General features: G+C 34.1%; 39 protein-coding genes and 2 pseudogenes (1 of these 41 only partly in view). 15 read left to right on the top strand and 26 right to left on the bottom strand.

Annotation, left to right across the window (positions count from 1 at the left end):
* Positions 1-47: 47 nt before the first annotated feature.
* The 5 genes and pseudogenes from BR77_RS18455 to BR77_RS16925 form a co-directional block, all read right to left on the bottom strand.
* Complete coding sequence (locus BR77_RS18455) at positions 48-341, bottom strand: hypothetical protein (protein ID WP_185751419.1); 294 nt, start codon at positions 339-341, stop codon at positions 48-50.
* A gap of 115 nt (positions 342-456) precedes the next feature.
* Positions 457-1,038, bottom strand: a complete 582-nt coding sequence (locus BR77_RS18450) for a heavy-metal-associated domain-containing protein (protein ID WP_051926794.1) — start codon at positions 1,036-1,038, stop codon at positions 457-459.
* 89 nt (positions 1,039-1,127) lie between these two features.
* Entirely contained in the window at positions 1,128-1,487 is a 360-nt protein-coding gene (locus BR77_RS16935; protein ID WP_051926792.1) for a CopY/TcrY family copper transport repressor, read from the bottom strand.
* A 66-nt stretch (positions 1,488-1,553) separates the two neighbouring features.
* Positions 1,554-2,749: pseudogene (locus tag BR77_RS18445) on the bottom strand (hypothetical protein).
* Complete coding sequence (locus BR77_RS16925; protein WP_016356527.1) at positions 2,742-3,392, bottom strand: TIGR01906 family membrane protein; 651 nt, start codon at positions 3,390-3,392, stop codon at positions 2,742-2,744. Before BR77_RS16925 ends, BR77_RS18445 begins: the two are co-directional and overlap by 8 nt.
* A gap of 304 nt (positions 3,393-3,696) precedes the next feature.
* On the opposite strand from BR77_RS16925, the pseudogene lgt reads away from it, so the two are divergent.
* From lgt to BR77_RS16900, 6 genes and pseudogenes are all read left to right on the top strand, one after another.
* Positions 3,697-4,424, top strand: a pseudogene (gene lgt / locus BR77_RS16920) (prolipoprotein diacylglyceryl transferase).
* A gap of 87 nt (positions 4,425-4,511) precedes the next feature.
* Positions 4,512-4,718 carry a DUF2933 domain-containing protein gene (locus tag BR77_RS16915; protein ID WP_015076894.1) on the top strand — a complete coding sequence of 69 codons (207 nt, stop codon included), beginning with the start codon at positions 4,512-4,514 and terminating at the stop codon, positions 4,716-4,718.
* A 21-nt stretch (positions 4,719-4,739) separates the two neighbouring features.
* Entirely contained in the window at positions 4,740-4,913 is a 174-nt protein-coding gene (locus BR77_RS18840; protein WP_015076895.1) for a DUF2933 domain-containing protein, read from the top strand.
* Between the two features lie 20 nt (positions 4,914-4,933).
* Positions 4,934-6,127 (top strand): murein hydrolase activator EnvC family protein, encoded by a 1,194-nt coding sequence (locus BR77_RS16910; protein ID WP_051926787.1) that lies wholly within the window; start codon positions 4,934-4,936, stop codon positions 6,125-6,127.
* Positions 6,128-6,260: 133 nt separating this feature from the next.
* Complete coding sequence (locus BR77_RS16905; RefSeq protein WP_035063719.1) at positions 6,261-8,294, top strand: heavy metal translocating P-type ATPase; 2,034 nt, start codon at positions 6,261-6,263, stop codon at positions 8,292-8,294.
* Between the two features lie 52 nt (positions 8,295-8,346).
* A complete protein-coding gene (locus tag BR77_RS16900; protein WP_015076901.1) occupies positions 8,347-8,580 on the top strand; it encodes an AbrB/MazE/SpoVT family DNA-binding domain-containing protein in 234 nt (77 codons plus the stop codon).
* Positions 8,581-8,894: 314 nt separating this feature from the next.
* On the opposite strand, the gene BR77_RS16895 is transcribed toward BR77_RS16900, so the two are convergent.
* Positions 8,895-9,479 carry a recombinase family protein gene (locus tag BR77_RS16895; protein WP_010051903.1) on the bottom strand — a complete coding sequence of 195 codons (585 nt, stop codon included), beginning with the start codon at positions 9,477-9,479 and terminating at the stop codon, positions 8,895-8,897.
* A gap of 184 nt (positions 9,480-9,663) precedes the next feature.
* Between BR77_RS16895 and BR77_RS18435 the strand changes: the two genes are divergently transcribed.
* Positions 9,664-12,618: a Tn3 family transposase gene (locus tag BR77_RS18435; protein ID WP_257613350.1), complete on the top strand. Its 2,955-nt coding sequence runs from the start codon at positions 9,664-9,666 to the stop codon at positions 12,616-12,618.
* Positions 12,619-12,625: 7 nt separating this feature from the next.
* Here BR77_RS18435 and BR77_RS16885 read toward each other — a convergent pair whose 3' ends face one another.
* A complete protein-coding gene (locus BR77_RS16885) occupies positions 12,626-15,541 on the bottom strand; it encodes a Tn3 family transposase (protein WP_035065844.1) in 2,916 nt (971 codons plus the stop codon).
* 3 nt (positions 15,542-15,544) lie between these two features.
* Positions 15,545-16,099 carry a recombinase family protein gene (locus tag BR77_RS16880; RefSeq protein WP_015076934.1) on the bottom strand — a complete coding sequence of 185 codons (555 nt, stop codon included), beginning with the start codon at positions 16,097-16,099 and terminating at the stop codon, positions 15,545-15,547.
* Positions 16,100-16,378: 279 nt separating this feature from the next.
* On the opposite strand from BR77_RS16880, the gene cadC reads away from it, so the two are divergent.
* Entirely contained in the window at positions 16,379-16,738 is a 360-nt protein-coding gene (gene cadC, locus BR77_RS16875) for a Cd(II)-sensing metalloregulatory transcriptional repressor CadC (protein WP_015076935.1), read from the top strand.
* On the top strand, positions 16,738-18,873 hold the full coding sequence (locus tag BR77_RS16870) for a heavy metal translocating P-type ATPase (protein WP_015076936.1): 2,136 nt from the start codon (positions 16,738-16,740) through the stop codon (positions 18,871-18,873). Before cadC ends, BR77_RS16870 begins: the two co-directional genes overlap by 1 nt.
* Before the next feature lie 371 nt (positions 18,874-19,244).
* Here the strand turns inward: BR77_RS16870 and iolA are convergent, their stop codons facing one another.
* Positions 19,245-20,708, bottom strand: coding sequence for a methylmalonate-semialdehyde dehydrogenase (iolA, locus tag BR77_RS16865; RefSeq protein WP_010050756.1), 1,464 nt, complete (start codon positions 20,706-20,708; stop codon positions 19,245-19,247).
* A gap of 330 nt (positions 20,709-21,038) precedes the next feature.
* On the opposite strand from iolA, the gene BR77_RS16860 reads away from it, so the two are divergent.
* Both BR77_RS16860 and BR77_RS16855 read left to right on the top strand, forming a co-directional pair.
* Positions 21,039-21,797 carry a DeoR/GlpR family DNA-binding transcription regulator gene (locus BR77_RS16860; protein ID WP_010050754.1) on the top strand — a complete coding sequence of 253 codons (759 nt, stop codon included), beginning with the start codon at positions 21,039-21,041 and terminating at the stop codon, positions 21,795-21,797.
* Between the two features lie 14 nt (positions 21,798-21,811).
* Positions 21,812-22,201, top strand: coding sequence for a tautomerase family protein (locus BR77_RS16855; protein ID WP_015076938.1), 390 nt, complete (start codon positions 21,812-21,814; stop codon positions 22,199-22,201).
* Positions 22,202-22,278: 77 nt separating this feature from the next.
* On the opposite strand, the gene BR77_RS16850 is transcribed toward BR77_RS16855, so the two are convergent.
* The 4 genes from BR77_RS16850 to BR77_RS16835 form a co-directional block, all read right to left on the bottom strand.
* Positions 22,279-23,304, bottom strand: a complete 1,026-nt coding sequence (locus BR77_RS16850) for an ABC transporter permease (RefSeq protein ID WP_010050751.1) — start codon at positions 23,302-23,304, stop codon at positions 22,279-22,281.
* 30 nt (positions 23,305-23,334) lie between these two features.
* Positions 23,335-24,852, bottom strand: a complete 1,518-nt coding sequence (locus tag BR77_RS16845; protein ID WP_010050749.1) for a sugar ABC transporter ATP-binding protein — start codon at positions 24,850-24,852, stop codon at positions 23,335-23,337.
* Positions 24,853-24,940: 88 nt separating this feature from the next.
* Entirely contained in the window at positions 24,941-25,888 is a 948-nt protein-coding gene (locus tag BR77_RS16840; RefSeq protein ID WP_015076939.1) for a substrate-binding domain-containing protein, read from the bottom strand.
* Positions 25,889-26,323: 435 nt separating this feature from the next.
* Positions 26,324-27,253: a phosphate/phosphite/phosphonate ABC transporter substrate-binding protein gene (locus BR77_RS16835; RefSeq protein WP_010050745.1), complete on the bottom strand. Its 930-nt coding sequence runs from the start codon at positions 27,251-27,253 to the stop codon at positions 26,324-26,326.
* A 465-nt stretch (positions 27,254-27,718) separates the two neighbouring features.
* Here BR77_RS16835 and BR77_RS16830 point away from each other — a divergent pair, with 465 nt between their 5' ends.
* The 3 genes from BR77_RS16830 to BR77_RS16820 all read left to right on the top strand — a co-directional run bounded on the left by BR77_RS16830 (position 27,719) and on the right by BR77_RS16820 (position 30,232).
* Complete coding sequence (locus BR77_RS16830) at positions 27,719-28,966, top strand: ammonium transporter (RefSeq protein ID WP_015076941.1); 1,248 nt, start codon at positions 27,719-27,721, stop codon at positions 28,964-28,966.
* Between the two features lie 27 nt (positions 28,967-28,993).
* Positions 28,994-29,335 carry a P-II family nitrogen regulator gene (locus BR77_RS16825; protein ID WP_010050739.1) on the top strand — a complete coding sequence of 114 codons (342 nt, stop codon included), beginning with the start codon at positions 28,994-28,996 and terminating at the stop codon, positions 29,333-29,335.
* 162 nt (positions 29,336-29,497) lie between these two features.
* Positions 29,498-30,232 carry an SDR family NAD(P)-dependent oxidoreductase gene (locus BR77_RS16820; RefSeq protein WP_015076942.1) on the top strand — a complete coding sequence of 245 codons (735 nt, stop codon included), beginning with the start codon at positions 29,498-29,500 and terminating at the stop codon, positions 30,230-30,232.
* Between the two features lie 89 nt (positions 30,233-30,321).
* Here BR77_RS16820 and BR77_RS16815 read toward each other — a convergent pair whose 3' ends face one another.
* The 13 genes from BR77_RS16815 to opp3b form a co-directional block, all read right to left on the bottom strand.
* A complete protein-coding gene (locus tag BR77_RS16815) occupies positions 30,322-31,809 on the bottom strand; it encodes a response regulator transcription factor (RefSeq protein ID WP_015076943.1) in 1,488 nt (495 codons plus the stop codon).
* Entirely contained in the window at positions 31,810-33,525 is a 1,716-nt protein-coding gene (locus tag BR77_RS16810; RefSeq protein ID WP_035065840.1) for a sensor histidine kinase, read from the bottom strand.
* A gap of 60 nt (positions 33,526-33,585) precedes the next feature.
* On the bottom strand, positions 33,586-34,203 hold the full coding sequence (locus BR77_RS16805; RefSeq protein WP_010050735.1) for a YesL family protein: 618 nt from the start codon (positions 34,201-34,203) through the stop codon (positions 33,586-33,588).
* A 115-nt stretch (positions 34,204-34,318) separates the two neighbouring features.
* Positions 34,319-35,791 carry an ABC transporter substrate-binding protein gene (locus BR77_RS16800; RefSeq protein ID WP_015076946.1) on the bottom strand — a complete coding sequence of 491 codons (1,473 nt, stop codon included), beginning with the start codon at positions 35,789-35,791 and terminating at the stop codon, positions 34,319-34,321.
* A 23-nt stretch (positions 35,792-35,814) separates the two neighbouring features.
* A complete protein-coding gene (locus BR77_RS16795) occupies positions 35,815-36,732 on the bottom strand; it encodes a carbohydrate ABC transporter permease (RefSeq protein ID WP_010050732.1) in 918 nt (305 codons plus the stop codon).
* A gap of 18 nt (positions 36,733-36,750) precedes the next feature.
* Positions 36,751-37,656, bottom strand: a complete 906-nt coding sequence (locus BR77_RS16790) for an ABC transporter permease (protein ID WP_050815396.1) — start codon at positions 37,654-37,656, stop codon at positions 36,751-36,753.
* 243 nt (positions 37,657-37,899) lie between these two features.
* Positions 37,900-39,297 carry a sensor histidine kinase gene (locus tag BR77_RS16785; RefSeq protein ID WP_035065837.1) on the bottom strand — a complete coding sequence of 466 codons (1,398 nt, stop codon included), beginning with the start codon at positions 39,295-39,297 and terminating at the stop codon, positions 37,900-37,902.
* Positions 39,294-39,977 carry a response regulator transcription factor gene (locus BR77_RS16780; protein WP_015076948.1) on the bottom strand — a complete coding sequence of 228 codons (684 nt, stop codon included), beginning with the start codon at positions 39,975-39,977 and terminating at the stop codon, positions 39,294-39,296. The genes BR77_RS16785 and BR77_RS16780 overlap by 4 nt, the downstream gene beginning before the upstream one ends.
* A gap of 175 nt (positions 39,978-40,152) precedes the next feature.
* On the bottom strand, positions 40,153-40,335 hold the full coding sequence (locus BR77_RS16775; RefSeq protein WP_010050725.1) for a hypothetical protein: 183 nt from the start codon (positions 40,333-40,335) through the stop codon (positions 40,153-40,155).
* 176 nt (positions 40,336-40,511) lie between these two features.
* Entirely contained in the window at positions 40,512-41,453 is a 942-nt protein-coding gene (locus BR77_RS16770) for an ABC transporter ATP-binding protein (protein WP_010050724.1), read from the bottom strand.
* On the bottom strand, positions 41,443-42,552 hold the full coding sequence (locus BR77_RS16765) for an ABC transporter ATP-binding protein (RefSeq protein WP_010050723.1): 1,110 nt from the start codon (positions 42,550-42,552) through the stop codon (positions 41,443-41,445). Before BR77_RS16765 ends, BR77_RS16770 begins: the two co-directional genes overlap by 11 nt.
* Before the next feature lie 14 nt (positions 42,553-42,566).
* Positions 42,567-43,607, bottom strand: a complete 1,041-nt coding sequence (gene opp3C / locus BR77_RS16760) for an oligopeptide ABC transporter permease (RefSeq protein ID WP_010050721.1) — start codon at positions 43,605-43,607, stop codon at positions 42,567-42,569.
* Positions 43,607-44,548, bottom strand: coding sequence for an oligopeptide ABC transporter permease (opp3b, locus tag BR77_RS16755; protein WP_010050719.1), 942 nt, complete (start codon positions 44,546-44,548; stop codon positions 43,607-43,609). Before opp3b ends, opp3C begins: the two co-directional genes overlap by 1 nt.
* Positions 44,549-44,815: 267 nt before the next feature.
* Here opp3b and BR77_RS16750 point away from each other — a divergent pair, with 267 nt between their 5' ends.
* Positions 44,816-45,039, top strand: the 5' portion of a protein-coding gene (locus BR77_RS16750; protein ID WP_010050717.1) for a DUF3899 domain-containing protein. Its footprint extends 130 nt past the window's final position; 224 of the gene's 354 nt are visible here — the first part of the coding sequence; the start codon lies at positions 44,816-44,818; its stop codon lies beyond the right edge, outside the window.

The following is a 45,039-nucleotide window of genomic DNA, read 5'->3' as shown; positions in this document are numbered from 1 at the left end:
CTCTATCACAACACCATCAACGGCATTTTATCCCACTGGTTTTACAATTAATATGTCACCAAAACTTCTACTTCTTCGATAGGAATAATTTTTTCAATTCCATTTTTTATAATTAAGGCTGTTTTTGGGGCTAATCCCATAAGCTTTTTAATTGCTTCAGATGTTTTTCCTTTAGAAAGTAATTCTAAATATTTTCCAAGTGTTATTAGTGTTAAAATCACTGCTGCAGCCTCAAAATAAAGTTCATTTGTATAACTATAATCTCCTTTAGCAATCATAATAGTTGCAAATATACCGTATAAGAATGCAGCACTAGTCCCTAACGCAATTAGTGAATCCATATTCGGGTGAAGCCGAACTAAAGGTTTTAAAGCCAATTCGGTAATAACTATTACCAAGTACTATCACAGGAATAGTGAATATCAACTGAGTCATAGCAAAAATTTGCGGGTTTTTTCATAGGATCGAGAATTTCCGGTAAGGGAAATCCAAACATATGGCCACAGCCAAATAAAGAACAGGTAAAGTGAAAATTGCTGACCATACAAATTTTTTCCAAACTAATTTGATTTCTTTTTCTTTCATTTCACTTGTATCGTTAACTTTTTCTTCACTATTTATTTTTTTTGCACTGTAACCTGCATTTTTTACAGTTGCTATAATTATTTCATTTGATAACAAACTAGAATTATAGTCAACACTCATTTTTTCTGTTGCTAAATTTACAGAAACAGATACAATTCCATCTAATTTGTTTATATATTTTTCGATTGTTTGTGCGCATGAAGCACAAGTCATTCCCGTTATAGAATAAGAAGCCTTTATTTTTGATGTGGAGATTGTATAGCCTGCATTATCTACAGATTTTTTAATATCAGTAAAAGATACTTGGTTTTCATCAAATGAGATAGTTAACTTTTCTGTAGTCAAATTTACACTAGAAAACTCCACACCTTTTAATTTTTTTGTAGCTTTTTCAATTGTTTGTGCACACGAGGCACATGTCATTCCTTCAATTAAAAATACCTCTTTTTTCACAACATTCACCTCTATTTCTAATGATTTCTACATTCGCATTCTTCAGGAACACATTCACATGCTATCTTTGATTGGATTTTTTTTTCCAATTATTTTTTAATCAAAACAATATCATCACTGCTCAATTCGTATTCTGTAATAGCATTAGCAAGTGCTGTTCCAATTGATTTGTTGCATATAGTAGATAACAGTTTATTAACCTGAAATTTAATACATTCTTCTTCACTAATCGTTGCAGCATAAATAAATCTTTTTCCATCAGTTTTAGTTGATAAAATTCCTTTACGAACTAATCTGCCAATTAATGTTTTTGTCGTGGCTGGTTTCCAATTCATTTTATTGGTTAGAATCAAACTAACTTGTTTACTAGAGACCGTTCTTAAACTCCAGACAACGCGCATTACTTCCCATTCTGCTACAGTAATTTGAAGATCACAGTGATTTTCCATCCCTACCTCCCCTTTCATCTACAAGTGTAAACGAATTTACACTTGTAGTGTACACTTGTGCACTTTTCATGTCAAGTATCTATTTTTATATTGTTGAGATATCTTGATTCCTAAATTCATAAATGAACCTGTACTCTGCATATCTTTAATTATTTGAGCACTTAAAGTGGTTTCTGGATAATAAAATCGTTCTTGCATTTTCTTGAGGGTCCGTATATAGGTATTCGGTAACTTCAATTTTAGAACCATTTGTTCCATTTCCTGTAAAATAGAGACCCCTTTATAAAAATAGGTGGATTTTGAAAAAGGATCTTCAAGCGCAGTTACTTCATTCATTCCATGTCCTTCTAATATTTCAGCTTGACTGGCTGTCTCTTTTTTGTGAACTAAATATATTAAAAATAAATAAAGGAACTCCATATCATCTAAGTCAATTCCACAGGAACTGTATGGGTTGATGTCAATCATACGAATTTCAATATATTCAATTCCATCTTCTCTTAAGCTAGCCAACGTTTTTCCATTTTTCAAACGAATTGGTGAATAAAATTCTCTCTCATCATAAAGGTACTTTTTTTCAATAAACTCTTCCAATGTGGTTACGTAGCTATCTAATGAGTCAAAAGATACCTTTTGACTCGTTAGATTTCTATAACCGTAACTACTATTTCTTATACTCCTAACAGGAGTATAAGAAGGAAATATTTTTTTTTCGCCCACAGGTGAAGCACCAAACAAATAAGTAATTAACCATTTATCTTGTAGAAAATTTTTAGCTAACTTTAAATAGAACATGTTTTTAAATTCTTTAAATGAACACTTTTCTTGTCTTTCATCATATAAAATACGCAATAAACTATCATCAAAACAAAATTATAATGAATACCACATATTAACTGTTTTGACTTCCCATATTTTTTTGCTAAATATTCTCTGTAAAGGATTTTATCTGAATCACTATAGGTAGCAATAGGAACCATCACCTCTTCTTTGTTTAAGGTAGGCATACTAAATGGCCATAAATATTCGTCTTCTGGCAAATTTTGATGAATATAACGTGTCATTTCAAGCATTAAGGCATATGTTTTTTTTAAGCTATTTTGTACAGGTATTACTAATTCAAGTTGCGCTTCACTAAAGTCTTTTTCTATTCCTTTTATATTCAATTTAGAGGGGTGCAATGAAAGTGAAAGTTCCCCATCTTTTTTTACTCTTAATGTTTCTCTTTCAATTCCGAATGTCCCTTCAGTGAACTTAGACATTAATAACGGGCTGATTTTTTTCATAATTTCTCCTTAAATTCTTTTTTAATAACAAATAAGTTAGAATAAGTTGCACTTCGAATAAAATAAACACGAAAATAAAGCAGGCAAGAAAAAATGATTGTGGCAGTACATTTATAATAGGATCAATTGACGGATTAAAAATCCACGCTTCATTATTAAAAAAAACTTCGTGAAAAAGTATGAATATCCTATCAAAATTTACTAATAATAAAATTAAAACGATTAATGGACCATACATTGTGTAGCTCATCAATTTAATCAATGCTGAAAGTTCGTTTTTCTTTTTTAAATACCGAATCAAAAAAAAACCAAAAATCAGTGAAAAAGCAAGGATACTATAATTAAGCATAAATAATTTTTTAACTTCACTAAAATGAAATAATCCTTGCGCTGAACTTTCAAAATTAGGCATATTTAATCTTTGTATCCAAGGATTATTTAAATAGTTAAGTAATATAGTATAATTTTTCATGATTACTTCCCTAGATAATTCACTAGTAGACAAATCTGTTAAACTCCATTTGAAAAGTGGTGTAAAATTTATCGCTACTGCAATTGAAAAACTTAAATTACCCAATAATATAACAAGCAAAGCCAAATATGTCCTTAATTTTTTCATAGTATCATCCTCTCTTATTAAAACTTATTTTACTAGTATCTTATGGAGATTCTATGAATTTGTTTTTTTTTTTGAATCTACACACAAAATCCATATTTCTTTGATAAATTATTTAAAAGAAGCACTTTCATATTTTCACTACACTGTAAAAGAGAAAAATAGTTTTTATCTGTTAAATTATTTTTAGTTTTTACAAAACTCGGAAGTGTGTCAATTTAATTTTAAGGAGGCTAATTAAGTGGAACCACTTAATCGTATTTTTATTTCCATAGGACCAATTACAATTTATTGGTATGCAATTTTCATGATTTCTGGGGCTTTTTTAGGATATTTACTAGTTGCAAAACAAGCTGAAAAAGAAGACATTAACGATGATACTATTCTTGATTTATTGCTGATTGCTTTTCCAATAGCTATCCTGAGTGCTCGAACCTATTATGTTCTATTTGAATGGTCAGATTATTCAACTAATTTTTGGGATGTTTTCAAAATCTGGGAAGGTGGCTTAGCAATTCATGGAGGGTTAATTGGCGCTATAATAACAGGGTACTTTTTTTCAAAAAAAGAAATATTCCTTTTTTTAAACTTGCAGATTTAGTAGCACCTGGAATACTAGTCGGTCAAATAGTTGGCCGTTGGGGAAATTTTATGAATCAAGAAGCTTTTGGTGGTATCGTACCAAGAACATTTTTGGAAAGTTTAAATCTTCCTAATTTCATAATCAATCAAATGTACATTGACGGTGCATATCATCATCCCACATTTTTATATGAATCGCTTTGGAATAGTTTGATCTTAATAATTTTGTTGCTTGTTAGAAATAAAAAACATTTCCAAGGTCAACTCTTTTTCATGTATCTAATGGGCTATTCTATTGGCAGATTTTTTATCGAAGGATTACGTATAGATAGCTTAATGCTTACTTCAACTATTCGAATGGCTCAATTCATTTCTGTGATCTTAATCATTTTATCTACCGTAGCAATGATTGGACTTGCAAGAAAAGAAAAAAAAAGCACCTTATTGGAGTAGGGAAATTTACTATTTAAACAGAATATAAAAACAGATAAAGCAATTAAATGGCTTTATTGAAATACAAACTTTTAAGGAGGAATTTATATGAATTTAATTGTCTCTATTTTACCGTTTTTACTACTATTAATTTGTCCAATTATGATGTTTTTTATGCATGGGAAACATGGTCACAGTTCATCCCATGACCACTCTAATCATAACGGGATTTCAAAATCTGATTTTGAAGCATTAAAAGAGCAAAATGAAAAAATGAATTCTGAGTTAACTTTATTAAAACAAAAAATTAAATGAAATTAAGAACGGAGGATTTTTATGCAATGGCTTTTACTGTTAGTGTGTCCAATTATGATGATTTTTATGATGTCTGGAATGACACATGGAGGAAAAAATAAAGATAATGTTTCTAAAGATGAATTTGATCAGCTTAAACAGCATAATGAAAAATTAAGCGAAGAATTACAAAAAATTAAATCTAAATTAAATTAATTGTTTCTAGGAGGTTCATTTTGAAAAAAATTTTAAAAACTATTATCATTGGTTCTGTTTCTTTATCCTCTTTATTTTACAGTCAAGTTTCATTTGCAGTAAATTATGAGGAAGAAATTAGCAAAAGCACAACAGAAATTAATTCTATAAAAAATGAAATTGAAAATGAGAAAGTTGCCTTGGGGCAATTACTTACTGAAATCGAAAAAAAAGAAGACAAAAGTAACCAACTATTAGAGGAAATAAAACTTATTCAAATTGAAATGAATACTTTAAAAATAAGCAACGATGAGTTACAAGATAAAATTACTCAAAGAACTGAAAAATTAAATTCCCAACTCCAAACGATTCAAATTGAAGGTAATGCTTCGACTTATACAAATTTCATTTTGAATTCAGAATCATTTACTGACTTTATTGGACGAATAGAAGTATCTTCAAAACTAATTTCTGCGAATAAAGAAATTGTACTGCAACAAAAAAAAGATAAAGAAAAATCGAATTACAAGAAAATAAACAAGCGCGAATCAAAAAAATCAAAAAAATTAATTTCTGAATTGCAAGAAGTACAAGTTAAATTAGAAAATCAAAAAAATTTAAAAGAAGCTAAGATAGTCACTTTAGCACAACAACAAGCTACCGCAGAAGATGAAAAAATTATTCTTATTTCTAATCAGGAAAATGAAAAAATTCAACTAGAAGCTAACACTAATAAACCTGTAATAGCTAAGACTAGTGTTGATTTGACGAATATGGCTTCTGCTAGTGAGACTCCGGAACCTCCAGCACCTTCACTAACTGTTGGAAGCTCGGGTTATATCTATCCACTACAGGCACCTATTTCTTCACCTTTTGGTGCTAGAGAAGGCTTAGATGCAAATGGATTTCATAAAGGTGTGGATTTTAGTGCTCCTGAAGGAACGCCTATTGCTGCATCTATGGCTGGTGAGGTTGTTGTTGCTCAGAATGATGGTATGCCTGTTTCTGGTTATGGAATTGCAACTATTATTAAGCACAGCAATGGCATGTATTCTCTGTATGGTCACCAATCTGAACTACTTGTTTCTGTTGGAGATAGTGTTCAACAAGGACAAATCATTGGAAAAGTCGGGAACACCGGAATTTCTTTTGGGGCTCATTTACATTTTGAAATTCGAACCTCTTTATATGGTGGAATGGGAAATGTGCTTGATCCTATGAATTTCTTAAATTAAAATACAGCTATGTTCGATTGTTCATGGTTCCTATAAATGATTAGGATAAAAGATAAATTTCTTGACAAAAATCGTTTACAGTTGTAGACTTTGTTTATCAAATGCAACTATAACAATACTGGAGGCAATTAATATGGGGGATAAAACAAATCACAGCCACATGAATCATAGCGAGATGAAACATGGAACAGGAACTATGGATCATTCAATGCACATGGGGAATTTAAAACAAAAATTTTTTGTTTCTTTATTTTTAGCTATTCCAATTATCTTATTTTCACCAATGATGGGGGGGAAACTTCCTTTTCAAATTAAGTTCAATGGTTCTGAATGGGTCGTTCTTATTTTAGCCTCTATTCTTTACTTCTATGGGGGAATGCCTTTTTTAAAAGGGGCTAAAATGGAGCTTGAAGCTAAAAGCCCAGCAATGATGACCTTAATTTCATTAGGTATTTCAGTGGCTTACATTTATAGCGTGTATGCTTTTATTGCAAATAATATTTTAACAAATAAAGTTCATGTAATGGATTTTTTTTGGGAACTAGCAACGTTGATTCTTATCATGTTACTTGGGCATTGGATTGAAATGAATGCTATAAGCAACGCTGGAAATGCATTACAAAAAATGGCAGAATTATTACCAGGGACAGCAAGCGTGCTTGATGCCACTGGAAATACAAAAGAAGTTGCTTTACAAGATGTCAATGTTGGAGATAAAGTGATGGTAAAAGCTGGTGAGAAAATCCCAACTGACGGAGTACTCATTTCTGGAAAAACAACCGTCAATGAATCAATGGTAACTGGTGAAGCAAAAGACGTTACCAAAAATATAAATGACAAAGTTATTGGTGGTTCAGTGAATGGTTCTGGAACAATTACTATAAAAGTTACCGGAACAGGTGAATCAGGATATTTATCTCAAGTAATGGCTTTAGTAAGTAGTGCGCAACAAGAAAAATCAAGTGTCGAATCGCTATCTGATAAGGTAGCCAAACTCCTATTTTACGTTGCTTTAATTGTTGGGATTTTATCTTTTACAACCTGGATACTCCTAACTGGTGATGTGAATATTGCTTTAGAGCGAATGGTTACTGTCCTGATTATTGCATGTCCACATGCACTTGGACTGGCTATTCCATTAGTAACAGCACGTTCCACCTCGCTTGGAGCTCAAAATGGATTACTAATTAAGAATAGACAAGCCTTAGAAGTAGCTAAAAAGGTTGATGTTATTATGATGGACAAAACAGGCACTCTTACTGAAGGTAACTTTTCAGTATCTACTTATAAATCATTTTCAGATGACTATACGGATACTGAAATTCTTGAATATATGGGTTCTTTAGAAAAAAACTCGAGTCATCCACTTTCAATTGGTGTTTTGAAAAAACTTAAAGAACTAAACTTAAATACACCCCTGGCTACCGACATTACAACAATTGCAGGTACAGGAATTGAAGGAACAATTTTAACTAAAGATGTCAAAATTGTAAGTGTTGCTTATTTAAATAGACATGCCCTAGATTATGATAAAAAACTCTTTTCCGACCTTTCGAGTAAAGGAAACTCTGTTAGTTTTCTTTTAGTTGAAAATAAGAATGTTGGGATAGTTGCGCAGGGTGATCAAATTAAACCAGAAGCTAAATCTATGATTGAAGCATTAAAAAAACAAGGTATTAAACCAGTGATGTTAACTGGAGATAATAGACAAGCGGCAGCTGTGGTTGCTAATCATTTAGGCATCGAGGATGTCCATGCGGAACTCCTTCCGGAAGACAAAGAAAAAATCGTCAGAGAATATAAAAATAAAGGTCTAATCGTCATGATGGTCGGGGATGGTGTTAATGATGCTCCTAGTTTAGTAAGAGCAGATATTGGCGTAGCTATTGGTGCTGGAACAGATGTAGCTATTGATTCTGCAGATGTGATTCTTGTAAAAAGTAACCCATCTGACATTCTCCATTTTTTAACCCTTGCAAAAAATACTTCAAGAAAAATGATACAAAACTTATGGTGGGGATCAGGTTATAACATTGTTGCAATACCTTTAGCTGCCGGGGTACTTTCCTTCGCAGGTATCATTCTTAGTCCTGCAATTGGCGCTATATTCATGTCGTTTAGTACAGTCATTGTAGCAATAAATGCTATGTTATTAAAGATAAAATAGTATATAATAATAAAGTCTGTTTAAGTAGAATTTTATATTGAAAGGAATGATTATGAACGAAAAATTTATAAAAACTTATAAGCTTAGGCAGTCTGGCAACAGTTCAATTTCAACAATACCTTTAAAAGTAAAGCAATTAATTAATGTTGAAAATGGAGATGAAATTGAATTTATAATAGTAGGTAAGCAAGTTCTCCTACAAAAAGCCAGATCAGTCATTGACAAATATAATGATACGTCCATTCAAAATGTAGCTAATCAATATAATTCTAAAAGTGAGAAATAAATAATTATAAACTTAAAAGTAAACCCAAAAAAACAGGTAATATATTTAACTTTTTCAAAGGACAGTATCAACTGCTAACTCTTCACACTGTTACTTGAAAAATTGCTATATTATTCTTAGTTTAATTGCAAAAATAGTAGTGAGATAGACAGTTTTAGATGTTGCGTAGCTAACGATAATATCATTTGTTTTAGATGCATTGCTTTATGAGCATAAATTTAAGGAGCTAGAAAATCATTGTACTCCTAGGGGTCAATGGAACATCTTTACGAAAAGTTGCGGTATAAAAACGAAAGCTAGGTTGGATTAACAACTTAGCTTTCGTTTTTTATATCTTCTATTTTTTTCAATTTCATTTTATTTATTTCTCGATAAAGCGTTCCTTGAGAAATAGTGGTAGATTCAAGAATTTCTTTAATCGAATAATCTCCACTGTCATACATTCTCATTGCTAAATTCAATTTTTCTTGAGGAATTTTTGGTCTTCCAATATTTACGCCACGTCTCCTGCTTGCAGTTATTCCTTCTTTTACACGCTCGGCTAATAAATTCCTCTCTAATTCAGCAATCACACTCATCATCTGGAGCATTGCTTTTCCGGTAGGCGTAGAAGTATCCATATTTTCTTTCAACGAAATGAATTCTACCTTTTCTTTTTCTAAGTGCTGAAGAAGAGTCAATATATCCAAAGTATTTCTACCAAGTCGAGAAATACTTTCTACAACTACTGTATCATTTGTCCGGATTATTTTTAACAGTTCTTCAATTCCTGGCCGTGACTTTTTTGTTCCAGTATATTTTTCTTTAATAATTTTTTCAACTCCATATTTTTTTAACTGATCTAATTGTCGATCTAGATGTTGCTCATCTTTTGACACTCTTGCGTATCCTATTATCATATAATTCCTCCTGATGCTCTTTTACTTTATTATCGGTAAATAACTATATTTTTGCAAGTGTTTCTTGTAAACTTATTTATAACTAGTTTTTGTAACTTAGAAAAGCTAGTTATTCAGTATCGAGTTTCAAAAAATATGAGGTTACAAAAACATTGGTTTTTGGTAAACACTCAGGGGGATTAAAATGGTAGAAATTGAACAATTGAAGGGACACCACAAAGAAGGATTTGGGAAATTTATAAATGAGCCATCTAAAGAACAACTTAATCTCTACTTTTATTTAAATGATTCTGATAAAGAGGTTATTGCAAAAATGAAAAAATCGTCCACAAAATTAGGATTCGCAGTTCAACTAGGAACCGTCAGGTTCCTCGGATGCTTTACATCTGATTTTGAAACACTTCCAATAGTGGTCATTCAGCATTTAGCTGCGCAACTAAATATTGACTACAAGGAATTTTATGGGTACACACGTAAACAAACAATTTGGCAACATATGAAACTTATACAAGACTACTATAACTATGTACTATTTACTGATAATGCAGTAGAAAAATATTTATCTGATTGGTTACTTGATCGGTCATGGTATACAACTGAGACGGATAATATGCTTTTTGATATGCTATTAAAAAAATGTTTGGATGAAAAAATTATTTTACCAGGTTTTTCTACTTTTGAACGCTTTGTATCTAAAATTATTGATTCTTCTGAAAAACAACTCTATAAATTACTTTCTGAGATTCCTGCTACATCAGAGGTAGAACGTTTGTTAGAATTATTTGATTTTGTTGGTGAGCCTATACGTGGTGCAACGCTTAAAATGGATATTTTACGAAGCCCTTTGATTGACGAAAGTCAAAAGGAGCTTATTCGTGGGTTTAATAGACTGATTATGTTCCAATCTTTTCATACAGAAAACTGGGACTTTTCTGTAATTCCTGAAGGGAAATTAAAAAAACTTGCCAGCTATGCTTTCAAAGCAAAAGCTCAAGCTATACAAAGAATGCCACTAAATCGCCAAATAGCTCATTTAGTGGCATTTGTTTATGAACATCAGAAAAAAGCAATGGACGAACAACTTTTAGCACTATCAAAATATGTAGATGCTATTTTTAGACGTGCAAAAAATAAAGAAATAAAAGATCGAATGAGAACAATAAAAGATTTAGATCGAGCTGCTCTTACGTTATCAAAAATTGTAGAACTTTTATTTGACGAATCCATTACTAACCAAGAAATTCGAAAAGTTATTTCAGATAAATTTCAAAAAGAAGAAATGGATGCAGCCATTTTTCAAGTTAAGGATATTGTTCGTAACGAGCAAGAACCCATTGCAATTAATGAACTTCGCAAAGCATTCAGGAAAATTAAAAAGTTCATCCCCTCTATTCTTTTATCCATTAACTTTGAAGGTAACAATTACGGGGCAGATAGCTTAGTCGTTTGGGAAAAGATAAAAGAAGTTTTTCCAAAACCAATAACACTAGACCATTTTTATGATATTGAACCCTGTTTATCTAAAAAATGGCAATATTATATACATGAAAATCCCACTTCAGTAAATCAGTGCGTGTTAATTGCTGGGCTAGAACTTCTCTTTCAAGGATTAAAAAAGCATGACATATTTGTTACTAATAGTGAAAAATATGCAGACCCAATGAGCTATTTATTGGATGATTCTACGTGGATAGAGCAACGGGAAGTTTTGATTACTCAACTTGACTTACCTTCTTCAGGCACCTTAGCTGTACAAAAATTAAGCGAAGATTTGTCTCTATCTTTTATAGAAACACAATCAAATTGGGATGCATCTAATATGGCAAGGCTTGAAGAAATAAATGGTGAAGTAAAAGTAGTTGTTTCAAATTTGAAAAAGGGAAATGAGCAGCCTAATGAAAAAGAGTTTAAATCACGTGTGCGCCAACTCATGCCTAGCATTGATTTATCCGATTTATTATTGGAAGTAAACCAACGAGTTGGGTTAACTCAATCCTTTAAACATTTAAATGAGAAAGAATCCAGAATGAAACAGTTAGATATTAGTATTTTAGCAGTATTGTTAGCGGAATCATGTAATATTGGATTTTCTCCAGTTTCCAAAAATAATATTGATAGTTTGAAGTATGATAGGCTCACCTATGTAGCTCATCAATACTTACGTATTGATACCTTAACTGCAGCTAATCAAAAAATTATTCATTCACATAAGAAATTGGAACTGGCTCTTGCTTGGGGAAATGGAGAAATGGCGTCTGCAGATGGAATTCGGTATATAACACCGCAAAGATCACTTTACTCTGCTAGTAATCCAAAATACTTTGGCAAAGGCCGTGGAATCACTTTCTATAACTTTGTTTCAGATCATTATATTGGTTTCCATGGAATGGTTGTATCAGGCACGTTAAGAGACTCTCTTTACTTATTAGAGGGACTTCTTAATCAAACCAGCGGATTACAGCCCACTCAGATAATGACAGATACAGCTGGATATAGTGACCTTATTTTTGGATTATTTGGACTACTAGGTTTTCAATTTAGTCCTAGAATTGCGAATAAACATGGTACCAAACTATGGAGAATTGAAAAAAATGCTGATTATGGTTTATTGAATGATGTTACTAAAAGTCGAATTAACACTGATTTAATTGAAGAACATTGGGAAGATATACTTCGAGTAGCAGGTTCCCTGAAATCTGGTAAAGTCAATGCAACTGAACTAACTCGAGCGTTACAACGATCTGGTCAACCAACTTCACTTGGAAAAGCAATTACAGAATATGGAAAGGTTTATAAGACCAAACATCAACTACGCTATCTTTCAGATGAAATTTATGCTCGTCAAATACTTGAACAGCTAAATAAGGGTGAATTACGTCATGCACTTTGCAGAAGTATATTTTACGGAAGAAATGGAAAATTATATCAAACTTATATTGATGGAATGGAGGAGCAGTTAACCTCTTTAAGCGTTGTAACAAATGCAGTAATTTATTGGAATACACTGTATCTTGAAAAAGTATTGGAGCAGATGAAAGTAGAAGGATATGACTGTTCAGAAGAACTTATAGGGGTCCCGAGCGCCTACGGGGAATTTGTATCGATAAGGATTACAAATCCCCTTAGTAGCAACGTTTGACGACTCTCTATTTTTCTATGTTTAATTTTCTCAACCTCTTGGGAATAGATAACAAATCAAATTTGTATTCGCCAAGAAACGTAATATGCTCCCAATTAATAGGAGAAATATGGCTCATATAGTTGGTTACTTCTGGATCAGTTTTCACTAGATAATCATAGGCTTCTTGTAAATAGACGGCGTTCCATATACTAATAGCGTTTATTAAAACATTTAGTGCACTTGCACTTTGAAGTTGCCGACGAATATCACGTTCCATGAATTTACCTCGGCGACCAAAAAATAGTTCTCTTGCCAAAGCATTTACGGCTTCCGTTTTATTCAAACCATGGGTAATCTTACGTCTTAAGCTATCATCTGTCACATAATCTATCATGAAAATACTCTTCTCAATCCGTCCCAATTCTCTTAAAGCGGTAGCTACCTTATTTTTTCGTGCGTAAGAACCTAGCTTTCCTAAAATTAGCGAACTTGAGACTTTACCAGTTTGAATGGAATAAGCGATTCGTTTAATTTCTTCGTAACTTTCATCAATAGTTTTTATATTGATCCTACCACTGATGAGCTCTAATAAATCAGGGTATTCTGAAGTTGGCTTTATAGAAAATAATTGTGCCTTTTTTATATTCCTAATACGGGGTTCAAAATTAAATCCTAGTAGAGCGGTCATGCCAAACACTTGATCAGTATATCCGTTTGTGTCAGTGAAATGTTCTTCAATATCTAAATCTGTTTCGTGGTAAAGCAAGCCATCTAATGTATGAGTCGCTTCTCTCGTGTTGGTCGAAACAACTTCAACATGATGTGAGGTATTTCTGTCATTGATTGACCGAATCATTGTGGCGCCTTTCTCTAAGCTTTTATAATGTGGATTCACGTCAGCCTTAATGGCGGATACACCTACTGGTACACGCATTCCATCGGAAGCACTCGTTTTACCTTCTCCCCAAAAATCAGCTATAGGAATTCCTAATTGAAAATTAACCAAAATAGATTGGGTACAGGTTAAGGCTTCTTTATAAAACCGCCATTGTTTAGTATTCGCCAATTGAGGATAAGTAATTCCGGGGGTGGATTGGGCCATTTTCTCAAGCCCAATATTCATTCCTAATCCTAATAAAGTGGCAAAAACAATTTTCTTTTCTCGTTCATTTGGCGGCTTTCCAGTTGAATCATGGATAAATTCTTGCGTAAATTGAGTCCAGCTATCCACTTCTATTAAAAGGTCACTTAATCTTATTCTGGGAATCATTGAATAAAGTTTTTTTCTATATTCCTCTGCTTCATCTGGTGTAACTTTCTCCAATTTTTTTAGCACCATTTTGGCTGAACTTTTGCCAGAATTCGAATAATATTGTAGTTGTGAGTCCAATATTGCGCCCCTAGAAGTCAAATAATCATCAAATGTATCTGGAATAGTGAATGAGTTAACGCAAGCATCGGAACTGATTAAGTAATCATCAATGTTTCGATGGGCTAAGCTTCCTTCTACCGAAATATTTCCTGATCTAATATTATTTTTTAATTCTGTGAACGCTACCAACTCGTAGAAGGATCGGTCTATTTTTCCTTCTTCAGGTTGAACAAGACTTTCCCATTTTTTACTCACAAATTCAATGGATGTGTCTGCTGGTATTTTCCGTTTACCGTCGTTTTTTAACTCATTTATTTGAGTAAGCGCTGTAAGAATTGGTTGTGCAGATGAGGTTGCTTTAAACGAGAGTGTTTTTAAAAGCATTGGGGTATACCTTCTAAGGTAAGTGGCTTTATTTCTCACCATTTCTAAATATCCGTGATTTTTCTTACCAGTAATTCGTTTAGCGTCTTCTCCATCTTGGATTAAGTCATGCCAGGGGATAACTCGTTCTATTTCGTCAAAAGGATTACTGTCGTTGTCTTTTGCAAAATGAAGTGCATCAATCAGAGACGCATAATGTTCTAATTTTTCAGTCGCCAATTTCCCTTTCTCTTTCAACAGTTCTTGCGAATCGTGCATCCCTTTTCGTTTAATCCCCGCTAAAATCCGGTCATTAATTTCAATGAGCTGATCGATCAGATACTGATGATGATCCACTAAAAAAGCAATGAGTAAGGAATACTTTTTTTCGAATTCAAAACGAGAAAAGTCATAGGCATCGTAATTATCACCTAATCGTGCTAACTGAAGAAATCTATTTCGGTGAATATGCGACACATTGATTGTTCCTAGTTCAAGAAGCGTAATCGTCTCAACTTTTTTGCAAATAGTCATAAAACTCTCTGGATTGGCTTTGCCAGGGATATCTTTTAACCAGGCGAGTTTAGTCATCTTCGTTTCTTTATATACTAGAAACAACTCATCTAATTTCTCGATTTGTGTTTCTGTTAATGAATCCAGAAGAATTGAAAACAGTGTGCTTTCAGCCTTATCACGACAATGGCTGATAATGTCTTCTAGTGTCGCTATAGATGGAAAAATAATTCGATTTTGAGTGAGGAAGCCTAATGTTTTTTTCATGAGATAGGTAGAGTCATCATTTTCTAATGCCAGCTTAATAAGAAATGCTATTAATTGATTGCGTGTGTCGACACTTCCAAAACGCTGATACCTAAATGTTTCCAATATCTCATTAAAGTGATTGGCACGTGTGTTCCTATGGGCGTATAAAGCCAGTTCAATTGAGTCAAGATGTAATTGGCGCCTTACATAAGAGATTAATCGGTCTGATTGGATGGACCAGTTACTCAACGAACATCCAGGGTATCGTGCCAAGCAGAGCTGAATGGCAAACCCTAACTTATTGATATCGCCTCTGTGTTGGTTGATGATATCTAAATCAGAGTCAGAGAAACTGAAATAAGCTTGAAAATCTTCTTCAGATAAGTGATCGACAGAAAGAAGTTGCTCCCGCTGCGCTGTTGTTAAAATTTTTTTTAGTGCCATATATTAGTTTTTCCTTCCATTAAGATAGCGGTATAGAGTTGTTTTACTTAATTTAGAGGCTTCAAGAATCTGTTTGATTGAATATTGCTTACTATCGTACATTTTCAAAGCCAACTCAATTGATTGACTGGCTTTACTTGGTCGTCCTCCTTTTTTTCCACGCGCTCTTGCTGCTTCAAGACCTGATTTGGTTCTTTCAATCGTAATGTCACGTTCCAACTCTGCTAAACTAGCCATGACTCGGAAAAAGAACCTTCCCATAGAAGTAGATGTATCCACATTATCTTGAATAGAGATAAAATTAACTCCAAGCTCTTCAAAGGTTTCTGAAAGCTCTATCAAATGTTTAGTTGAACGTGAAATACGATCGAGTTTATAAATGACCACTGAGTCACCATCACGTAACCCTCTTATCATGTCTTCCAATTGTGGACGATCTCGTTTTGAACCTGTCACCTTTTCTTGGAATAGTTTATCGATACCGTGTTGGGTGAGTGCATCGATTTGCAAATTTAAATTTTGATCCTCTGTACTCACTCGAGCATAGCCAAAAATCATAAGAAGCCCCCTTACTATTAATGACTTAAATGTACCATAACTCATCAAGAATAACCATATAGGTACTTTGAAAAAAGAACGAGTTTTGGTACCTGATTTAAGGCTTAAACGATTGAAAAACAGACAAATTCAAAAAGTGCCATAAACGACCGTTTAAGGTACTGATTGTAATCGTTAATTATTATTCAAACGAACGCTTGACTATCAACTTGGAACAGAGTATAATCACCCCTATAAACATTCAAGCGTCTCTTTGAGTGTTGAAGGGAGAAACTGAGTATGACTGTAGATATTTGCGAAATTACTTGTATTGATGAAGAAAAAGTAAGACGGGTGAAGACTGGGCTGGAAACCGTAGAAGTTACAACTATCAGTCAAGTGTTAAAAATTCTGTCTGATGAAACAAGGGTTAAAATTGTGTATGCATTACTGACAGAAAGTGAACTTTGTGTCTGCGATCTAGCTAATATTGTCGAAGCAACAGTTGCGGCTACGTCCCACCATTTACGCTTTTTAAAGAAGCAAGGGCTTGCGAACTATCGAAAAGATGGAAAGCTTGTTTATTATTCTCTTGCGAATGATAGGGTTAGAGATCAGGTAAAACTCATATTACTTAATTTTGAAGGAGTGGGAGTCTAATGGCAGAAAAGACTGTTTATAGAGTAGATGGATTGAGCTGTACAAATTGCGCGGCCAAATTTGAACGGAACGTAAAAGAAATTGAGGGTGTAACAGAAGCTATTGTAAACTTTGGCGCATCAAAAATCACGGTAACAGGTGAAGCAAGTATTCAACAAGTTGAACAGGCTGGAGCATTTGAACACTTGAAAATCATTCCAGAGAAAGCATCCTTTACTGATCCAGAGCATTTTACTGACCATCAATCGTTTATTAGAAAAAATTGGCGATTATTGCTTTCTGGCTTATTTATTGCAGTGGGTTATGCGTCACAGATCATGAATGGGGAGGACTTTTATCTTACTAAGGCACTATTTATTTTTGCGATTTTCATCGGAGGCTATTCTCTCTTTAAGGAAGGATTCAAAAATTTATTGAAGTTTGAATTTACAATGGAGACACTGATGACAATAGCTATTATTGGAGCTGCTTTCATTGGTGAATGGGCAGAAGGATCTATTGTGGTGATTCTATTCGCAGTAAGCGAGGCACTTGAACGTTACTCGATGGATAAGGCACGACAATCTATTCGTTCCCTAATGGACATTGCGCCAAAAGAGGCACTTGTGAGACGCTCGGGCACCGACAGAATGGTTCATGTAGATGACATTCAAATTGGCGACATTATGATTATAAAGCCTGGTCAAAAAATTGCGATGGATGGTCACGTTGTGAAAGGTTATTCAGCCGTCAATCAAGCAGCGATTACTGGTGAATCTATCCCTGTTGAAAAAAACATCGATGATTCCGTTTTTGCTGGAACGTTAAATGAAGAAGGATTGCTTGAAGTTGCGGTCACAAAACGAGTAGAAGATACCACGATTTCAAAAATTATTCACTTAGTTGAGGAGGCACAAGGTGAACGTGCTCCAGCTCAAGCCTTTGTTGATACATTTGCTAAATATTATACGCCAGCCATTATTGTGATCGCCGCACTGATTGCAACAGTACCGCCATTGCTGTTTGGCGGCAACTGGGAAACGTGGGTGTATCAAGGGTTATCTGTATTAGTGGTTGGGTGTCCTTGCGCCTTAGTTGTTTCAACTCCTGTTGCCATCGTCACCTCCATTGGAAATGCAGCTAAAAATGGCGTATTGGTAAAAGGTGGCGTGTATTTAGAAGAAATTGGTGGGCTAAAAGCCATTGCGTTCGATAAAACTGGTACCTTGACAAAAGGTGTGCCGGTGGTCACTGATTATATTGAACTAACAGAAGCCACAAACATTCAACAAAATAAAAACTATACCATCATGGCAGCACTGGAACAATTATCTCAACACCCCCTTGCTTCAGCCATTATTAAGTATGGAGAAACGAGAGAAATGGATTTAACTAGTATTAATGTGAACGATTTTACATCCATCACAGGAAAAGGGATTAGAGGAACTGTAGATGGTAACACCTATTATGTTGGAAGTCCCGTTTTATTTAAGGAATTACTAACATCGCAATTTACTGACTCCATTCATCGACAAGTGAGTGACTTACAACTTAAAGGGAAGACTGCTATGCTTTTTGGAACAAATCAGAACCTGATTTCTATAGTGGCAGTTGCCGACGAGGTTAGGTCATCCAGTCAACATGTTATTAAACGACTTCATGAGCTGGGGATTGAAAAAACTATTATGTTGACTGGCGATAACCAAGCCACAGCGCAAGCAATTGGCCAACAGGTAGGTGTTTCTGAAATAGAAGGTGAGTTAATGCCCCAAGATAAATTAGATTACATTAAACAGTTGAAAATAAACTTTGGTAAAGTAGCCATGGTTGGAGACGGTATTAATGATGCGCCAGCCTTAGCAGCGGCCACGGTTGGAATTGCAATGGGCGGAGCAGGAACTGACACAGCCATTGAAACAGCTGATGTTGCCTTAATGGGAGACGACTTACAAAAATTACCTTTCACGGTAAAGTTGAGTAGAAAAACACTCCAAATTATTAAGCAAAATATCACATTTTCCTTGGTCATCAAACTGATTGCTCTTTTGCTAGTCATTCCAGGGTGGTTAACATTATGGATTGCAATTATGGCGGATATGGGTGCGACTCTTTTAGTCACGTTAAATGGCTTACGATTAATGAAAGTGAAAGATTAATTCAACCTTAGAGAAAAATGAAATAGAGTAAGCTATGGTAAACGGGAATCATCCAATAAAAGGTATTAGGAAAATCACTAAAGCCAATGTAATTAGCAAAGGTAAAATGTGGAGGGAAGTTGCTCTCTAGCCTTTATAAAAGTAATGAAAAACAGGCCTTCAAAAAAACCAGTTGGACAGATACCGTTACTGTCCAACTGGTTTTTTTGAATTATTCTGATAGTATTCGTTATTGTTCAAAATAACATGTGAGATCAAAGGTAATTTCCTTATCGATACAAATTCCCCGTAGGCGCTCGGGACCCCTTTAATAAAAAGTTTGTTGAGTCGGTTTAGCTCCGGCAAAAAGTTTGTTGAACTAGCAACTATTTTCATTCAAAACTAGCTTGCGGATAACGAGCTGTCACAACTTTTTTACGTGTATAAAAATCAACACTGTCTTTTCCATTTGCATGTAATGTTCCATAGAACGAATCTTTCCAACCTGAGAATGGGAAAAAGGCCATTGGAGCAGGTACTCCTAAATTGATACCTAACATCCCAGCATCAATTCTTTCGCGGAAATAACGAATAGCTCCGGCATTATTTGTAAACAAGCATGCACCATTAGCAAATTCTGATTGATTAGCAATCGCAACGGCTTCTTTTAAATTTTTCACTCGTATAATTGATAAGACTGGAGCAAATAGTTCATCTTTCCAAATTGTCATTTCGGTTGTCACTTGATCAAAAATAGTTGGTCCTACAAAGTAACCATCTGTCGGCACATTTTCACGTCCGTCTGTAACTAACTTTGCTCCTTCTTTAATCCCTGTTTCGATATATTTAAACGTTCTTTTTTGATTCTCTTCACGAATAACGGGACCAAGGAAAACCTCTTCTTCTAATCCATTTCCAATTTTAATATTTTTCGTTTCAGCAACTAATTGCTCCATAAATTGATCCGCAATACCTTCTTCAACAGTTACTACAGCTGCCGCCATACAACGTTCACCTGCTGAACCAAATGCTGCTGCTACAATAGCTGGTACAGTTTCTTTCAAATCAGCGTCATTTAATACAATTGTATGATTCTTAGCTCCAGTTAATGACTGAACCCGTTTTAAATGTTCACTCCCTTTGCGATAAATATATTGACCAACTGTTTTTGAACCAACAAATGAAATCGCTTTAATTTCAGGGTGTTCTAAGATTCCATTTACGACATCATGAGCGCCGTATATAACATTGAAGACACCTGCAGGTAAACCAGCTTCAGTGAAAAGCTCAACTAGTTTCTCTGTGAGTAATGGTGTTCGTTCAGAGGGTTTTAAAATAAAACTATTTCCACATGCAATTGCCATTGGGAACATCCAGCAAGGTACCATCATTGGGAAATTAAATGGAGTAATACCACCGACAACTCCAACTGGATAACGGTAATTAGCTGCTTCTACATCTGTAGCAATAGAAGCTAACGAATCCCCCATCATTAAACTCGGGGCTCCAGCCGCAAATTCAACATTCTCAATACCACGTTGTACCTCTCCTAAAGCTTCTTTTAAATTTTTTCCATTTTCAATTGTAATTAAACGTGCTAGTTCTAGTTTGTTACGAGTAATCAATTCTTGAAACTTAAATAAAATTCGAGCTCGCCTTGGAACAGCTACATTTTTCCATTTTTCAAATGCTGCCAAGCTTGCTTTCGTTGCCAGCTCAACATCTTCTTTTGTTGAAAGAGGCACTTGGCAAATAATTTCTTTTGTTGCTGGGTTCAAGACATCTTCGTAGTTTGATGTTTGGCTATTAACCCACTCCCCATTAATATAATTTTTTAATCTTCTAACCTCAACCATTCGTATTCCTCCTCATGTTTTTCTCAATCCAAAAGAAAGCGATTCCACAATAAATCAAATTAAATCTGATTTATTTGAAATTTACCTCACTATCTAATTGGTTATATCTTGGTTATATATTAACCTTAACTTAACCAATAGTCAATATATTTTATTTTATTATCCAACAAAAAAACCAAAAAAAATGCACATAATTAGTCAAAACTCTTTAAAATAAACAAACACAAGAAAACGAATCTGATTATTTGTTGATTAACTTTTGAGTATATGCTATATTAGATATACTTATTAGTAAAAGTTAATGTGCATAAAGGGAGGATGCAAGAACATATGAAAATGAAAAGAATTCAAAAAATTGAAGAGTATATTCAAGAACATAAGCATGTTTCACTCAATGAATTATGCACTTACTTTAACGTATCAAAAAATACAATTCGGCGTGATATTCAGTATCTTGAAACTGAAGGACTTTTAGAAAAAGTTTATGGAGGCGTAATTGCAGCTAACTCTCAACTCATTCCATTTGAATCAAGAACTATTGAAAATAAGTTACAAAAAGAACTAATTGCTGCTAAGGCGGCATCCTTAATTGAAGAGAATGATTTAATTTTCATTGATTCTGGAACAACAACGAGCCATTTGCTAGATTCAGTTTCTCCAGCAATTCACTTTACAGTCTTAACAAATAATCTCGATATTATCAATAGTGCCGCTACCATGACAAATATCAATTTGGTTGTAGTTGGAACCACTTTTAAACGGCGGACTCGTTCTTTTGTTGAATTATCTGAAGAAACATTTTTATCTCGTTACAACATTAATAAAGCTTTTATGGCGGCAACGGGCGTCTCAATTGCCCACGGCTTAACAAATTCTGATCCCTTAGAATACGAAATAAAGAAATGGATTTCGGCCAAAACCAATCAACTTTATCTACTAGCTGACCTAACTAAATTCGATAAATCAACGCTTTTAACCTATTTAGAGCTTTCAAATATTGATGGCTTAATTACAACCAACATGCTTCCCCATGAGTATCAGCATTTTTGTAAGCAGCATCACATTCCAATATACTACCCATTAACCTAAAAGGAGAGATTTTTATGCCATTAATCCAGATTGATTTAATTGAAGGACGAACTGATAGTGAAATTAAACTACTATTGGATACCATCCATGAAGTTTTAGTTGAAACTTTTGAAATTCCAATAAATGACCGTTTCCAAATTCTACACCAACATCCTGCAAATGAAATGATTATTGAAGATACAGGGTTAGGCTTTAAACGTAGCCAAAACGTAGTCGTTCTTTCAATCACAAGCCGCCAAAGGAAAGAGAAACAAAAAGTGGACTTTTATCAAAAAGTAGTACAGGCACTAACTAATCGCTGTGGTATTGCACCCGAAGATATTATGATTTCAATCACGATTAATGAACAAGCTGATTGGAGTTTCGGATTTGGACGAGCTCAATTCCTAACCGGCGAACTATAACTAAAATGAATAAATCAAAGATAGAACGAGGTTCGGATAAGCATCCTGGCCTCGTTCTTTTTTTATGCAATTCAACTTTATACCCGTCTATTTTTGCGCATATCGAGTACAACTGCTCCGATAATAATTCCACCTTGAATAATTTGTTGTACATATGCGTCTACTCCTAATAACGTAAACCCATTTGTTAATGTTCCTAAAATAAGCGCTCCAACTACAACTCCCCAAACGGTTCCAATTCCACCACTATGACTTGTTCCGCCAATTGTTGCTGCTGCAATAGCTGTCGTTTCATACATCGTTCCAGCTGCTGGTTGAATGGATCCACCAGTCCTACCTATATAAATTAAAGAAGAAATCCCTGCTAATACTCCTGATATTACATAAACTAAGACAAGATTTCTTTTGACATTTATTCCTGAAATCTCTGCTGCTTCAACATTACCACCAATTGCATAAATACTTTTCCCAAAAGAAGTATAATTCATTAGTACCCACATTAAGAAAATAATTACGCCATAAATTAAGACTGGAACTGGTAAGAAGCCAAAAATTCGATCTCCTAAAAAATCAATTGCTGGATTAATATTACTAATTGGCTTCCCTTTTGAAACCATCAAAGCCGCTCCCCTAACTGCTATTTGAGTCCCTAATGTAGCAATAAATGGAGGAATTCCTGTATAAGCAATCAAAGAGCCATTAATCAATCCAATCAGCGCACCAATAAGAATTGCAATTAGAATAGTCACAATAAATGGCGCTTGTCCCAATTGAGGGAAAACTTTATCAACCGCGTCTTTGGTTTGACTAATGGTACCTGCAACAATTCCAGCAAATGCCAACGTTGAACCAACAGATAAATCAATCCCCTTAGATACTAAGACAATAAATAATCCTAGAGCTAAAATACCATAAATAGACGTTTGTGTTAGTAAATTTAGAATATTGTTAAACGAAATAAAATTAGGATTGACTCCCGTCAAAATAATAACCATTCCAATTAAAACAAAAATAATAAGATATTTCTGTATAAAGGCTTTCCGATTGCCTTTTCTATCAACTACATTAGGCTCTTTCATTTCATGATTCTGTTGTTGTGCCATCCACTTCTCGCCCCTTTAATTTTTCTTTTTCTACTTGATTGGAAAATCATCTTTTTCTCCGCTAGCATATTCCAAAATTTCTTCTTGAGTTAAGTCTTTATTTTCTAAAATTCCTGTGATTTTACCCTCGTGCATCACCACAACTCGATCACTCATCCCTAAAATTTCTGGTAACTCTGACGAAACCATAATAATGCATTTTCCGGTATAAGCCATCGTTGAAATATTTCGATGAATTTCAGCTTTTGCCCCAACATCAATTCCACGAGTAGGTTCATCTAAAATCAATACTTCTGGTTTTGTTAGTAACCACTTAGCAATTAGTACCTTTTGTTGGTTTCCACCACTTAAATTCATAATAGCTGCATTAGCAGAAGGCGTTTTCACTTTTAAAGTTTCTATATAGTTTTCAGCTTCATCCGCCAAACGTTTATTATCCAATAAACCTATTTTATTTTTAAACGAATCAATGCTACTTGAAACAATATTATATCCAACTGAAAGCATTGGAAAAATCCCTGTTTTTCTACGATCCTCCGTCAAAAAAGCTAACTTGTTTTTAACAGCATCCCCTGCATTGTTTATGCTGACTTTCTTGCCATCCATATAGATTTCACCTGAAATTCTCGAACGAACTCCAAATAAAGATTCCATCACTTCAGACCGTCCAGCACCAACCAATCCAGCAAATCCTAGTATTTCACCTTCACGAACATCAAATGAAATATGATTAAAATGTTTGCCATCCGAAAAATCACGAATCTCAAATTTCACTTTACCAATCTCTGTTTTTTGCTTAGGAAATAGTTGATTAATATCTCTACCAACCATTAAGTTAATCATTTCTTGTGTACTTGTATCCTTTACCAAACGATCTGTCACATATTGTCCATCCCGTAAAACAGTTAAGGTATCACATATGGTTTGAATCTCGTCTAGTTTATGCGAAATATAAATAATACTACAATTTTCTGCTTTTAATTGCCGAATAATTTTATATAACTGTAACGTTTCTTTCTCCGTTAAAGAGGAAGTAGGTTCATCCATAATAATTAACTTAGCATTGTATGAAATTGCCTTAGCTAACTCAATCATTTGCATTTTCGCTACAGTTAAGTTCTTGATTAGCATTTTTGGATCTAATTTAGTTTGAATTCGATCTAAAACATCTAGGGTCATTTGATACATTTTTTTATGATCAATTAACCCAAATTTATTCTTAGGTTCTCTTCCTAACCAAATGTTTTCCATAATACTTTTCTCTCTAACAGGGCTTAATTCTTGATGGATCATAGAGATACCCATTTCCAACGCTTCTGTAATCGTATAATTCTCAATATAGCGTCCATCAAACCAGATTTTACCTTTTGAAGGGGTATGCATGCCAATTAAGCATTTCATTAAAGTCGATTTTCCAGCTCCATTTTCGCCTAGTAAAGCGTGAACTTCACCAGGAGCAATTTTTAGTTGCACACCATTTAATGCTTTAACTCCTGGAAATTCCTTTTCGATATCCTCAACTCGTAATAAATAATTATCCGCTTCCATTTTCTCACTCCTTATAAATTTTGAAACAATAGGCTAGCCATCTGCCACTAATGACCAACCTAATTTCTCAAGATTTAGTCATCTGGACTCATTTAAATTCTGCTACATTTTCAGGTGTTACGAGTTTAAATGGAACGTATTTAATTGCTTCTTTAGGTGGTTTATTATCAAATACCGCTAAAATAGTATCTACAGCCCCACCTCCTTGACCTTTTGCATCTTGAAAGATTGTTGTAGCTAAATCACCAGACTCTACTGCATCTAAAGCATCGGGAATAGCGTCAATACCCGTAATTAAAATATCATTGCGTCCATTTTTTTTGGCGGCTTGAACAGCGCCTAATGCCATCTCATCATTATTCGCAATGATTGCTTTGACATCATCGCCATAAGTTGAAATCCAATTTTCAGCAATACTTAGAGCTTTATCTCTTTGCCATTCGCCTGTTTCTTTTGCTAAAATTTTATTTTTCGGGAATTTTCCAGCTGCCGTATCACTAACCCCTTTTGTTCGTTGGACAGCACCCTCATTTCCAAGAATCCCCATTAAAACAGTAATACCGCCTTCGCCATTTAATTGTTCGCCAATATAATCCATCTGCATAATCCCAGCTGTGATTTCATCTGATCCAACATAGTACACATCTTTTGGCATTTCTTTTTCTTTTCCAGCATAAGGATTGCGATTCACATAAACTAATGGAATGCCTGCATTTTGAGCGGCTTTCGTAATCGGACCCATTGCACTAGTATCTACGGGAACAACAATTAAGGCTGAAACCCCATTTTGAATTAATGTGTTCACTTGATCTTGTTGGGAAATTAAATCTTCTTTGGCATTTTCTACTTTTATATCAATTTTATTTTCTTTTGCTGTCTCTTTTGCCGCTTCTAAAATATACGTTTGAAATGTATCATTCAAATTGTTGATTGCATAACCAATTGTTTTTTCTTTATTCGAGCTCGAATCTGCTCCACAAGCTACCAAAAAAAATAAGGTAAACGACATCAGTAAAACTTTCCACATTTTTTTCATTCTATTTTCCCCTTTTTCTTATAATTTGATAAGACTTCATACCTTTTAGAGCTTTTACTACTTACCTCCTAACCATTTTTTACGATTAAATGTAAACCCTTTCAAATAGTTGTAAAAAAACAAAACGTAAACTTAACCAAATAATTAAATAATATAACCATTTATTGGTTAAGTGTTGATTATATTCTATTATTACTTAGCCAATTAGTCAAGATAATTTTTGCTCTTTGGCTTTTTTTTACACAAACTTTTAGTAAGAACTAAAAATCAATCAATCCTTCTCTACTAACCAATAAGCAAATTTAGGAAACTATTTTCCATGTTGTTTTTTTCACAAAGAATAGCTGGTGCAAAATAGCTAACTTACTAAAAAATAAAACTGGCTCACTCCTATAGAGCGAACCAGTTTTATTATAAAAATGCATTCATTAGATTTTATTGACCAACTTCTTTAGCATATTCTCTAACAATATCAAAATTACTATCTTTAGATTTCACATAACCTTCATGAGTGTAAATAGCTGAAATAATCGCCTTACCCTCTTCTGATTTTCCAATATTGATAAAAGCATCTTGAATTTTTGTATTCCAATCGTCGCTCATATCTGCGCGAACAGTCACAGTATCATTAGGAATTGGAGCTGTTGTATACATTGGCTCTACTTCATCAAAAATAGTCGGAACATCTTTAACAACGTTATTTCGAGCATCTTCAAAAACAAATGCTGCATCTACATCTCCATTTAAAACAGAAAGGATTGCTTGATCATGTCCTTTTACTTGTACAGTTGTAATATCACTTTTCTCAATATCAACGCCCGCTTTTTTCATTTCTGCTGCTGGCCAAACATAACCTGCTGAAGAAGTTACATCTTGAGTAGCAATTTTCTTCCCTTTTAAATCTTTTAGCTCTTTAATTTTGCTACCTTTTTTTACAACAATCATTGATTTATATGAATCAACTAATTCATCCGTCTTTTTCCCACCTGGTTGTTCAATACCATATCGTTGTGCTTGTAATAATACTTTAGCACCACTTTGTTCATGCGCTAAAACATAAGCATTTGGAGGTAAAAATCCAACATCAACCTGTTTTGAATCCATTGCTTCAATAATTGTATTATAGTCAGTTGAAACACTAACTTCTACAGGAATACCTAATTCCTTAGAAAGTAATTTTTCTAATGGTTTTGCTTTTGCTTCAAGCGTTTCTGCTGCTTGAGAAGGAACAAATTGAACGGTTAATTTTTCGGGCACATAAGCTTTATCTTTCTCACTAGCTTTTTCTCCACCACCACATGCTGCTAATGTCACAGCTAAAGACACACCTAAACCTACTAGAAATAACTTTTTAAAGTTTTTCATTGACTGAACTTCCTCCTATAAAACACATGAATTAGTACCTATTATTTTCTTCTTAGGTCCATAATTATTATAAGTTAAGTCTAAGAATTTATCAATGATTCTACGCCTTTTTACATGAATTTTACATTGAAAAAACGAATAAAAAGATAAATAAAACAAGGATTATTCGGATTTTATTCAAAACACCCTTTTGTCCCTAATAAAAAGACTTATTCAACTTGATTTAAACCCTTACTAGTTAAAATAAAAAAACACTTCTTTTACCTAAAACAAATAATTTAGTTACCTTTCTCTGATATTTTTTTAAATAAAAACCTATCAATGTCATATAACATCACCTTGACTGTTAGTTATAAAAAACTTTCTCATTAAATTTTAACATAACTGTAGACTCCGTTAAATTTAGATGCTAAAATTCCAAAAATAGAAGTTTTTATTTCTAAATAAAACAAAAGAGGTGTTTCGATGATTGATACAGGAGATACAGCATTTATTATACTATGTGGAGCATTAGTTTTCTTAATGACTCCCGGACTAGCCTTTTTCTATGGAGGCATGGTCAGACGAAAAAACACCTTAAATACCATGATGTCCGTTTTATTTGTTTGCGGACTAGCTTCCGTAATGTGGATTGCCTTTGGTTATAGTTTGGCCTTTGGCGAAGATCATGGCGGGTTTATTGGGAGCCTCAATCATTTGTTTTTTAATGGGGTTACTGGAAGTCCAAATCCAACTTACTCTGAAACAATTCCTGAAACACTTTTTGCTAGCTTTCAAATGATGTTTTCGATTATTACACCTGCTTTAATTTATGGTGCAGTAGCAGAAAGAATGAAATTTTCAACATTATTTGTTTTTATTGCAATCTGGTTAATTATTGTTTATTACCCAATGGCACATATGGTCTGGGGTTCTGGTGGCTTTTTAGCGGAGCTAGGCTCTGTTGATTTTGCTGGTGGAAACGTTGTGCATATCAGCTCAGGTATTACTGGATTAGTTTTGGCATTATTTTTAGGAAAAAGGCGTGATTATGGGCGTTTAAATTATCGCCCTCACAACATTCCATTTGTTGTTTTGGGAGCTTCACTTCTTTGGTTTGGTTGGTTCGGATTCAACGCTGGCAGCGCACTTGGTGCCAATGCTTTAGCGGTTCACGCCCTACTAACAACCAATACAGCTGCTGCGACCGCTATGTTATCTTGGATGCTTGTCGAACAAGTAACCCAAGGAAAACCAACTGTGATGGGCGCTATTACCGGAGCTGTCGTAGGTTTAGTTGCAATTACTCCCGGAGCGGGTTTTGTTCCACTATGGAGCGCCTTTATAATTGGAGGAGTCGTTAGTCCACTCTGCTTCTTCTTCATTTCTAAGCTCAAACACAAATGGGGATTAGATGATTCCTTAGATGCTTTTGGTTGTCATGGATTAGGTGGTATTTGGGGTGGTATCGCAACTGGAATTTTTGCTAAAAAATCGATTAATGGTGTAGCACAATGGGATGGCTTATTTTATGGAGAAACACGCTTATTTGTTGCACAAATCATCAGTATTGTAATTACAATCGCCTTTTCTGCAATTGCTACTGGTTTAATTCTCATAATTTTAAAACAATTTATGCCTCTTCGTGTTGAAGACAAAGAAGAAGTCCTTGGTTTAGATTTAGCTGAACATGATGAAACAGCTTACCCAACCTTTATGGGAATGGATTCTTAAAAACACAGAAAAGAAAGGTGGATTAGAATGAAAAAAATTGAAGCAATTATTCGACAAGAAAAGTTAGAGGATTTAAAAACAGCTTTGTATACTAAAGCCTCTATTTCAGGCATGACCGTTGCGCAAGTTCTTGGCTTTGGCAAACAATTAGGCTGGACTGAATATTATCGTGGCAATGAGGTCATGATTAATTTGGTTCCCAAAGTCGAAATAAAGCTGGTTGTAGCTTCTGAAACTGTTGATCAAGTAATTGATATCATTGTCGAGACTTGTCGCACTGGAGACGTAGGAGACGGAAAAATATTTGTAACTGCACTTGAAGATTGTGTGCGCATTCGAACGGGTGAACGTGGCATTGATGCAGTTTAGTTAAAGGAAAAATAAAGATCTCATGGTCGTGTCTAATTTGACAGTTGCCATGGGATTTTTATTTTGGGTTTATTTAATTAATATTCTAAAAAAGTTAGTCTCGCTTTTTTTTATTATTAATGTTACACTGCATTCATTCTCTAAAATGAAAGGGTGTTCAATATGAATCGACTAAAAAATAAAGTAGCGCTTGTAACAGGTGGTACTTCAGGTATTGGAGAAAAAATTACAGATTGTTTCATTGCAGAAGGAGCAACTGTTGTTGTTTGCGACATTAACCAAGAGGCTTTAAATAAAGCGAAAGGGAAAGAAAATGTTGTCACTAAAAAATTAGACATTTCATCAGAAGCTGAGTGGACTCAGGTTGTTCAAGAAGTAATTGAACAATTTGGTAAAATTGACATCTTAGCAAATAATGCTGGCATCTCTTCTGATAAAGGCCTTGAGACAACAACCGTTGAAGAATGGGAATTACAGCATAAAATAAATGCACTTGGCCCCTTCCTCGGCATGAAAGCAGTTGTTCCCTACATGAAAAAAGCTGGTCAAGGCTCAATTGTTAATACGGCATCTTATACAGCTTTAGTAGGAGCAGGAATCAATGGTTATACAGGTTCTAAAGGTTCTATCCGTGCTGTTTCAAAGGCAGCTGCTGCTGACCTAGGCTATTTCAATATTCGAGTTAATTCTGTTTATCCAGGAGTCATTGAGACACCGATGTCTGCTGCTGTTAGTGAATATAAAGATGCTATGGCACAGTTGATTCAAGCAACTCCTTTAGGCCGAATTGGAAAACCTGAAGAAGTTGCAAATGCCATTCTTTTTTTAGCCTCTGATGAAGCTTCCTTTATAAATGGAGCTGAATTAGTGATTGATGGTGGCTATTCTGCTCACTAATTAAACACAGGTAAATACCCACTAATTAATTTTCAGATGAACTGAATTTTAGTTACTGGGTATTTTTAATCTATTAAACTTCGATTCACTTAACTATCAATTGGGTCATAACTATTTTCAAATCGTTCACGAAATTCCTTTGGTGAAATCCCACATATTTTTTTGAAATTTTTATAAAAATATCCTGCACTTGTATATCCCACAGCAATTGCAATTTCATTTATATTCCCATCAGACTGGACCAATAAATTTTGCGCTTTTTTAATTCGGTATTGATTTAAATATTGGGAAAAACTTTTCTGAGTTTCTTTTTTAAAAATTTGGCCCAAATACATCACATTTAAAAACAATTCATCCGCAACTACTTTCAAAGAAAGATCTTCTGAATAACGTTTTGTAATAATTTCTAACATATGCTGCGTATTTTGGCTATAAGATCGTTCTTTCTTCACATGCTTAATTTCAAGCAACGTCTCTTCAATTACACTTTCTAATCCTTCAAACGATTGAGCCGTAGCAATTTTTTCAAAATTAACTTGATAAAAAGATTCATCTAAGTTTTCAAATTGGCGATAGAGATCCATAAAAATTAAAAAAATCATTTGACGAGAATACTCCGGTAAAGCACCGTGTTTACGCAACTTTTCCAACATCATATCTACTTCTTCACGAATTGTATCAAAATCACGAATATAAAGTGCTTGATTAAATTTTGTAAAAGATAATTGCGGAATCATACCTGTTTCTATTTGCTTCGTTAATTCCAATCCTTTTATTTGATAAAAATTACGAATTTGAAGCGCATGTAAAGCATGCTCATAACTTGAAGCAACCTCGACTATTTCATTAACAGTCTCACCTACTCCAATTAAAAAATCACCTAATAGAGACTGACTGAATTGCTGATAGTCCTTTATAAAAGCTTTTAATTCTTCTTTTGATCCATCAAAAATAACCGTATAAGACTGATCATCATTTTGTTTATAGTACATCCCTTGCTTTTGGTCAGCAATAAATTCGATTAGTGCTTCTTCAGCTTCCATAGGATAGGCAATAATTAAAGCTGTATAAGGTCGATCTGTCAGCCTATAACCATAGCGTTTAATCATTTTCCGTAACTCAATGTAGTCAATATCATCGTGAGTCCATCCTTGCAGTAGATAATCAAAAAGAACGCTCTGGGTTTGTAATTGTTCTGCTTCACTATTTAATTCTTTTATTATTTTCTCTAATGTCTCAATTAATTCAACTTTATCGACAGGTTTAATTAAATAGTTGTCAGCGCCCATTCGTAAGCCTTCTTTGACATAATCAAATTCTTGATAGCCTGAAAGAATTAAAAAATGAAAATAAATATCTTCGCTTTGAGCCTGTCTAATAAATTCTATTCCTGAAAGTAAAGGCATCGTCACATCAGAAATAACAATATCTACAACATTGTTTCTCACAAAATCTAATGCTTCTTGACCATTTTTTGCTGTACCAACTATTTCTATCCCTAATTCTTGCCAAGGAATAAGTTTTTGTAATCCTGCTAAAATCATATACTCATCATCAACTAGCAACATCCGATACATCTAAACTTCCTCCTTTTCTTTTTCAAATGAGATTGAAATGGTAACGCCGTGTGCTTGTGTTTCTTGAATACACATCCGATAACTTTCCCCAAAGTAAGAACGCAAACGTTCATTAACATTTAAAATCCCAATTGATCCTCCAAATTTACTATGGGATTCCATTAAAGATTGGTTCAAATCCTTAATTTTTTCTGAAGACATTCCTTTTCCATTATCACGAATGAGAATCGTAATTTTATCTTCTTCAATATTCGCTTTAACACTGATGACATTATCAATCCGCATATAATCAATACCATGGACAAAATAATTTTCAATTAGTGGTTGGATTGAAAATTTGGGAATAACTAAATTCTCGATGGCTGAATCAATTGCAAAAGAATAGGCGATATTGCCTGGATACCGCATTTGATAAAGGTAAACGTATTTTTCACAAAACTCCAATTCCTTCTTAAGCGTTGTTGTTTTTTCTTGAGATGTATTATTTCGAAGCAACGTTGCAAAAGTATAGACAACGTCTGCTAGCTCTTCAGCCCCCTCACTCACAGCATACATCCGAATATACTCTAGCGTATTGTATAAAAAGTGAGGATTAATTTGTGATTGCAGCGCACGCATATGTGCATCTTTTTGTTTAATCTCTAATGTATAAATATCTTCAATATATTGATTAATTCCATCTAACATTTGATTGATACCCGTTGAAATATCCTTTAATTCAGCTTCTTTGTCTGCAGTTGTAATCCGCCAGTCCAACTTACCACTAGAAACTTGACTAACAGAAGCAACAATATCTTCAACTTGATAAGCATATTTACGGAAGATTCGATATAAAAAATAAAGCAAAAATAAATTAATTAAAGCACTTCCTAATAAAATAAAAAAAATAGCATTAAACGATTGAATAGCCACACTTTTTTTAGATACTGCTGTTAAAACCTGCATACCACTTGCAGTTTCCGAGCCATAAATATAATACTGCTGACTTAAGCTAAGAAAATCAATCTCAGAATTTTTAGTAATCCCCTTTTCGATTTCAGCTTGGAGCAATCCGTTATTACTCGGAATTTTATTTGCATATAACTGTTTCATTCTATCTGAAAAAATAAATGTTTGAAGTTGATTCTTTGCACCAGAATTATCAATAATTGTATTTAATTCTTGCTTTGAAAAGGTAACATATAATGTACCAATTTGTTCCGATGTATTCGGATTCATCAACGTTTTCGAAAGTGTCAGTTGATTCTTCAAATCCGGCATGCGCTTTTCCTTACTCCCCATTTTCTTTTGCTCATTAGAATATAGAATTTCTTGATAGTTTTTCAAATCAATCGCAATAGATTCAATTTTATCATCCGCATAATAAAGATTAGCAATTTTTTGGGGAAGATAAATGCTGCTGATCCCACCTTCAATTCCTTCACGGCTCAAACTTTGACTTAAATAGTCACTATAACTCAACTGAAAATAATCAAATAAATTAGCAACTTTTTCTTGATTATTCGTCAATTCAATTGCAATTCGATTAATTTTATTTTCATTTTCTGATAAAATATCAGCTAAACGACTGGCGGTTTGCTGAGTCACTTTAGCAGTATCCTTGCGATTTCGATCAAATGTTGCATAACTCACCGTAACAGCAAAAGAAGTGATGACTAGAATCATCACTAACGAGTATACTTTTAATAACGAATAAATTAAATTCTTTTGCTTCAACCTTATTCCTCCTTTAATTCACCTAAATTTAACAGAAGAAAAAAGATTATTTCTACATAATCAACTTTCTAAACTCACCAATTGTTCATCTAATTTGGTAAACAGTGGTTGAGAAACATTGGCAACAAAAATAATCCAAAAACCGATGCTACCAAATAAAATCAAACCTGGAAACTTATACGTTATCATAATCAATACCACTCCACCAATTGTTAAAACCAACGTATTTTTAAAACTCATAAACGATAAAATGGCCGCTAATTTAAGCGTGTCTTTTAAAGAACAATCATATTGACTTTGGATCAATATTGCAAACCAAAAAGCACTACTTAAAATAACTAAAGCAAAAATAATTAGGAAATCAATCATTAAAAATAATAGCCCTGTAATTTGTACGGACAAGTATAAATTATAAGCTAAGAAAACACTAATTGCACCAAATATATAAAATAAAATAGTACTCTTTTTAAAGTTCTCTTTATAGATTTTCCACCATGTGGCTTTGTTCATTTGCTTGTATTCCCAGCGATATTCTAGAAATAAACTAGCGATTGTTACTAATGCTGGACCAATACCAAAAATTAGCCCACCCGTAAAACTTAATCCCCAAAAAATTAAGCTTAGTTTGATAAATAAATAACAACGATTGAAAAAAGTTTCCAAATATTTTCCTAACATAAAAATCCTCCTCCAACTGCTTGCTTTGCATAATACAAAGCTATGTAAAGAGGCAAGAATAAAAATTCTTAACCTCTTTTATACCTCAATCTAACAGACATTGATAAACGTGCGTTTATTCTTTTCGGAATGCATCATATTGCTTTTGCATTTCAGTTTGAACTTTATCAAGTCCTGCTTTTTCTAACTTCGCATTCATTTCAGGAATTGCTTTATCAGGATCTAATGTACCAGTATTTAAACCATCAATATATTGATTCATTACATTGGCAATATTTGTAATCTCTGATTTCACTGATTCTGTATTGAAGTTAAAACCTAAAATTGGAGATTGTTCTGCTTCACCGATTTTTTTATCACGCTCAGCGATTTGGTCCTCAGTGATTGAATCTTGCACATAAATAATTTTATTGTTTCCTGTATTCCATGCAGACATATGTGTTTTTGGTTGGTAGCCATCTAATAATTTAACTTGATTGTCCCCAACTTTTTCCCATGCCTCGCCTTCAATACCGTAGACTAACCCATTTAATAATTCAGGATTAGAATTGATAAGTCCTAAAACTTCAACTGCTTTTTCTTTATTTTTCGAGTTACTTGAAACAACAAAATTAGCCATTTGTGCAGCTCCTGTTGTTTTGATTGGTAATGTAACAGGTTTTGATACTAAAGGTTGACCTGCTGCAGTTGTTAAAATTGTATCGCCGTAGTCGTACGGTCCTTGTGTTTCTTGACGAATGAACCACGTTTTACCTTCTAATGGATGATCTGTATTACTTGTTGCTGCATCTTGAGCAATATAACCAGCTTGGTAGTATTCATGCATTGTTTTTAAATTAGTTTTCATACGGTCATTGTCATACTGGTTAATAATTTTTGAATCATCACCTAATAAATCAATCGCAAATGGCATTCCATTTGTAATTGGATAGTCCATATTTGATTCCACTTTAAATCCTTGTCCAGCAGCTAAAGGTGTAACTGTTGGTTCTTTTTCTTTAACAACTTTTAATAATTCTCCAATATCTTGATAAGATTTCACATTTGAAATATCTAAATTGTATTTATCTAAAAATTGTTTATTAAACGTTAGAACTTGTTCAGCAAACACATTGGCGTTAACTGGGAAAGCATATAGCTTACCATCAATTAAATTTCCTTTAATATAAGCTGGATCTAACATATCATAAGCATCTTTAGCTAATTTAGGAGCTAAATCTGTTAAATCAGCATACGCACCTTTTTGAGCATTTGTGACATAATTATTAGCTAAAGCGATATCATAGTTCTCACCTGAAGACGTGATAACGGACATTTTCTTTTCGTAATCACCCCAACCGATATACTGTAAATTCAATTGAACTCCAGTCTCAGCTTCAATTTTTTTATTTGCTACTTTCATTAATTCATCATAATTATCAGGTTTATCACCGATTTGGTACATTAATAAAGTCGGTGCACCTGAATCGCTTGCGCCTTCTTTTTTCTTTGTTGCATCACCTTTCAAACCTGAACATCCAGCCAAACTTCCAGCAAGTATTAATCCTAACGCACTACCAACTGCTAACTTTTTCCAGCTTTTCTTCATTTTGAAACCTCCAGTTTATTTTTTTATTCTTTAACTCCACCAATTGTTAATCCACTAACAAAGTATCTTTGGAAGAATGGATAACTACATGCAATTGGTAAAGTTGAAATAACCACCATTGCCATACGTGTTGCTTCTTTTGGAATTGCTGCTGCTCCACCTGATAATTGAGCACTCATACCAGCATTTTGTGTCATATATTCAATGTTTGATTGAATTTTCATCAATAAATACTGTAATGGGATTAAATTGTCACTTTGAATATAAAGTAAAGCGTTAAACCAATCATTCCAATACCCTAAAGCTGCAAATAGACTGATTGTCGCAATCCCAGGAACAGCTAGCGGTAAAACAATCTGTAAAAAAACTCTTAATTCACTAGCACCATCAATTTTTGCTGATTCAATAATGGCATCTGGAACTGACCGTTTAAAGAACGTTCGCATTACAATAATATTAAAGGGACTTAATGCCATTGGTAATATTAACGCCCATACCGTATCTTTTAATTGAAGCATGTTTGTCATAACAATGTAGTTAGGAACCATCCCTGGACTAAACAACATTGTGATTAATGCAAAAATAGTGAAGAAACGACGATATTTAAATGAAGGTCTTGAAATTGCGTAAGCATAAGTTGATGTAAAGGTAACATTGATTAATGTTCCAACAACCGTTACAAACACAGTGATAAACAACGCTTGTAAAATCTGATCTTTCATTTCTGCCAAATAACGATAGCCATCAAAACTCCATTCTTGAGGAATAAGTGCATAGCCATTAGTTACTAACGATGTTTCACTCGTCAACGAAATGATAATGACGAAAATAAAGGGAAAAACACACGAAAAGGCAAATATTCCAACTAAGAGATTGAATAGAAAATCAGCTTTTTTCCCAAAAGTTCTAACCGTTAATTGTGTCACTTTCTTTTTTTTCATTTGATTGATTCCTTTCTTTTAGAATAAAGCTGATTCTTCATCAAATCTACGAACAAATAAATTGGCTCCTACTACGAGAATACATCCTACAACAGATTGATATAAGCCTGCTGCTGACGCCATTCCAATGTCTCCACTACTTGTTAATCCATTGTAGATATACGTATCTAAAACAGAAGTAACTTCATATAGTGCACCTGAATTTCTTGGAATTTGGTAGAACAACCCAAAATCCGCTTTAAAAATATTTCCTACTGCTAAAATAGATAAAATCGTAATTAGTGGAACCAACTGTGGGATCGTAACGTTTTTAATCTGTTGCCACTTAGTTGCTCCATCGACCATTGCAGCTTCATAATAAGTTGGATCAATTCCCATGATGCTTGCAAAGTAAATGATACTGTTATAACCAATTCCCTTCCAAACCCCTAAGAATAGTAAAATAAATGGCCAGAACCTTGGTTCATTGTACCAGTTAATTGCTTCTCCACCATTGCCAGTAATAATTGCATTTAGCAAACCTTTATCTGGGCTTAAGAATGCATACACAAAATAACTGATGATAACCCATGAAATAAAATAAGGTAATAGCATAGATGTTTGATACACTTTAATCATTTTTTTCGAACGAATCTCACTTAAAATAACTGCAAAAACAATTGCAAAGAGTAAGTTGATTAAAATAAATCCAACATTATACAAAACTGTGTTCCGCGTAATTAAGTATGCGTTTGATGAACTAAATAAAAACTTAAAATTTTCAAATCCTACCCAAGGACTTTGACTTAAACTTTTAAAGAAACCTCCATCTGAATACTGAAAGTCTTTAAATGCCACAACGTTTCCTAGTACTGGAATGTAGAAAAATAACACTAACCAAATTGCTCCAGGTAACGCCATTAATAAAAAGGCTTTATTTTTCATAAAGTCTTTCCACAAAGTCTTTTTCTTTGTTTTACCTTTCAAAATTGAACTCCTCCTCTCAAAGAAAACGTTTTCTTCTTACATCTATATTCTAGCTTGTTACGATTTAGAGAGATAGTCACAAATTATAAGAAAGATAGGACAAAATATAGCTGTTAAAATGACTATAACCAACAAAAAGAGGTTGTGAACATTCGTTCCAACCTCTAAGTACGCACCAAACTCATTCGTTATAAGTACATTTTATTTAGTATTTGCCAATGGCAATTGAATTATAAACCTTGTTCCTAAGTTTACCGAGCTACTAACACTAACTGTTCCATCATGAGCTTTAACAATGCTTTTTACAATAGCTAGCCCAATTCCTTGCCCTTCGTTATTCTGTTTTCTAGAGTCGTCTGCCATATAAAAGCGGTCAAAGATATGTTCCAAGTCAGTAGAATCAATACCACAACCAGAGTCCTCTACCATTAAAACAGCAAATTGATCTTTTATTTTAACCTTCACTTGAATCTTACCACCCGATTCAGTAAATTTAAGTGCGTTGCTTAATAGGTTCAAAATAATTTGACTAATTTTATCTTGATCGGCATCAATAAACGTTTTTTCACCAGTTAATTCAAACTGAATGCCCTTTTGAAAGATTAAAGGCTCAAAAGTCAATGCAACTGTTTGGGCTAACTGATAAAGATCAAACCTTGATTTCCGAACAACTTCTTGTTGCGCTTCCAATGCTGTAATCTTATCAATATCGCCAATCAATCGACTTAAGCGGTTAACTTCTTCATAGCAACTTTTTAAACGTTCTGGCGTTGGCTCCCAGACACCATCTAACATTGCTTCTATATGTCCCTTTAAAGTCGTTAAAGGCGTTCTAATTTCATGAGAAATATCACTAGATAGCCGATTTCTCAATTCCTCTTGTTGCTCCAACTGATTAGATAAATCCTGGACAGAAATAATTAACTCATTCACCTCTTTAGTTGAGGATTTTGGTGGTGTTTTTTCATTGTAATGACCTTTTGCAATTGCTTGTGTAAAACGATTAACCTGAATTAATGGCAGACTTAATTTTCGTGCAACCCAAGTCGCAAAAAATAAAGAAAAAGTCAAAGCAAAAATGGCAATTAAGATTAAACTTCTACGCATTGCTGAGATAAAAGCCACATCATGATCACTATAGGTCAATGGTCCATAATACCCAAACTGCACTTGACCGATTGCTTGTTTGCCATCCTTTAGTACAACATTTTTTTCAACATACTCCAAGTCTTTATTTTGATTTTCTTGGTTCATCATTTTATGATGTTTCCCATTCATTCTCATATGTCCCATAGATTGTTTCGTCGTTTGCCAGATTCGTTCATTTTCATTACTGTAAACTGTAATATCAATACCTGAATCTAGTGCAGACTCCCCAATTTTTTCAATCTCAGCTAGGTCCCAATTCCCTTCCTCATTGACAAAACTGAACTCCAAAGAATGTTTGATTTCAGCCAAACGATCTTCTTGTCGTTCAACAATATAGCGGTCAAAATGCCGATTAACTAAAATTAAGGTCGTCAAACTAATCGCTCCAATAATTAAACAAGCAATTAAAATAAACGAAGAAATAAAATGCCCTTTTATTGTACGAATCATTTTTTTCCTCCAAAGCGATAGCCTCTACCATGAACAGTTAAAATAAATTCAGGTTTTTTGGGATTATCTTCAATTTTTTGACGCAAATTTTTAATATGTGAATCAATCACTCGATCCATCCCATCAAATTCAATCCCTTTAACGTGTTCTATTAATTGCTCTCTTGAAAAAATTTGTTCTGGAGATTCAGCAAAAATCTGTAACAAGTCGAACTCAGTTCCAGTTAGACAAACTAGCTGATTGCTTTGAAAAACTTGTTTGCCCAATACATCTATCACTAATTTGCCATCATTAAACTTAATTTTCTGCGTTTTCGCTTGATAACCCGTCCGCCTTAGCACTGTTTCTACTCTCATAACTAATTCTTTTGGACTGAACGGTTTTACCACATAATCGTCTGCCCCCATTTTCAACCCAGAGATAATATTTTTTTCACCAGCTTTCGCTGTGAGCATGATAATCGGCACAGAAGATTCCAAGCGAATTTCCTGACAAACCTCCATACCGCTACTATCTGGCAACATCCAGTCTAAAATAATTAAATCTGGACCAACTACACGATACTTTTCCAGTGCTTGAGAACCCGTTTCTGCTCGATAAACCAGATGCCCATTCACAACTAAATAAGCTTCAATCACATCTAATATTTTAGGTTCATCATCGACAATTAATATTTTCATTTCCCATTTACTCCTAAATTAAAAAGTTTGGTTGAGTCGGTTAGTTCCGGCAAGAAAATAGGACATCAGCTTCTCAAACTATTTTCTACTAACAAATTTAATTCCACGGCTAACTCATATCATTATACCAAACATTTCTCAAGATAAATCCTTTACGTATGATTATTTTTTGCTTTTAATCTTTTGAGCGGATTCCTTGGACTACTTTAACTACAACAAAAATAAGCAATATGAGTAAAAGAAAATCGATAATGCTTGATGAAAACATCCCCATCCCAAACGAATGACCTAATCTTTCCGTAAAGCCACCTACTTCCCCAACATTACTATTCCCCATCTGATTGACACAGTGATTCATTTTAATTTCCTCCCATTTTTTTCTTGCAACCTTTATTTAAGTTTGTTGCTACCTCATACTTTACAAGTAAATTATGGAGAAAATATGGAGAAATTTTTTCAAATCGTTACTACATAAAATCTATATATTTTAAACAAAAAAAATAGGCTGGGACTAAGTCCAACAGCCTATCTTTTTTACTTTTTATAACTAGCAGCTTTCGCTTGTAAAGCTGGAATATCTGCTTCTGTACAATAAACAAAATGTCCAGGAGTAATTTCTCTTAGCTTTTCTTCTGCTCCAGTTGCTTCTCTTGGTTGATACGGAATCCGGATACGGCTACGCTCATAGTTAGGATCTGGTAATGGTACAGCAGATAACAAACTTTCAGTATATGGATGTAACGGATTATTGTAAACTTCATCAGCTGGTGCCAATTCTACTAGACGACCGTAATACATTACACCGATACGATCACTAATATATTTAACCATTGATAAATCATGGGCAATAAATAAATACGTCAAGCCTTTTTCTTTTTGTAATTCCATCAACAAGTTAACAACCTGCGCTTGAATCGATACATCTAAAGCTGAAATTGGCTCATCACAGATGATGAATTTAGGTTGCACAGCTAATGCACGAGCAATCCCAATCCGTTGACGTTGTCCACCAGAGAACTCATGCGGATAACGTGTTGAATGGTCAGGATTTAACCCAACTGTTTTTAGCAATTCATCAACTTGTTTATTACGATCAGCCGTAGATTCTGCTAAGCCATGAATGTCAATACCTTCAGCAATCAGATCGCGAACTTTCATTTTAGGATTTAATGATGCATACGGATCTTGGAAGATCATTTGCATATCACGTCTAAAACTCAACATATCTTTTTTACCTTTGATATCATGAACTTCTTTATCTTGGAAAATAATTTCACCAGATGTTGGATCATATAAACGGATGATGGCACGACCAGTTGTTGACTTTCCACAACCAGACTCACCAACTAATCCAAAAGTTTCCCCTTTAAAAACATCAAAGCTAATATCATTAACTGCTTGAACTTCATTTGATTGACCTACGTTAAAAAATTGTTTTAAACCTTTTACTTGAAGAATTTTTTCTTTACTTGTCATCTAGTTTGACCCCCTTACCTGCATCTGCATCATTAATGGGCTCAAAAGTGGCCTCTGAGGCTGTATTCGTTGCATCCTTAGCGAATAACTCACGACGTGCTCTAATCTCGCCTGGCGGCGTTACAGAAGGAGCATCTGGATGAAGCAACCACGTTGCTGCATAATGCGTATCTGATACTTTAAAGAAAGGTGGTTCTAACTCTGTATCAATTTTCATAGCAAATTCATTCCGAGGTGCAAATGCATCGCCTTTTGGTGGATCTAATAAATCTGGTGGTGTTCCTGGAATAGCGTACAATGACTTCCCTTTAATATCTAAAGTCGGCATTGAACTAATCAGGCCCCAAGTGTATGGATGTTGAGGATTATAAAAAATCTCATCAACCGTTCCAACTTCGACAATTTTACCAGCATACATAACCGCTACACGATCAGCTACATTCGCTACTACACCTAAATCATGTGTGATAAAAATAATCGATGTTGCAATTTTCTTTTGTAATTGTTTCATCAAATCTAAAATTTGAGCTTGAATCGTTACATCAAGTGCCGTCGTTGGCTCATCTGCAATCAAAACTTCTGGGTTACATGCCAAAGCAATAGCAATAACAATCCGTTGGCGTTGACCACCAGAAAATTGATGAGGATATTGTTTCATACGACGCTCTGGATCAGGTAAACCTACAAGTTTTAATAACTCAAGAGCTCTTTCTAAAGCTTCTTTTTTACTGACTTTTTGATGTTTAATAATCGGTTCAGCAATTTGTTTACCGATTGTCATCGTTGGATTTAAAGAAGTCATTGGATCTTGAAAGATCATTGCGATTTCTTTTCCGCGAATCCCTTGCATCTCTTTTTCAGTTCTTTTATTGATATCTTTCCCGTTAAATAAAATTTCGCCTTTTTCAACATTGGCATTCTTAGCTAATAAACGCATGATACTACGACTCGTTACTGATTTACCTGAGCCTGATTCACCCACAATAGCTAATGTTTCACCTTTTTTCAAATCAAAACTAACACCACGAATTGCCTGAACAGTTCCAGCAAAGGTGTCAAATGTAATGGTTAAGTCTTTAACTTCTAATATATTGCTCATTCATATCTACCTCGCTAATCTTTCATTTTTGGATCAAACGCATCGCGTAAACCGTCAGCTAATAAGTTAAATGAAATCATTAAAATACACATAACCGCAGCTGGGTACCACATCAAATGTGGTAAGAAACGGAAAGTTTTATACCCATCACTTAAAAGTGTACCAAGTGATGCTTGTGGAGCTGGGATTCCGATTCCAATGAAACTTAAGAAGGCTTCAAAGAAAATAGCTGCTGGGATCGTAAACATCGTATTGATAATGATTACTCCAGAAAGGTTTGGAATTAGGTGTTTAATTGCAATTTTTAAATTGGATTCACCTAGTGTTTTTGCAGCAAGAATATACTCTTGATTTTTTAATTTTAGTGTCTGAGCCCGCACAACACGCGCCATCGTAATCCAACCAGTAATCGCCAAAGCAATACCAATTGATAAAATACCTGGTTGTAATACTAGAAGCATTAAAATTAAGACAACCAAGTTAGGAATCCCACCAATAATTTCTAAGATACGTTGCATAAAGTTGTCGACACGACCACCGCTCATACCTGAAATCAATCCGTAAGAAACTCCAATAGTTAAATCAAAAAAGGCAGCAATTAAAGCAATTAAAAGTGACACGCGCATTCCAGCTAAGATCCGTGAAAATAAATCACGTCCTAAACCGTCTGTTCCAAAAATGTAATTCACATCGTCAGGAACATTTTTCTGAGCGTATTTATCAACTCTTTTATCTGTATTTCCAATTTTAGCAGTTCCATTTAAGCCATTAATATTTACTCCTTTAATACGTGGAGGTAAATTAGCATAGGCAACAGTTTGTTTATTTGGATCATGTGGTGAAATTAGTGGTGCAGCAATACTTGCACTAATCATAAAGATTAAAATAAACAAACAGATTACAGCTGCTTTATTTTTCTTCAGACGACGCCAAGAATCTTGGAAGAAGTTTAAAGAAGGTGCAGCAATTTTTTCTCTATCTACTAATCCTGAATCCTGTGCCGGTTCAAACATTTCAGGAGACAAATTTTTTAATTCTTCGTTTAAATTACTCATTAATTGCTCCCTCCCGCTACACGAATTCTTGGATCGATGATTCCATATAGAATATCAACTAATAAAATAATGGCTACAAGCATTGCAGAGTACAACATTGTTACACCCATAATAGTTGGATAGTCATTGGTCATGATTGATTTAACAAATTGTTCTCCGATTCCAGGAATTGAGAAAATATTTTCAACTACTAATGAACCTGTCATTAAACCAACAGCCATTGGTCCTAATAATGTTACTAAAGGAATTAATGCATTACGAACTCCATGCTTAAAGGAAACAACCCAACGAGCTAGACCTTTGGCACGAGCTAATTCAATATAATCACTACTTAAAACTTCGACCATTTCAGTTCGAATAAAACGTGCTGAATCTGCTAGCGGCGAAATGGCCAATGCGATTGTCGGTAAAACCGATGAAGCAAAGCCGTCTTTCCACATAGCAATTGGGAACCATTTTAAATACACGCCGAAAATTAATTGTAACAACACGGCAAAAACAAAGTTAGGAATAGAGCGACCTAATATTGCGGCAAATGTAGCCGAAGTATCAATCCACGTATTTTGATTCATTGCGGCGATAACCCCTAAGATTATTCCTAAAAATGTCCCTAGAATAACCGCCTGCAGACCTAGCTGGAGCGAGGGTCCGACTCTTGCTGAAAGTAAAGTAGATACAGGTGTATTGTTGAATTGGAAAGAAGTTCCTAAATCACCTTTCAATAACCCCGTTATATAGACCCAATATTGCTCGATCACGGGTTTATTGAGACCATACTTTTCATTCATAATATAAATTTGTTCTTGCGATAGTTTTTCCTGGTTACTGTATGGCGTACCTGGTAAAAGCTTCAGTAAAAAAAATGTAATCGATGCTATTAGTAAAAGCGTGATTAACATAAAAAAGATTCGCTTTCCCAAAAACTTAGCATAGTTTTTCATCGATACAAGCACCTCCATGATAAATTTTAATCATTTTCTTAAAAATGAATATACTATATAGAATAGCTCGTTAAGACGAATAAAGCAAAAGTTTTTTACTAATTATTAACTTTTTTTTCATAATTATTAAAAAACAGCCATAAAATCTTCAAATTCCGCCTAAAATTTCTCATTTTTTTCTCATTGTACTAGATATTATTGTAATTGAATTTAATTTGAGGTAAATTAAATTCAGCACAATAGTCTTGTTGAAAGGAGAAATATAACATGAAACCTAAAAAAATTGTATCTTTTCTAATTATATTGCCACTTTCCGTTGTTTTCCTCTGGCAAGTCATCAAATTTCAAAAAGTCACTTTTTTAGAAACATCAAATTTAAGCTTTATAGCTGCTGGAATTTTATTAATTATTGGAATTTTTTGGTATACACTATCTTCTGGAGTTTTTGATTTTTTTAACTATAGCCTAAAAAAAAGCGCTCAAGCCTTAAA

Origin of the sequence: Carnobacterium maltaromaticum DSM 20342, assembly GCF_000744945.1 — a bacterium.
In the GTDB taxonomy this organism is placed as follows: Bacteria; Bacillota; Bacilli; order Lactobacillales; family Carnobacteriaceae; genus Carnobacterium; species Carnobacterium maltaromaticum.
Note: the sequence above shows the minus strand (reverse complement) of the source record. Positions and strands in the feature narration are given on the sequence as shown.

What these genes read in the sequence shown, in the direction of transcription:
- BR77_RS18455 (WP_185751419.1), bottom strand. Translation starts at nt 341, where the DNA reads ATGGATTCACTAATTGCGTTAGGGACTAGTGCTGCATTCTTATACGGT.
- BR77_RS16935 (WP_051926792.1), bottom strand. Translation starts at nt 1,487, where the DNA reads ATGGAAAATCACTGTGATCTTCAAATTACTGTAGCAGAATGGGAAGTA.
- BR77_RS16925 (WP_016356527.1), bottom strand. Translation starts at nt 3,392, where the DNA reads ATGAAAAAATTAAGGACATATTTGGCTTTGCTTGTTATATTATTGGGT.
- BR77_RS16915 (WP_015076894.1), top strand. Translation starts at nt 4,512, where the DNA reads ATGAATTTAATTGTCTCTATTTTACCGTTTTTACTACTATTAATTTGT.
- BR77_RS18840 (WP_015076895.1), top strand. Translation starts at nt 4,740, where the DNA reads ATGCAATGGCTTTTACTGTTAGTGTGTCCAATTATGATGATTTTTATG.
- BR77_RS16905 (WP_035063719.1), top strand. Translation starts at nt 6,261, where the DNA reads ATGGGGGATAAAACAAATCACAGCCACATGAATCATAGCGAGATGAAA.
- BR77_RS16900 (WP_015076901.1), top strand. Translation starts at nt 8,347, where the DNA reads ATGAACGAAAAATTTATAAAAACTTATAAGCTTAGGCAGTCTGGCAAC.
- BR77_RS16895 (WP_010051903.1), bottom strand. Translation starts at nt 9,479, where the DNA reads ATGATAATAGGATACGCAAGAGTGTCAAAAGATGAGCAACATCTAGAT.
- BR77_RS18435 (WP_257613350.1), top strand. Translation starts at nt 9,664, where the DNA reads ATGGTAGAAATTGAACAATTGAAGGGACACCACAAAGAAGGATTTGGG.
- BR77_RS16885 (WP_035065844.1), bottom strand. Translation starts at nt 15,541, where the DNA reads ATGGCACTAAAAAAAATTTTAACAACAGCGCAGCGGGAGCAACTTCTT.
- BR77_RS16880 (WP_015076934.1), bottom strand. Translation starts at nt 16,099, where the DNA reads ATGATTTTTGGCTATGCTCGAGTGAGTACAGAGGATCAAAATTTAAAT.
- cadC (WP_015076935.1), top strand. Translation starts at nt 16,379, where the DNA reads ATGACTGTAGATATTTGCGAAATTACTTGTATTGATGAAGAAAAAGTA.
- BR77_RS16870 (WP_015076936.1), top strand. Translation starts at nt 16,738, where the DNA reads ATGGCAGAAAAGACTGTTTATAGAGTAGATGGATTGAGCTGTACAAAT.
- iolA (WP_010050756.1), bottom strand. Translation starts at nt 20,708, where the DNA reads ATGGTTGAGGTTAGAAGATTAAAAAATTATATTAATGGGGAGTGGGTT.
- BR77_RS16860 (WP_010050754.1), top strand. Translation starts at nt 21,039, where the DNA reads ATGAAAATGAAAAGAATTCAAAAAATTGAAGAGTATATTCAAGAACAT.
- BR77_RS16855 (WP_015076938.1), top strand. Translation starts at nt 21,812, where the DNA reads ATGCCATTAATCCAGATTGATTTAATTGAAGGACGAACTGATAGTGAA.
- BR77_RS16850 (WP_010050751.1), bottom strand. Translation starts at nt 23,304, where the DNA reads ATGGCACAACAACAGAATCATGAAATGAAAGAGCCTAATGTAGTTGAT.
- BR77_RS16845 (WP_010050749.1), bottom strand. Translation starts at nt 24,852, where the DNA reads ATGGAAGCGGATAATTATTTATTACGAGTTGAGGATATCGAAAAGGAA.
- BR77_RS16840 (WP_015076939.1), bottom strand. Translation starts at nt 25,888, where the DNA reads ATGAAAAAAATGTGGAAAGTTTTACTGATGTCGTTTACCTTATTTTTT.
- BR77_RS16835 (WP_010050745.1), bottom strand. Translation starts at nt 27,253, where the DNA reads ATGAAAAACTTTAAAAAGTTATTTCTAGTAGGTTTAGGTGTGTCTTTA.
- BR77_RS16830 (WP_015076941.1), top strand. Translation starts at nt 27,719, where the DNA reads ATGATTGATACAGGAGATACAGCATTTATTATACTATGTGGAGCATTA.
- BR77_RS16825 (WP_010050739.1), top strand. Translation starts at nt 28,994, where the DNA reads ATGAAAAAAATTGAAGCAATTATTCGACAAGAAAAGTTAGAGGATTTA.
- BR77_RS16820 (WP_015076942.1), top strand. Translation starts at nt 29,498, where the DNA reads ATGAATCGACTAAAAAATAAAGTAGCGCTTGTAACAGGTGGTACTTCA.
- BR77_RS16815 (WP_015076943.1), bottom strand. Translation starts at nt 31,809, where the DNA reads ATGTATCGGATGTTGCTAGTTGATGATGAGTATATGATTTTAGCAGGA.
- BR77_RS16805 (WP_010050735.1), bottom strand. Translation starts at nt 34,203, where the DNA reads ATGTTAGGAAAATATTTGGAAACTTTTTTCAATCGTTGTTATTTATTT.
- BR77_RS16800 (WP_015076946.1), bottom strand. Translation starts at nt 35,791, where the DNA reads ATGAAGAAAAGCTGGAAAAAGTTAGCAGTTGGTAGTGCGTTAGGATTA.
- BR77_RS16795 (WP_010050732.1), bottom strand. Translation starts at nt 36,732, where the DNA reads ATGAAAAAAAAGAAAGTGACACAATTAACGGTTAGAACTTTTGGGAAA.
- BR77_RS16790 (WP_050815396.1), bottom strand. Translation starts at nt 37,656, where the DNA reads ATGAAAAATAAAGCCTTTTTATTAATGGCGTTACCTGGAGCAATTTGG.
- BR77_RS16785 (WP_035065837.1), bottom strand. Translation starts at nt 39,297, where the DNA reads ATGATTCGTACAATAAAAGGGCATTTTATTTCTTCGTTTATTTTAATT.
- BR77_RS16780 (WP_015076948.1), bottom strand. Translation starts at nt 39,977, where the DNA reads ATGAAAATATTAATTGTCGATGATGAACCTAAAATATTAGATGTGATT.
- BR77_RS16775 (WP_010050725.1), bottom strand. Translation starts at nt 40,335, where the DNA reads ATGAATCACTGTGTCAATCAGATGGGGAATAGTAATGTTGGGGAAGTA.
- BR77_RS16770 (WP_010050724.1), bottom strand. Translation starts at nt 41,453, where the DNA reads ATGACAAGTAAAGAAAAAATTCTTCAAGTAAAAGGTTTAAAACAATTT.
- BR77_RS16765 (WP_010050723.1), bottom strand. Translation starts at nt 42,552, where the DNA reads ATGAGCAATATATTAGAAGTTAAAGACTTAACCATTACATTTGACACC.
- opp3C (WP_010050721.1), bottom strand. Translation starts at nt 43,607, where the DNA reads ATGAGTAATTTAAACGAAGAATTAAAAAATTTGTCTCCTGAAATGTTT.
- opp3b (WP_010050719.1), bottom strand. Translation starts at nt 44,548, where the DNA reads ATGAAAAACTATGCTAAGTTTTTGGGAAAGCGAATCTTTTTTATGTTA.